The sequence below is a fragment of the Marinobacter sp. F4218 genome (genome assembly GCF_019443085.1).
In the GTDB taxonomy this organism is placed as follows: domain Bacteria; phylum Pseudomonadota; class Gammaproteobacteria; order Pseudomonadales; family Oleiphilaceae; genus Marinobacter; species Marinobacter albus.
This window is the reverse complement of sequence record NZ_JAHZIL010000003.1, coordinates 513,802-571,472: the sequence shown is the minus strand read 5'-3', so window position 1 is coordinate 571,472 and position 57,671 is coordinate 513,802. Positions and strand designations below refer to the sequence as shown.

The following is a 57,671-nucleotide window of genomic DNA, read 5'->3' as shown; positions in this document are numbered from 1 at the left end:
TTCGGCGGTGGCAACCGGCGCACACTGACGCACCCGTTCCAGGGCGTGATCGAGCATCTCGTCAAGTTCCTGGTCCGAGCCGGCGGCCTGGTGAACAATCCCGAGGGTGCGGGCTTCTTCAGCGCCAATCCGCAATCCGAGCAGCGCCAGACGCCGGGCCTGGGTCAGGCCGATGCGTTCGACCACGAACGGGGCGATCTGGGCCGGAATGACCCCCAGTGAGGTTTCCGGCATACCGAATTTCGCGGTCGGGCCGGCGATGGCCATGTCGGAAACGCAGGCCAATCCGAACCCGCCGCCCATAACGGCACCCTCGGTCACGGCGATCACGACCTTGGAGGACTCGTTGACCTGCTGGATCATCTGACCGAAGGCGCGGTTCAGGCGGTAGAAGGGGTCGGCCTCGCCTTCGGCCGCTTTCTGGCTCCGGGCACCGGCCATGTCCTTGATATCGCCACCGGCGCAGAAATGGCCGTCGGCCCCCCGGATGACAACAGCCCGGATGTGCAGGTCGGATTCGATCTGCGAGAAAATCGTTGCCAGTTCGGCGACCATCTGCAGGCTCATGGCGTTCCGGACGTCTGGCCGGTTGATGGTGATAAACAGGGTCGGCCCCTGCTTCTTCAGGAGCAGTGTTTCGCAATGAGGTAAGGATTCCATCTCAGACGACTCCATACAGTGTTAGTCGCGTTTCTTGCCGGGCAATGTCCCCATCATCTTGCAGATAATTCCCAGCATGATTTCATCGGCGCCTCCGCCGATGGAGACCAGGCGAACATCCCGGAAGGCGCGCGAAAGCGGGTTGTCCCACATGTACCCCATGCCGCCCCAGTACTGCAGGCAGCTGTCGGTAACCTCGCGACCGAGCCGGCCGGCCTTGAGCTTGGCCATGGAGGCCAGTTTGGTCACGTCTTTGCCTTCAATGTGCAATTCACAGGCCTGGTAGGTGAGGGCGCGCAGGGCTTCGACTTCGGTTTGCAGTTCGGCCAGGCGGAAGTGGATGACCTGGTTGTCGAGCAGTGGTTGTCCAAAGGTCTTGCGCTCACGGCAGTAGGCGATGGTCTGGTCGATGCAGTTTTCCAGCGCCTTGATGACGTTGGCGGCGCCCCACATGCGTTCCTCCTGGAACTGCAGCATCTGCATCATGAAGCCGGTACCTTCGGCGCCGATGCGAAAGCGCTGGGGTACGCGCACGTCGTCAAAGAAGATCTGGGCGGTTTCCGAGGAGCGCATGCCGAGTTTGTTCAGGTGCGGGCTGAAGGAGATCCCGGGAGAATCCATGGGCACGACGATCAATGATTTGTTCTTGTGGGGTTTGTCGTCGCTGGTGTTGGCCAGCAGGCAGATAAAGTCGGCTCTAGGGCTGTTGGTGATCCACATCTTGGAGCCGTTGATGACGTAGTCATCACCATCCTGACGTGCGGTGGTTTTCATGCCGGCGACGTCGGAGCCCGCGCCCACTTCACTGACGCCAATGCAGCCGACCATTTCGCCGGCAATGGCGGGCGCCAGGAAGGTGCGTTTCAGCTCGTCGGATCCGAACCGGGCAATGGCGGGTGTACACATGTCGGTCTGAACGCCGATGGCCAGCGGTACTCCGCCGCAGTGGGCCAGCCCCAGTTCTTCGGCGGCAACCAGGTTGTAGCTGTAGTCCAGGCCCATGCCGCCATACTCTTCCGGCTTCTGGATGCCCAGAACGCCGAGCGCCCCCAGCTTCTTGAAGATCTCGTGAATGGGGAATTCGCCCGCTTCCTCCCACTCGTCGCAGTGCGGGTTGATTTCTTTCTCGACGAAATCCCGAACGGTTTTTCTGAGGGCTTCGTGTTCCGCTGTAAATTTCACCTTGTTGTTCTCCTTGTCTGGAATAGGGTGGTCAGTCGCACTGCGTACTGGTGAGGATCAAAGGCGTGCAACGCCAAATGTATTGGGGCGCAGTGGCCGGGCTTCGGCCTCTCGGCATACCGAGAACACCAGCGCCAGAACCCGGCGGGTGTCCCGCGGGTCAATCAGGCCGTCGTCCCACAGTCGCGCCGTCCCGAACAGGGCGGTAGAGCCGTCTTCCAGCTTCTTGGCCGTGGCCTGTTCGAGGAAGTCGAGGGTTTTCGGATCCGGCTCGATGCCGCTGCGGCGCTGTTTGTCCTCCGCCACAATGCGCATGACCTTGCCGGCCTGGGCGGGCCCCATGACGGCGGTCCGGCTGTTGGGCCAGGCGAAAATGAATCTCGGGTCCAGGCCCCGGCCACACATGGCGTAGTTACCTGCACCATAGGAGCCGCCGATCACAATTGCGACTTTGGGTACCCGGCAGTTGGCGACGGCCTGGATCATTTTCGAGCCGTGTTTGATGATGCCGTTTTGTTCCGAGTGAGTGCCGACCATGAAGCCGGTGGTGTTGTGCAGGAACAGCAAGGGCGTACCGGCCTGGTCGCAGAGCTGGATGAACTGGGCCGCTTTGGCGCTGCCGGCCGGGGTGATCGGGCCGTTGTTGCCGATGATACCGACGGAATGGCCTTCGATGCGGATGGTGCCGCACACGGTCTGGTCATCGAATTCGTTCTTGAAGTCCATGAACTTCGAACCGTCGGCGATGCGGGCCAGAATTTCCCGGACGTCATAGGGCTTCTTGGAGTCGGAGGGGATGACACCCAGCAGCTCCTTGGCCGGATACAGCGGTTCGTCCCAGCTCAGTTCCCGTTGCCGGGGCAACTGCTCGTTCCAGGAAAGGGCTTCCATGATGTTGCGGGCCTGGCGGATGCCGTCGGCATCGTCCTCGGCCAGATACTCCGCGGTACCGGCCACCTGGGCGTGCATCTCGGCGCCGCCGAGCTCCTCGTCGGTCGCCACTTCACCGGTGGCGGCTTTCAGCAGCGGCGGGCCGGCCAGGAACATCTTGGCCTTGCCGCGCACGGCCACCACGTAGTCGGACAGGCCCGGCTGGTAGGCACCACCGGCGGTCGCGTTGCCGTGCACAACGGTGATCTGGGGAATACCGGCGGCGGACATGCGTGCCTGGTTGGCAAAGCCCCGGGCACCCTGGACGAAGATGTCCGTGGCGTAGTTGAGGTTGGCACCACCACTTTCCGAGAGCGATACCACCGGCAGTTTGTTCTCCATGGCGATCTGCTGCAGGCGCAGGGTCTTGTCCAGGCCCGCCGGGGTGATGGTGCCACCCTTGATGGCGCTGTTGCTGGCGACTACCAGGCAGCGGATGCCGCTGACCGTGCCGATGCCGGCGATAATGCCACCGCCGGACAGGCTGCCGTCCTTGTCGTCGTGCATCTTGTAGCCGGCCAGTGAACAGAGTTCCAGAAACGGCGTGCCGCGATCGAGTAGGCGGTTGATGCGATCCCGCGGCAGCAGTTTGCCCCGCTTGGTGAATTTCTCCCGGGCGGCTTCGGCCAGATCCAGGACCTTCTGCTCCACCTCGCGAAAGGTCCGGATGTGGGCGTCCATGGCGTCGGTGTTGGCACGGAATTCGTCGGATCGGGGATCGACGCTGGTTTCCAGAACTTGCATGGCGTTCTCCTCAATCCTCGCTGAGCACTTTTGGGGTCGTGGCCCGGTGGAAGCCGTTGAAGGGTTCGTTGTTCTTGGCTTTCGGCAACGGCCAGACCCGGCCACCCTGGGAGGCGCCACCGTCGATACGCAGGCAATCACCACTGATAAAGGCGGCGCCCGGGCTCAGCAGGAAACAGATCGCGGCGCTGACTTCCGATTCGGTACCCATGCGCTTGATGGGCACATTGTCGCCCAGGCTGCGGATCCACTGCTTCATATGCTCGGGGTAATTGTCCATGCCACTTGAGGCGATCCAGCCCGGTGCCACGGCATTGACCCGTACGCCGGACGCGCCCCATTCCACCGCCGCGGTCTGGGTGAAATTCACCATGCCCGCCCGTGCAGCACCGGAGTGGCCCATGCCGGGCATGCCGCCCCACATGTCCGCGACGATGTTGACGATGGCACCGCCGGTCTTGGCCAAGGCCTGTGTGTAAGCTTCCCGTGCCATCAGGAAGCCACCGGTCAGGTTGGTGCGGACCACGGTTTCCCACCCCTTCTGGTTGATTCCTGCGAGCGGGGAGGGGAACTGGCCCCCGGCGTTGTTGACGACGCCATTCAGCCCGCCATGTTCTTCCAGAATGGCCGTCACCGTGGCTTTTACCGATTCCTCTTCCCGGATATCGCAGACATGGGCAGTGGCCACGCCACCGTCTTCGGTGATTTCGGCTTTCACGTTCTCGACTTTCTCCGCCTTGCGGCCCACCAGGGCAACCCGGGCACCGAGGGCGGCCAGCTCGTGGGCGGTGCAGCGGCCAATACCCGAACCGCCGCCGGTCACGATGAAGGTCTGGTCCTTGAACAGGTCCGGATGAAAGATGGATTGGTACCTCATGAACGGTGTCCTTTTTTCAAGACTGCCCGGCTAACGGGCACGGGAAATTCGAGCAGCTGCTGGGCGAACGCCTTGCCCTGGGGGTCGATGCGCAGACTGGCGACTCCGCCGCCGCCCAGGCTGTGCTCCAGCAGGAAGTTGAAGGCATTGAGGCCCGGCATGGCCCAGCGCGTGACCTTGCCGGCTTCCGGGTTCAGGGTGTGATTCATCCACTCTGCGACGGCTTCTTCGGTCAGGGCCGCCGCGATGAAGGGTTCAAACTCCGGGTGACGGGCGATGACCCCGATGTTGCTGTGATCGCCCTTGTCACCACTCCGGGCCCAGGCCAGTTCGATCAATGGGACGGTGGTGTCGGCTTCCGGCGGTGTCGGGCTCTCCGGCGCGGAGGCCAGGGGTCGGGTTTCAAAGCCACCTTCGGTGGCGACGGCTACCGGCTGTTGCTTGCCTTCTAGGTCCACACTGACTGCTACCTCGGTTTTCGGAACCAGGCAGGAGTAGAGGCGGATCTTCGGCCAGACGGTGGGCCGACCGCCAACGATACCGGTGATCCCCGGTGCCATGCCGGTGGCGGCCTGGGCAATTTCCCGGGAGAACAACACCAGGGCTTCCTTCTTGGGGTGGGCGGTGCTGATCTTCACCACGACTTCCCGGCACTCGTCGGCGCGAGCGTGGGCGCCGTAGGTGGCCTCGGTGCCCAGCAGTTCAATGCTCGTTTCCGAGTAATCCGGCAGGTCGCGTTCGCCAAACATCCGCGAGGTCTTGGCCAGAATCGCTTCGGCCACCTTCTGGGCCTTGGCCCGGGCATTGATCCCCGCCAACAGGAACGTGACGGTGCATTTGAAACCATCGGGCCAGGTTCCGGACACCTTGTAGCTGTCCGTCGGGAGCAGCCCACGGGCGCCGCGCACAGTGACCTGATCTGGCCCGGATTCCTCCAGAGTAACCCCGGTAAAATCGCAGGCGACGTCGGGCAACAGGTACGCGCGCGGATCGCCGATTTCATACACCAGCTGTTCGGCCACGGTACCCCGGGTGACCCGGCCGCCGGTGCCGTCTGGCTTGGTAATCAGGAACTCGCCAGTGGGCTGGACCTCGGCAATCGGAAAGCCCATGTCGGCGTAGCCGTCAGCTACCTCTTCCCAGTCGGTGAAATTGCCACCGGTTGCCTGGGCACCGCATTCCAGCAGATGCCCGGCAAGGCTGCCCTGGGCGAGTTTGTCGTAGTCGTTCCAGGTCCAGCCAAACTCGTACACCAGAGGCGCGAGGACCAGTGCGCTGTCGGCCACCCGGCCGGTAATGACGATGTCCGCTCCCTGTTCCAGGGCGGCCACCAGGCCGGGGGCGCCAAGGTACGCGTTCAGGCTGACCATCATCGGCGGCATGGCTTGGCCGGTCGTCATCTCGGTGATACCGGCCTCACTGAGTGCTTTCTTTTTCGGCATCAGGTCGTCGCCCAGAACCAGCGCAATGTTCATTTCAACGCCGGCCTTTTCGCACAGGGCCTGAAGGGCATCGCGGCAGGCGACCGGGTTCACGCCCCCGGCATTGGCCAGCACCCGAATACCTTTTTCCCGGATCTCGCCCAGCAACGGTCCCATCACGGTCTGTACGAAATCCCGGGCGTAGCCCTGCGAGGGGTCCTTCATTTTCTGTCCGGCCATGATCGACATGGTGATCTCAGCCAGGTAGTCCGCGACCAGGTAATCAATGTTGCCCTTGCGAACCAGTTGCGCAGCGGCGGTTTCGGTGTCGCCCCAGAACGCGGCGGAACAGCCGATGCGGATTGGCTTCGTGCGCTTTTCAGAATCTGCCATCTTTACATGCCTTGTTTACCTTTGCCGGCCATGCTGGCGGGAATGGACGGCGGGGTTGACCAACGATGAAATTGACAATACCAAGCAAGCGCTTGGTTTGTAAACAGGGAAATGTCAGGTAGAATTGTTGGCCCGTTCCGACTGCTGGAAATCCGCTGTGAGCCAATCCGAAATTCTCCAGGCCCTGATCGCCGAAAACCTCGTTTCTGACCCGAATGGCGCCCGCGGGCGTTTGCTGAAGGAAGCGGCCCGTCTCTTCCGGGACAAGGGCTACGAGCGCACCACGGTGAGGGACCTTGCGGCCGCGGTCGGGATTCAGTCCGGCAGTCTGTTTCACCATTTCCGCACCAAGGAGGAGATCCTCAAGGCGGTCATGGTGGAAACCATTCGCCTGAACACCGCATTGATGCAGGCGGCTGTCGATGCGGCCGGGTCGAGCCAGGAAAAGTTGCGGGCACTGGTTCGTGCAGAGCTGGAGTCGGTGAATGGCCAGACCGGCGAGGCCATGGCGGTGCTGGTATTCGAATGGCGCAGCCTCTCCGAAGAATCCCGGGCGGAAGTGCTGGAACTGAGGGATATCTACGAGAAGCTCTGGCTCGATGCCCTGTCATCCCTGAAGCAGGAAGGCCGGTTGGAGGCCGATCCGTTCGTCGTGCGCCGCATGCTGACCGGAGCCCTGAGTTGGACGGTCACCTGGTACAAGCCAACCCGGGGCGGATTGACCTTGGATGGTCTCACGGATGAGGTGATGGCGATGATGGCTCTGGGTACCGCCGGAGCCTAGGCCAGCTGTAGAGGGGCCTCGGAAATGGAGGTTTGATTGGCTTGACGTGCAGGAGTGGTACGAGGGTTCCAGAAGTTCGCCTTATCAAAAGTTATTGTTTTTAATGAAAATAATCCCGGGTGTGTCACTTCCTTTGCGGGCCATTGGCCTGATCGGCATGTGCCGGTTGGCAATCCAGCCATTTTTGTCGAACAGTTTTCCACGCATTCTTGCCCCGTCGATAATGAGAAGCGGCGAGTCAGATCGGGTTTCGGGTCACGGTACGCGTCCGTGACTCCGTGGTAAAAAACCGGTTCTGTCATCCCGAACTTATAAAAATAATGTAAACAGGGCGAATTATGATCTCCTCTCTGGTAACCCTCGTTGGTCGCATTCTGGCCGCACGTCTGAAATTGCTCATGTTCATGGCCCTGGCCGTCCTGGCCGGCTGTTCTGCCAATCCGATCTACACCACCACCGGTGTCGTGCTGTCCAGCTACTCCGAAGGCGAGGCCACGCCTTATGTCATGCAGATGTCGGATCCCCAGATGGCCTGTTCGCTTGGTGAGGGCATTGACCCCCTGCTGTACTCGTTCTCCCGCGTGACCGACGCGCCGGACAGTACCGGTTCGCTGCTGATGCTGTTGGCGGGTAACTGCATGGAATATCGCGCCTGGGAAGCCGAACTTGCCTACCTGAGAGCCGATTTCGAGGGCAACGTGCCGGCGGCCAAGGACGCCCGGGAAGAAGCCAAGCGTCTCAATGCCAAGACGGCGGAGCGTCGGTTGAGAGCCTTCAACCGGGCGATGGCCGCCTACGAGTTTGATCCGGCCGCTGAGCCGCTGGAGTGTCCTTTTCTCTTTACCGAGCAGGACGAACTGACCTTCCTGCTGGGTCTGCTGACCGGTATGCAGGCGATCGTGAACGATGCCAATTCCGGTGCCATGGCAGGCATTCCCCGGAACATTGCGCCCCAGGCGGAGCGAGCCGCCACCTGTCTGGACAACGAAAAGTGGGGTGGTTTGCCGAACTCGATCCGCGCCCTGGTCTGGTTGCTCCTGCCCGATACCCGTCCGGCGCTGTCACCCGATCCCTGGCGAGTTCTGGACAACAGTTCCGAGCTGGGCGTGAAGGCAGGCATGCGAGCCTCCATGGCACTCGAAGCGGTAGCGGCAGAGACCTTTGGCCGTCCGGAAGTGCTGGCCGATACGATTGCTGAGTTTGTCGCCGCCGAGGACACCATCGATGTCTGGGAAGACTACCGGCTGGTGGATCATGTCGCGGCGGGCGTGATCCGGTTTTCCTCCGACAAGCATTGGACTGCCAATTACGGCTATCGGACACCGCAGAGTTTCTTCGGGAAGATGAGCCCGGAGCGGAACACCGAGAACGTTGAAACCATGAACCTGGACGATCTGCTCTAGGGCCATCCGGCAGAATCCTACTGAACACCAAGAACCACAAAAATGACCCGGAGGTCGTTATGATCCGCAAATCCCTTACTGCACTGACCCTGGCCGCTGTCGCCCCGCTGGCTTCGGCCCAGACCGTTTCCATGTGTGTGTTCGATGTCATTGGTGCCAATGGCGACTTCTACAACATGGTCAAAGACTATGCGCTGGAAATGAAAGCCCACGGCGTCGACTTCAATCTCAAGCCCTACACCGATGAGGGGGTGGCGGTCGGGGATTTCAATGCCGGTCAATGCGACGCTGTCGCGGCGACCGATATCCGGACCCGACCGTTCAACCGGTTTACCGGCAGCATCAGCGCTGTGGGTGCGCTTCCTACATACGATGATCTCAAAACCCTGCTGGCCACCCTGGCACAGCCCAAGGCCGCTCCGCTGATGAAAGAGAACGGTTATGAAGTGCTGGGGATTGTTCCCGCTGGCGCTGGCTATCTTTTTGTCAACGATCGCAGCATTGATACCGCAGGCGAGCTGGCCGGCAAACGCATGGCAACCCTGGATTACCAGAAGGACGCCATCCACATGGTGAACTTCGTGAAGGCCACCGTGGTGCCCTCCGATATCACCAATTTCGCCGGCAAATTCAATAATGGTTCGGTTGATACCGCCTACGCGCCTGCTTTTGCCTATGAGGCACTGGAACTTTACAAGGGCATTGGTGAGAAGGGCGGCATCGTGGACTACCCGCTGGCCCAGCTCACCATTCAGATCATTGCCAAAGACGACGTGCTGGACGACGAAGCCGCTCAGCAGGCCCGTGAAGTAGCCTGGGGCATGTTTCCGCAGGCCATGAATCTTATCTCCGGTCAGGAAGAGGCGATTCCCGAAGAAAAATGGGTCCGCATTCCGGAAAAAGACATTCAGGGTTATCAGGAAATGTTCCGCCAGAACCGCCTGGAAATGCGCGACGGCAAGAACGGCGCGCCTGACGTGTACCACCCCAAGATGCTTGGTCTGCTGAGCAAGATCCGTTGTGCCAGCAACCCCTCCGCGTCCGAGTGCACGGCTGCGAACCGCGAATAAAAGGGTGGAACACTCATGAACTGGCGAGCCTTGACCGCGCCCGCAGCCCGGACACTCTATCCCGTGCATCGATTGCACGGGGTTATCCTGCTGCTGCTTCTGCTTTTCACCTTGTTGCTGGGAATGGGGAACTCGCTGCACTCACGCCTGTTGTGGGTGGGTGAGCAGACCTGGCCTGACTATTACCTGCTGAATCCGGATGCCACGGAGCCCTCATGCCAGCTTGAAATGGACGTGGATGCCGAGGTGAAAAAGCGGGTCGAGGCCTATCAGCCGGACCCGGACGATCTGTTCAGCTCGCCGCCGAATCCCGAAGCGATTCGCCAATCCCTGGAGCGTAACCTAGAGCTTTGTCAGCAGGAGTACGCACTGTATGAACAGAACCTGGAACACGCCACACCAGCTTTGGGACTGTTCAAAACAATCGAGCAGGGTCTCGCGGATTTTCTCCTCGATAACATCGAACTGACGAAGTACCTGTTCATTGCGATGTTTGCCATGGCGGCTGCCATTGCAGCGCTGGACGCGGACCATATTGCCTTGCGCCTGCCCCGGAACCGGGCCGAGTGGCGGTTCAGTCAGGCAACGCAATTTGTGGTGAACGGTATGATGGTGGGGTCGCTGAATGCCTACCTCGGCAAGCTCGCAAGTTCCCCCGGATCCGAGGGCACCGTCGATCTGCAATATGCCTGGGCCACCGTGTTCGGTCTCTTCATGGTGATCAATGCCGTTCGGTTCGTGAATGTGCCGGAGCGCATGAAGAATGGTCGGCTGGCGCTGTCTTCCGGTCTGGTGATGCCCCTGTATTGCGCGATGGGGCTCATTGCCATGAGCTACTTCTTCTTCGTGGACGGTTACGCGTCGGGCCTGGCGATCTACTTCGGCATGATGTCCAACCTGTCCTCGATGTTCATCAACATCGGCTTGTATGTGCTGGTAGGTATGGTGCTGAAGCAGACCCGGCTGCCCGAACTGCTCCTCAATGTGATCAAACCCTTCAACCTGCCGGCACCGATGCTGGCCTCGGTGATCATCTTCGCCACCGCGTTCCCAACGGCCTTTACCGGTGCATCAGGCATCTTCATTCTCGCCGTGGGTGGCGTAGTCTACGACGAGTTGCGTCGTGCCGGCGCCGGTCGGCAACTATCGCTTGCCACCACCGCTATGTCGGGCAGCCTCGGTGTCGTGCTCAATCCCTGCCTGCTGATTGTGGTCGTGGCCGCTCTGAACAAGGAAGTCACCACTACCGAGATGTACAGCTGGGGCTTCTGGGTGTTCATCATGTCCGCCTCCCTGTTCTCGCTGATTGTGTGCAAGACCCAGGGCAACTGGAAGCCACGGCCAGCCCCCGGCGCTTTTCGGACATCCCTGGTCCAGATGAAACCACTGGTCCCCTACGTTCTTGTCGGTGCGGCCGTAATTCTGGCGATCTGGGCGATTCTTGGGCTGAAGTTTAACGAATACAGCGCTCCAATGATTTTGCCGCTGGTCATGTTGGCGCTGGTTTTTCTGGATGCCGGCAGCGACCGCCGCGAACTGGGCGAGACCCGGCTCCGGGCCTTCTGGAAGCGCAGCTCTTACGCTGCCAGTGATTCGGCCGTTCACATTGGCGCACTGCTGGCCCTCATCGGTTTCTCCATCTGCCTGGGTGGCATCCTGGAGCGGTCTGATATTGTCCATGCGCTGTTCCCGGAGAATCTCACCAGTCCCTGGATCGCCATGCTGGTCATTGTAGTGATGCTGACCTTCATCGGCATGGTGATGGATCCGTTCGGTGCGGTTATTCTGGTATCGGCAACCATCGCACAACCCGCGATTCAGCTGGGAATCGATCCGCTGCATTTCTGGATCGTGTGTCTCGTGGCGTTTGAACTGGGTTACCTGAGCCCGCCGGTGGCGCTCAACCATCTGCTGACTCGCCAGGTGGTGGGGGAGACCGAGGTGCTCGCGGCGGAGCGGACGGGCACATTCTGGCATCGATACGAACGGCTGCTGTTGCCCCTTGCGGTCATGGGGCCCACGTTGCTTCTGGTGGCCTTCGTGCCCATGCTGTTCTACGCTTTATAACCACGGCTGAGAAAACTGAAACCGCCTCCGGAGTATGCCCGCAGGCGGTTTTTTGCCATCTGGTGCGACGGTTTCGACGTATCGGTTAACACTCAGTAAAAAACGCCAGCTCTGCGATGTTGTATGCTGGAAAACTATCGGAGAGTAATCCCTATGCTATTCAAGGCATGCACCAGAACGCTAATCAGAGGCACGGCGACTGCCGGTCTGTTGCTGGCTCTGGCAGGGTGCGGTGGTGGCTCTGGCGGCAGTTCCGACCCGGTAGCCGTGGCGCTCTCCGGTACCATCGACATCGAAACCGGAACCCGGGTCGACGCGGATAATGCGGATGCTTTGGCGTTGAGCAACACCCGTCTCGGATCGCCTCAGAGCCTGCCGGCAGAATACATCCTGGCCGGCTATGTCAGCGCTTCGGCCGGTGCCTATCCGGCCCTGCCGGATTTTCCGGCCACCGGTTATCCCGCCGATCCCGATGACACATTTTCCATGCGGCTCCGGAATGGCCAGACCGTCGAGCTACAGGCGTTCGCCACCCGGGCCGGAGCCTCGGCCCTGAGGCTGACTGTTGATGGTGTTCAATCCAATGTAACCACCAGTACAAACAGTCGTATCAGTGTGACCAATTCCGGGGCAGACGGTAGCTATACCGTCCGGGTAGAGTCTGAGGGGCCAACCCCCATGCTCTATGTCCTGTCCACGGCGGTGAATCCCACCGGAAACGCCGTCTCCCTGCGTTGGCCGGAGCACGAGTTTGTCGAAGGAGAAGCCCTCGTCGCGCTGAATAATCCAGTGGACCAGGCCACGGCCCAGTCCATGCTTTCCCAGAACGACATGGTGCCTGCCCAGGAACTGGCCCCGGGGCTCTGGCGGGTCAAGGCGCCGGTCTCGAAAGCCCTTGGAAGCGGCGAGCAAGCCGGTGCCGCGACCCTGGACTGGATACGGGCCCTGCAGAAGCGGCCGGATATCGCCTCCGCGACACCGAATTACCGGATGCAGGCGATGACGCCGGTCGATGAGCCGCTCTACAGTGCCCAACAGTGGCATTATGGTTTGTTGAACGCCCCCACGGCCTGGCAGCTGGCCCCCGATGGGGGTGAGGGAGTCACCGTCGCGGTAATGGACACGGGGCTGTATCGAGGTTCAGGTGGCTGGCACAGTGATATTGATGCCAACGTCAGTACAAACCTTGCGGGGTCTGACTTCGTTTCAGAGCAGTTTGATAACGACGGCCAGCCGGGTCGGGACAGCAATCCGGCGGATCCGGGCAACAGCGTCGGTGGAAGCGTTTACCATGGCACCCATGTGGCGGGAACCGTTGCTGCTTTGATAAATGAAGAAGGAGGGGGCGGCGTTGCATTCAACTCCACCCTGTTGCCGGTCCGGGTTCTGGGAGAGGGCGGTGCCGGTTCCTCCGCCGACCTTTTGGCGGCGCTGCAATGGGTCGGCGGACCTGAGGGCGGCCAGCCAAGAGCGAACATTGCGAACCTGAGTCTCGGCGGACTGCCGTATATCCAGTCTTTGCAGGATGCCATCAATACTGGGACCGAACGGGGTGTCATATTCGTGGCGGCTGGGGGCAACGCCGGAACAAGCGCCGAATCCTATCCCGCCGCCTTTGACAATGTGTTCGCGGTCAGCGCAGTCGACGGCGCCGGTGACCTTGCGTCCTACTCGAATTTCGGCAACTGGATTGATGTCGCCGCGCCCGGCGGTGATGCCAGCCGCGATGGCAATGCCGATGGCCGTGGTGATGTGGTGGTCAGTACCAGCGCCAGTGTAATTAACGGTTCGTTGCAGGAAACCTACATCGGGCTGCAGGGCACCTCGATGGCGGCGCCTCACGTGTCGGCAGTGATGGCGCTGATGAAAAATCAGAATCCCGCTCTGGATTACGGTGCCATCAATGCTTTCCTGATGGCCGGTGAGTTAACCGTGGCAAGCTGCGCCAGTCCGCCCTGTCCGAAGACCAGTGAACTGGGGTGGGGGTTGCTGGACGCCGGTAAGGCAACGTCGGCTGCCCTTTCAGCCCCGATAACAGATCTATTGACGGCGTCCCCTGCCATTGTATCGCTTTCGTCCGAAGGCAGTCTTTCGGCTACCGTGGTACTTGAAGTCTATGGTGACAATGCGCAGGCTGTGACCATTGACACTATTTCGGAACCGCCGCCGTGGCTCAATATTGAGCCTCTGGCACAGAGCGAAGGCACCCGGTTCGAGTTGCCCATGTCATTAAATCTCGACGCTTTGGAACCGGGTATTTCCGAGCGCGCTTCAATAGAGATTACCTACAGGGGCGGTCAGACTCGCACGCTCGAAATCCCCGTGGTCGGCCAGGAGGTCACCGACCAGCAGGCCCGGGACGCCGGCCGGCACTTTGTGCTCCTGGTGGACCCGGAACCGGAAGGCGGGTTCTACACCACTGTCGCCCAGACCAACGTGGTGGCCGAGAATGGCCGCTACCGGTTTGCCTTCGTGCCGGATGACGGTCAGGAACCGAAACAGTTGAATGAGGTGCCGCCGGGGAACTATATCCTGGTGGCGGGCACCGATCTGGATAACGACGCCCTGATCTGTCATGCCGGTGAAGCCTGCGCGGAATACCCGGTGGCTGGTCTGAGGGAAGAAATTACGGTTTCGGCGGGCGAGGCCATTGAGGGCATCCGCATGACCACCAGCTATTCCCGGCCGTCGATTTCGGCGGCCTCGCCTGATCAGCTCCCTCGCCCCGGGTTCCGGGGCTACCAGCTGTTATCACCCAACCCGGACGCCGACGACGTAAAGGCCCTTGCCCAACCATGACACTGATTCCTCGAGTAATTACCGGTGTGGCTGTTCTTGCCGGCGTGTTTGGTGCCGGTTGCGCGGTTAGTCAGACAGAAACGTCCTCCGGCGCACCCCTGGCCCGGCAGATCGTCCAGTCCTCCAACTGCGGGCTGACAGCGCCCGGTCACCTGCACCTGAAAAGCGGTGCCGAGGTGGGCCGTCTGGAGGCCCTGCCGGGGCGAAGCCTGCCGCTGGCGCCGCTCCGGGAGATCCGGTTCGACAATGAGCATGTGATCCTGGCAGCGCTCGGGCAGAAACCAACGGGTGGTTACAGCGTCACCCTGGCCGGGTCGGTGATCGAAGATGACGTTCTCGAGCTTCAACTGAGAATCCAGGAACCGGAGCCGGGAACGATGGTTACTCAGGCCCTGACCACACCGTGCGCGGCCATCGCCGTGACAGCCTCAGGTTGGAATGACATCCGGATCACGCCGGTCGAAAACAACCGTTGATCTTTCCCGCCGAATCCCTAAGCTATGACCCAGCTTTTTAGTTCCTACTGCGGAGTTACTTCCTGCCTATGAGTCAGCAACAATATAACGCCGATGCCATTGAAGTACTGAGCGGCCTGGACCCGGTGCGCAAGCGCCCGGGGATGTATACCGATACCAGTCGCCCCAACCATCTGGCGCAGGAAGTCATCGATAACAGCGTCGATGAGGCGCTTGCCGGACACGCCCGTCGCATCGACGTTGTCCTCTACAGTGACGGTTCCCTCAGTGTTGAGGATGACGGCCGGGGTATGCCCGTCGACCTGCATAAGGAAGAGGGACTCCCGGGGGTCGAGCTAATCCTGACCCGGCTGCATGCCGGCGGCAAGTTCTCCCAGGGTAACTACAACTTCTCCGGTGGCTTGCACGGGGTGGGGGTTTCCGTCGTCAACGCATTGTCCACGCACCTTGAGGTGACCATCAAGCGGGACGGTCAGCTGCACCGGATGACGTTTGCCAACGGTGACAAGGCCTCCGAACTGGAAGTGGTGGACACGGTGGGTAAGCGCAACACCGGCACGCGCCTGAAGTTCACCCCGGATGTCAGCTACTTCGACAGCCCGAATTTCTCCGTCAGTCGTCTGCGTCATAACCTGCGTGCCAAGGCGGTACTTTGTCCGGGGCTCACCGTTACGTTCCTGCAGGAAAAGACCGGCGAGAAGGACGAATGGTGCTATGAGGACGGTCTCCGGGATTATCTGCGTTCGGCCCTGGCGGATATTGAGGCGGTCCCCCTGGAGCCGTTTACCGGCAGCTTCTCCGGTAACAAGGAAGCCGCCGATTGGGCCATCCAGTGGTTGCCGGAAGGTGGTGAAACCGTGATGGAAAGTTACGTGAACCTGATCCCGACTGCCCAGGGCGGTACCCACGTTAACGGTTTGCGGACCGGTCTGCTGGAGGCGATGCGGGAATTCTGTGAGTTCCGGAACCTGCTGCCCCGGGGCGTAAAGCTCTCACCCGAGGATATCTGGGAGCGGGCAGCGTATGTGCTCTCATTCAAGATGCAGGAGCCCCAGTTCTCCGGTCAGACCAAGGAACGCCTGTCCTCCCGCGAGGCGGCCGCGTTCATTTCCGGTGTGGTCAAGGACGCCTTCAGTCTGTGGCTGAACCAGCACACCGACGTTGCCGAGGCGTTGGCGGAGCTGTTCATCAGCAATGCCCAGCGCCGTTTGCGGGCCAGCAAGAAGGTAGCCCGGAAGAAGGTCACCTCGGGACCGGCGTTGCCGGGCAAGCTGGCGGATTGTTCCGGCGGTGATACTGCCCGCTCGGAACTCTTCCTGGTGGAGGGCGACTCAGCCGGTGGTTCTGCGAAACAGGCCCGCGATCGGGAATTCCAGGCGGTGATGCCGCTGCGGGGCAAGATCCTGAATACCTGGGAAGTCGATCCGTCAGAAGTGCTGGCATCCCAGGAAGTCCATGACATTGCCGTGGCCATCGGGGTGGATCCGGGCTCCGACAAACTTGACGGTCTGCGGTACAACAAAGTCTGCATCCTTGCCGACGCCGATTCCGATGGTCTCCACATTGCGACCCTGCTGTGCGCGCTGTTCGTGAAGCATTTCCGACCGGTGGTTGCCGCCGGGCACGTATTCGTTGCCATGCCACCGCTGTACCGCGTGGATCTGGGTAAGGAAACCTTCTACGCCCTGGACGAGCATGAGAAACAGGGGATTATCGATCGAATCGCCGCCGAGAAGCGCAAGGGCAAGATTTCCGTCACCCGGTTCAAGGGGCTGGGTGAGATGAACCCGCTGCAGCTCCGGGAGACCACCATGGCCCCCGATACCCGTCGCCTGGTTATGCTCACGATCGAAGATGGTGACGAGACCGACAGCCGGATGGACATGCTGTTGGGTAAAAAGCGGGCATCCGACCGCCGCTCCTGGCTTGAAACCTACGGCAACATTGCCGACGTGGTCGTTTAATATTCCTAAGGATGCTATAAAAAGCATCCTTTATTCTTTCTAAGTATTCCCCAAAGCCGTTATCCTGCCAGTTTTCTTTCCGGGAAGAACCGTAAATGGACTGGCAAGGCTGGTTTGCGCTGGGCCTGGCGGGCACCTCGCTGATACTCATGAGTGTTGGACGAATCGCACCCTACTTGGTGATGATGGGGGTGCTGGTCGTGCTCAGTGCCAGTGGCATTATCTCTGCTGATCAGGCGCTTGCCGGATTCAGCAACAGCGGTCTGATCACCGTGGTGGCCATGTTCGTGGTTGCTGCCGGTATTCACCACTCCGGTGGCGTCGATCTGCTGGTCCACCATTTGCTCCGCAACCCGAAAACCGTTCGCAGTGCCCAGGCCCGGATCGCTCTTCCGGTTTCTCTGCTCAGCGGATTTCTGAATAACACGCCGGTGGTTGCCACCATGATTCCGGCGGTGCATGCCTGGTCCAGAAAGATTGGCATCTCTCCCTCCAAGTTGATGATTCCCCTAAGTTATTCAGCCATTCTCGGGGGCACTCTGACGCTCATCGGTACCAGTACAAACCTTGTGGTGAACGGCCAGTACCAGCAGCTCACCGGAGGGCAGGGGTTCTCGATCTTTTCCATTACGGCCGTCGGGCTCCCTGTTGCCGTAATCGGTGTTGCTGTGATTCTGCTGGTGATGCCCAGAGCATTGCCGGACCGGAAGGACCAGCAGAAGTTCGGCTCCATGCGGGAGTTCACTCTGGAAGTCGCCGTATCCTTTGACGGGCCGCTGGTGGGTAAAACAGTGGGAGAGGCCGGCTTGCGGGAGCTGGAGCGACTCTATCTGGTCGAAATCGAGCGTGATGGGAGCGTGGTTACCGCCGTGCCTTCGGAAGAACGGCTTCGGGGTGGCGACCGTCTCGTGTTTGCCGGTGACACTCAGGCCATCTCCGACCTTTTGCGGATCAACGGTATTGTGCCGTCCGTGCATGAAGACGAACCCAGCCTGAGCCAGGACCGGGCTGAGCGAAGGCTCGTTGAAGCCGCACTGTCCCCGCAATCGGATGTGCTTGGAATGACCATCCGTGATGCCCGTTTCAGGGACCGGTATGGTGCCGTTGTCCTGGCCGTGGCTCGCGGAGGCGAGCGGGTTTCCGGCAACCTCGGCAACATCCGCCTGAAACCGGGGGATGTGTTGCTGCTGGAGGCGCGTCCAGCGTTTGTAAGCCGTCAGCGTTACAACAAGGATTTCCTGCTGATCAACGATCTGGAAACAGAAACCCCGCGCCATGACCGGGCATGGCTATCCTGGGGCATTCTGCTGGTGCTGGTCGGGCTGGCTGCCTGTAGCGTTCTGAGCATGCTGAATGCGGCTCTCCTGGGAGCGGCCATGATGATCATTACCGGGTGCTGCTCCGTCGGCCAGGCTCAGAAATCCGTTGATGTCCCGGTAATTCTGACCATCGCTGCATCCTTTGCGTTGGGCGCGGCCCTGCTGGAGACCGGTGCCGCAAGGTTTGTCGCCGAAGGCATCCTGGGTCTGAGCCAGGGAAATGTTCTTCTGGCGATCCTGCTCGTATACATCACGGTGTCGGTACTGACCGAAGTGATCACCAATAATGCCGCTGCCGTGCTGGTGATTCCGGTTGTCCTGTCCATGACCTCCAGTATGGGGGTTGATGCTGAGCCATTTGTGATTGCGGTCATGATGGCGGCTTCGGCCAGCTTCGCGACCCCGCTGGGCTACCAGACAAATATGATGGTGTTCGGTCCGGGCGGGTACCGTTTTGGTGATTTCGTTCGGGTTGGGCTGCCTATGAACGTGTTCATCGGCGCGATTACGGTGGTTGTTATTGCCCTGGTTTACGGAATCAGTATTGGCTGATGGAGGGTTCTGGCGGATTGGCCAGAATGTCGCAGCATAACACCCGCAGCTCACCCTCCTGGTAGTAGCCCAGCGACAGGGTCACGCACATGTAGGCGCCGGTAACGCAGAGGTAGGGTGCGGTGATGTGAAGGCTTTCCGGCTGAGCCAGTGCCTGACGCAGGTACTGTTGTCGGAACCAGTCGGCGCTGCTGGTGCTTTCCAGGGGCTTAAAGCGAGGGTCCCGGCTGCGGACGCCGAGCTCGGACACCAGGGTATCTTCAATCTGTACGCCCCGGTCGTTCACCAGGTAGCAACGCGAAACCGCCGGATGGTTCAGCAGTTTCACGCAGGCGTGATCCATGCTCGATCCGCTCCCCAGCCTGTCGATGGCATCCTTGAAAAAGCCGCTAAAAAATCCCACCAGTTGCCGCGTCGGATCCAGGGTCACCTGGTTGCGGGTTTTGTATTCGTCCAGTAGCTCATCAAAGTTCGCGGGGGTGCGCGTCAAGGCTTCCAGATCGATACTCGGGCGCCGGAAGAAGAACCCCTGAACAAAGTCGACGCCGGCATCAATGGCGATCATGGCCTGATCCCGGGTTTCCACCCCTTCCAGCAACACCAGGCAGCCTGACTGGTGCAACAGGGAAACAATGCCATTGAGAATCTGCCGGGCTTTGTTGTCTTCCGTGGCTCGGGTGAGCAGGGTGCGGTCCAGCTTCACGATGTCCGGCGACAGGTTCCAGATGCGCTCGAAGTTCGAGTGTCCGGCACCGAAATCATCAATGGCAGTCAAGCACCCGAGTTTCTTGTAATAGGCGACTGTTTCTTTGAGTTTTTCTGCGTCGTCGGTGGGTTGCTCCACAATCTCCATCACAATCCGGTGCGGCGGCAGACCTGTCTGCCTGAGCAGCTGTCCAAAAAACGAGTCGGCCTGGCTGCCGCTGGTGACGGCCTGGGGAGATACGTTCAGGAAAAGCCAGTTGAGCTGGTCCTCTAGGCCACTGTAGTTGCGAATGTGCAGGTAGCGGCACAGTCGGTCCAGGAGCAGGTTCTCTGCATTGGAGGATGGCAGCTGGAACAGGTGAAGCGGCAGGACGGCTGAATTGTCATTGTCGAAGGCCCGGATCAGCGCTTCGTAACCAACAATGCGCTTGTGGGAAATGCTGTAGATCGGTTGCAGGGCTGTCCTGAGGGTAAGTCCCTGAAAGCTGGCGGTCCAGGTGTCGCCTTCCTGGCTGAGCATGGGGGACAGCAAATCCAGTTCCGGGGCTGTCAGCTTTTCGGAGAGGCTTCGCGACATAGACTGTTCTGATTGGTTGCACGAAAACATCAGGTGCCTCAGAAGGGACGGCCTGAACTGTCGATAATCAGTACATATGCGGCGAGCAGGAAGGCAGCACTACTGACGTAAGTGCCGAGATTGCCAAAAAAAAGAATTTATTACCACTCTTTCATACAGAAAGTGGAAGCCAATCGTATCTTTGTCCGACTAATTGCCGGGTTTGTCAGCCGAGCGGCCCAGAGGCCGCCAGGGGATCAGTTGTTGCTTGGAACAACAACACTTTCGTCGAATTCGAGTTCCATGTCTGTATCCTCTCGGTCAATGAGAGCCCTCGATGGGGCTGCGAAATATGTGTTAAGTCTATCTATGCTGTAGTTTTGAGCAATCCGTAAAATCCGTATACGACCAAAGGCATAGATGTATTCTGTTAGTCAGAAATTCTGATGTTGGTCTGCAAAACATTTCGATTTTTTTCATCAAACCCGGCTCGTAGAATCCGGGCAAAGTGAAAAGTAATCAGACAGGTAAGGCTCCGAACCGACAATGCAGCTCAGAAATTCCTCCGAACGATATGGGGTTGTCGCCATTTCCATGCATTGGCTCGTGGCCGCAGTGGTCATCGGCCTGTTTGCGCTGGGTTACTGGATGGTGGATCTGTCGTATTACCACGACTGGTACAATCAAGGCCCCGATATTCATCGCAGCGTCGGCATTCTGTTATTCGGACTCATGATCGCCCGTATGCTCTGGCGCCTGCTTGATTACGATCCGGGACCTCTGTCGAACCACACGCGCTTGGAAGTCGCCAGCGCACAGGCCGCTCACGCCCTGTTGTACCTCCTGTTATTTGTGGCCATGATCAGTGGCTACCTGATCTCAACGGCCGACGGCTCGGCTATCAGCGTATTCGGGTGGTTTGACGTGCCGTCGCTGACTGGCCAGGTCAAGGGTCTCGAGGACACAGCGGGTGCGGTTCACTACTGGTCGACCTGGGCAATTGTTTTGCTGGCAGCGCTGCACGCCGGCGCCGCCTTCAAGCACCACCTGATTGATCGCGACCGTACTCTCCGGCGTATGTTTGGCAAGTGAGCTGGATGGTGCTCAAACGTTAAAAGTGGCCCTCAGGGTCTGAACCGAGAAAGGGAGAAACCGATGAAGAAAGTTTTGCTCGCATCTGCCATGTCCATGGTGTTGGTTGGCGGTGTCCATGCCGACGAGCACAGCGGCACCTATGCCTTCGATAAAAAAGGTTCACACCAGTTCGTGACCTTCAAGATTTCACACCTGGGCTACAGCTGGCTGTATGGTCGTTTTAACGATTTTGATGGTCAGTTCGTCTACGACGCGGAGAATCCTGAGAACAGTTCCGTGTCCGTCACCATCGACACCTCCAGCGTTGATTCCAACCACGCCGAGCGCGACAAGCACCTGCGTAGCGAGGACTTCCTGTACGTCGACGAATACCCGGAAGCGAGTTTCAAGAGCAAGCGTGTGGTTGTCGATGACGAGGGCGAAGCGGATATCATTGGTGATCTGACCCTTCGCGGCGTGACTCGGGAAGTCACCCTCGAGGCTGAAATGATTGGCCACGGAGACGACCCCTGGGGTGGGTATCGTATGGGATTCGAAGCCGAGACCGAGCTTCGGCTGAAGGATTTCGGCATTCCCATGGATCTGGGCAAGGCATCTGAAACCGTCGACATTATCATTTCCGTCGAAGGTGTCCGCCAGTAATACGCACCGATTCTGGCCGAGGAGGTTCCGGGTGAGGTCGCCCGGAGCCCCTTCCTCACAGTGACTCGGCGGCGAAAGTGTTACAGGCTTCAATGTCGCCGCTTTCGAACCCCCTGCGGAACCAGCGTACCCGTTGTTCGGACGTGCCGTGGGTGAAACTGTCAGGCACGACCTGTCCGCCCGACCGGCGCTGGAGTCGATCATCCCCGATTGCTGAAGCGGCGATTAAGGCTTCGTCCAGATCTCCCGGCTCGAGAATCTGGCGATCGCGATGGGCTATGTGCCCCCACACTCCTGAAAAACAGTCGGCCTGCAGCTCCTGCCGGACAGAAAGTCCGTTGATCTCTTCCTGACTCCGACCCTGTCCCGCCTGACGTACTTCCTGGCTGATGCCCATCAGCGTTTGCACGTGATGTCCCACCTCATGGGCGATGACATACGCCTGGGCAAAATCACCCGGTGCCCCGAATCGCCTGGCCAGGTCCTCGAAGAACGACAGGTCAAGATAAACCTTCTGGTCTCCCGGACAGTAGAAAGGACCGACTGCGGCGCTGGCGAAGCCGCACGCAGACTGTACCTGGTCCGAAAACAGTACCAGGGTCGGTTCACGATAATTGCCGCCAAGCCCGTTGAAAATGGTTCGCCAGGTATCCTCGGTATCGGCGAGGACGACGGACGTGAAATCAGCAAGCTGCTGCTCAGCCTCGGAGAATTCCCGCGGCGCCTGGGCGGTGGTAGTGCCGCCCGTGAGCATGGGTAGCAGGTCGATACCAAGGAACTTTCCACCCAGTACGACCGCAACGCCGGCGATCAGGATTACCCGGCCGATCTTGCTTCGAAAAAGCAGGGTGAGGAGTCTGAGTAGCAGGATCCCGCCGGCGCCGGCTGACGAATAACGCTGCGTTTGCCCGCGTCGATCTTCGATGTTGTCGCTTCGTCTGCCGCTTCGCCAGCGCATTCCAGTATCCTCCGGTCACGCCCTCGGACGGTCAGCGCCTGTAGCCGGCACCGTCGTTGAAATTAACCTGAAGAATAGCAGCGGAAGAGGGGATGTCTTTGTTACTGTCGGGACTTTGTGCGTCAAACAAGACAACCTGACGGTGTCAGGTTGCCCGATGGGAAGGGTCGGTTGCTTTGCTGGCCGACTGGCCAGATTTGCAAAGATGACGCTGTCGCCAGAACTGACCGGCAAAAATGACCAGCCAAATGAGCACGCCAGCCCAAAGGTAGGGCTCGGGGACCTGGAATGTGCCACTGATTGCAAACTCCACCAGGAGCATCAGTGCGACTGCCAGTACCGCATTCACCATGGCGGTAACCATGGCTTGCCCGCAGGCTTTGAGGTCGGGTTTCATAGTGTTCCGCTTGTTTGGAAAGTTAAACGGTCTTCTATCCAGTGACGGTGAGCATACGGCTAGCATTACAGAGTCTCCATTCGGGAATTCCGCTATTGGAAATTGGTGTATCCGTGCCGGCGTCCATATAATGTGGCCTCGCGCTGACGTCCGTGATTAATTCGGACGCAAGCGGTAGCATCATCGGCGTCATTCACATCAGGTAATACAGGCAGAAGAGGCATCCATGCCAGAGTTTCAGACTACGGATGAAGGCTTTGAGCGGGTTTCACTCAGGGACTACACGGAAAAGGCCTATCTCGACTATTCCATGTACGTCATCCTTGATCGGGCCCTCCCCAACGTAGGAGACGGGCTGAAGCCGGTTCAGAGGCGCATTGTGTACGCCATGTCCGAACTGGGTTTGAAGTCCACGTCCAAGTACAAGAAATCCGCACGTACCGTTGGTGATGTCCTGGGTAAGTTCCACCCCCACGGTGACAGCGCCTGCTATGAAGCCATGGTGTTGATGGCCCAGCCGTTTTCTTACCGGTATCCCCTTGTGGACGGTCAGGGCAACTGGGGATCTCCGGACGATCCCAAGTCGTTTGCAGCGATGCGTTACACCGAGTCCCGGCTCGCACCGTTCGCGGAAGTTCTGCTCGGTGAGTTGGGCCAGGGAACCGTAGACTGGGTGCCCAATTTCGACGGCACCATGGATGAGCCCTCGGTTCTGCCCGCCCGACTGCCCCATGTCCTGCTCAATGGCACCACCGGTATTGCGGTCGGCATGGCTACGGACATCCCACCCCACAATGTGCGTGAGGTCACAGCCGCCTGTATCCGGCTGCTGGACAGCCCGGATGCATCGGTGGATGAGCTGTGTGAGCACATCAAGGGCCCGGATTTCCCGACCCAGGCCGAGATCATCACACCGCGCAAGGACATCCGCCAGATGTACGAAACCGGGCGCGGTTCCCTGCGGATGCGAGCCCGCTGGATTCGCGAGAACGGCGAAATCATCATTACTGATCTGCCGCACCAGGTGTCAGGTGCCCGGGTGCTGGAGCAGATTGCCCAGCAGATGCAGGCAAAGAAACTGCCCATGGTCGCAGATCTCCGTGACGAGTCCGACCACGAGAATCCCACGCGCCTTGTGATTGTTCCGCGTTCCAACCGGGTGGATCTGGAAGGCCTGATGGCGCACATGTTTGCCAGTACGGACCTTGAGAAAACCTATCGGGTGAATATCAATGTGATTGGCAATGATGGCCGGCCCGGAGTCAAGGGTCTGCACGAAATGCTGACCGAGTGGCTGGCCTTCCGCCGGACCACGGTAACCCGACGCTTGCAGCATCGGCTGGATAAGGTTCTGGCGCGCCTGCATCTCCTCGAGGGTTTGCTGATCGCCTACCTCAATATTGACGAGGTAATCGAGATCATCCGGACCGAAGACAAGCCCAAGGCGGTCCTGATGTCGCGCTTCGGGCTCTCGCCGGATCAGGCCGAAGCCATTCTTGAGCTCAAATTGCGGCACCTGGCCAAGCTCGAGGAAATGAAGATCCGGGGCGAGCAGGATGAGTTGGCCGCTGAGCGCGATGAGCTGCAGTCAATCCTGGGGTCCGAAGACCGTCTCCGGGAACTGATCAAGGCTGAGTTGCAGGCGGACGCTGAAACCTTCGGGGACGACCGCCGTTCCCCTATCGTTGAGCGCGAGGAGGCTCGCGCTTTCAGCGAGGTTGACCTGGTTTCCAATGACCCGGTCACGGTGGTGCTGTCGGAAAAAGGTTGGGTTCGCGCCGCAAAAGGCCACGATATCGAGCCGGAAGGCCTGAGTTACAAGGCGGGTGACCGCTATGCCCTGGCGGCGCATGGGCGTAACAACCAGCAGGCGATATTCCTCGATTCAACCGGTCGGGCGTACTCGCTGATGGCGCACAGCCTACCCTCGGCCAGGGGGCAGGGCGAGCCGCTGACCGGCCGGATCAATCCGCCGTCCGGCGCGAGCTTCTCCGGCCTGCTGATGGGCGACCCGGGCCGAAAAACACTGCTGGTCACCGACGGCGGCTATGGCTTCGTCACCTCTCTGAACGACATGATCAGCAAGAACCGGAACGGCAAGGCGGTGGTCAGTGTGCCCAAAGGGGCCAGGCTCATGCCTCCGGTCACCGTTCCGCAAACGGATAAAACCCTTTACCTCGGTGCGATCTCGAACGAGGGCCGGATGCTGGTGTTCCCGCTCAGTGAATTGCCGGAACTGGCCAAGGGTAAGGGCAACAAGATCATCAGCATCCCGTCGGCCCGGGTTCAGAATCGGGAGGAGTTCGTGGTTGCGGTGGCGGTATTCGCCGAGGATGATCAGCTGGAAATCCGGGCCGGCAAGCGCAAGATGGGGCTGCAGTTCAGCGATCTGGAGCACTATCTGGGGGAGCGCGGCCGGCGCGGCCACAAGCTGCCCCGTGGGCTCCAGCGGGTAGACGCCATTGACGTGATTGCCTCAGCAGCGAGAACGGAAGAAGAGGAGAGCGCCGAGAGTGAGTGAACTGGTACTGATTAACGTTTCCGGCCGGGACAAGCCCGGGCTCACCTCGGAGATTACCGGGATCATGGGCCAGTACGCGGTTCGTATCCTCGATATCGGCCAGGCGGTGATTCACGATCATCTGACCTGGGGCATCCTGATTGAGATCCCGGACGAATCTAAGTCGTCACCGGTGATCCGCGATCTGCTGTTCCGGCTCCACGCGCTGGATCTGCAGGTGCGGTTTGCACCGATCTCGGTGGAGGAATATCAGTCCTGGGCCGAAGGGCGCAACCGCGCCTGTTACATCGTCACATTGCTGTCCCGCGACATCAAGGCAGAGCAGATTGCGAGGGTGTCGGCGATCACCGCCAGGCATGGACTCAACATCGACAACATTTCCCGTCTGTCGGCCCGGCCGTCGTTGAACCCGTCGGAAAACCGGATTGCCTGCGTGGAGTTCTCGGTGCGTGGCACGCCATCCGATCCTGAAACGCTCCGGGCGGATTTCCTGCACATCGCCGGCGAGATGAACGTGGACATTGCCTTCCAGGAAGACTCCATATTCCGCCGTAACCGGCGGCTGGTGGTCTTCGATATGGATTCCACCCTGATCGACGCCGAGGTCATCGATGAGTTGGCGCTTGAAGCCGGTGTCGGTGAGCAGGTGGCCGGGATTACCGAGCGGGCCATGCAGGGGGAGCTCGACTTCAGCCAAAGCTTTGCCGAGCGCCTGGCTCTGTTGAAGGGGCTGGACGAGGCCGTGCTTGAAGGCATTGCCGCCCGACTCCGGATGACCGAGGGTGCCGAGCATCTGATCAAGAGCCTGAAGGCGCTGGGCTACCGTACTGCGATCCTGTCCGGTGGCTTCACCTATTTTGCCCGCCATCTCCAGAACAAGCTGGGCATCGATTATGTCTATGCGAACGAGCTGGAGATCGAGGACGGCAAGGTTACCGGCCGTGTCGCCGGACAGATTGTCGACGGCAACCGGAAGGCTGAATTGTTGCTGGAGATTGCCGAGAAGGAGCACATTTCCCGTGAGCAGGTCATCGCCGTGGGTGACGGGGCCAACGACCTTCCAATGCTGAGCCAGGCCGGGCTGGGCGTGGCATTTCGTGCCAAGCCACTGGTCAAGGAGTCCGCGCGCCACTCCATTTCGACGTTGGGGCTGGATGCGATCCTGTATCTGATCGGTTTCCGGGAGAGTGAGACCAATCAAGGGCTTGAGCGGGCGGGTTTCTAAAACGCCTGGAGCACCGCCCCAAAAAAAAGACCGGCGTCCGTGAGGCGCCGGTCTTTTTTTTGGGGCCTAATAGCCCGGAATCACTGATCGCCGAAGTCGTAGTTCATTTCCGGAACCGGTGCCTGCAGGTAGTAACCCTGGATATAGTTCACACCCGCCTGCCAGAGGGTGGCCAGAACACCGGCGTTTTCTACCAGTGGGATGATGGTCAGCTTTCCGCTGCTCTGCAGGGTCTTAACCATCTCCTTGACCTGTTCCTTGGCTTCGTCGTTTTTCTGGATCTCTTCCGTAAAGGATCCGTCAATCTTCACATAGTCCGGATCAATGTGTTTCAGGGTATTGAACGGGTTGAGCGCACACCCGAACTGGGAAATGGACAGTTTGCAGTGAAGTTCATGGATGGCCTTGGTGAATTCCTTGGCCTGCTTCAGGTAGTTGTTGGCATCACCTTCCCGGATCTGGAAGATCAGCGAGTCGCCGGGCAGGCGCGCGGCCTTAAGCGCAACACTGAGCCAGGGCGTAAAGGTCTTGTCCTGAAGGGTTTCTGCCGTCAGGTTTAGGAACAGGCGCGTATCGTGACCCTTCGAGCGGTGGCTGGCCAACTGCTTGATGGTTTGCAGAATCACCCAGCGGTCGATCTTGATGGCGGTGTCTGAGGGGCCCATCGGGGGCAGGAAGTCGTAGGGCGAAACTTCCTCATTGTCCTTGGCGATCATGCGGACGAACGCTTCGTAGTGCTCTTCACCTTCTCCGCGCAGGTTGATGATCGGCTGGAACAACAGTTTGAAGCGGTTGTCCTCCAGCGCTTTCAGAATGGCCTCGACCGAGTTGCTTTCATCCAGGGACTCGTAGTCCGCCGGGTTGTAGATCAGAACCCCGTTGCCCTGCTCATGACCGTCCTGTTTGCGAACGTCAGACGACGCTGTGTGCGCCCGTGCCATGAGTTCTTCGGCCTTGGGCGAGTTCTCGGTAATGGCCGCGACACCAATGCTGACGGAAAACTGGACAGTGCGGCCATTGATATCGAAAAGGTGATCTTCCACCGCCTTGCGAATGCGTTCACTGTGCTCGGCCATTTTCTTGTCATCGCAGGGCTGACTCATGAGGCAGAAAGCGTCATCGCTGAGGCGGGCCAGGATGATGTCCTCACCAACCTGTTCTTTCAGCAGGTTCGCAAGGTCTCCAAGCAACAGGTCTGCGCCGGCAATGCCAACCTGAGCTTTCAGGCTCATGAAGTTGTCGAGAGCGATGTAGGCGAGGGCGCCGGTTTCGTTGTTCTTGCCGGCCTTGGCGATGTTTTCTGCCAGGGCATCCATCAGGTGCTGGCGGTTGAACAAACCAGTCAGAAGGTCCTGGCTACTGATCCGGCGCAGCTTCTCTTCAAGTTCGGCGTCGCTATGTTCTGGCTGCATTACAATCTGTGTGCAGGCCTCGCCGTCGTAAGTGGCTGCGGATACCGACATGGTGACGTTCAATTCGTGGTCGTCACTGCGACGGGCCGTGCAGTTCAGGGTCATGCCGTCTTCGCCCTTTTCGACGAATGACTTCATGAACTCCTTGTACTTGTCCTGGCTGTCTGGGGTCAGGGTGTCCAGGACCGGGATGCAGATCAGCTCATCAATGTCATCGTAGCCCAGGAACTCCATGTAGGACTGGTTGGCATAGATGTGCATGCCATCGTTGATGTAGGCAATGGCGTCCTTGGAGCTTTCGAGCAGGAGCTGGCAGCGCTGCTCGGCTTCTCGGAGGTGGGATTCCAGGACCCGGCGGCGCCGGCGCTCATCGAGTGCTGACAGTTCGCGATTGACAGTCAGCACCAGCTGGTCGGTATGCGCGAAGGGGACGGTGTCCTGAGCACCTGCCTTCATCATCGCCACGGTGCGCTCGCGACTCGGTTCTTCGGTCAGCAGGATGAAGGGAACGTCCTTGTCCATCCGGCGGATCATGGCCAGGGCATCGTCAGCGCTGAATTCCTGCTCCAGATCCCGTGCCAGCAAAAGGTCCCAGTTACCGGCTTTCAGGGTTTCTTCCAGGTCTTCCTCGGATGTGATGCGGTGGGCCCGGGTGGCCTTGCCGGAGTTTCTCAGGAGGCTGACCAGGGATTCGGCATCGTTCTGGTCGGGATCAAGGATCAACAGGTGTACGGTCGCGTTCTTTTTCTGCATTCGTAAGGCGTCTCGTGAAACACGTTTGGCTGAGCCGGACCGGAAATTTTGCGTCAGTAAGCATTTACATTCTGCTTATGAGCGGCGGAGTGTCTGAGTCCGTGGGCCGGTCGGTCATTTATGCTGAATGATGCAGTGGATAGCGTCCAATAACAACCCTCAGGCCGCCAGGGTTTCGGCTGACTGCCCCTTACAGGGAGGGCCAGAGTGAGTCGAACTCATCTTCGCTGGCCCCGGCGGAGGTTGCCACGGTACTCGGCTGGAGCGCGGTGGCGTTCTGAAGTTTCAGTTCGAACTGGCTAATGCTGCCGGTCGATGACACTTTCTTCGACAGCTGTCCCTGGTCTTCACGGCCGTCATGCAGGAGCGAAATTCTGCTGCCGGACTGGAATGGAAGCCGGGGGGTGATCAGGGTTGCTGACTGGTTCACCACGCTGATCTCGGGCAGGAGCAGGCCCCGCAGGTACTCGCTGCTGTGCCCCATCTTCTGGATCAGTCGCACGCCGCAAGGTGCCGCGCTTGGGGCCAGCAGTTCAATCCCGACCTGGGTGCCCTGGTTCTTGATCTGGCGAATCCAGCGAACAATCGCCAGGCTCCAGGGATGGGAGCTTTGCTCGCGCACGCCGAGGATCTCGCCGGCCTGCAGGGACGCCGGCACGTTGCTTTCCCAGGCCACACAGTAGCCACCCGGACTGGTGTTGATAAGCAGGGCGTGGTGGGATCTTGGTCGATTCTTGTCGGCAAACTGTTTCGATGCGGTGCCGTGGTTGCCCCGGAAGTTGATGGGTGTATCCGACGAGAGAAATGCATCTTCACTGGGGCCCGCATCGTGGGCGCCGGCCCAGGCGTCCTGATTTCTGCGGGCATTGCGGACGAACAGGTTCTCTTCGTCCTGATGGCCAGTGTCGTTACCGTTGACGAATTCAGTAAAGGTCTTCTCTCCGGCAACAAAATAGTGCGCTGCGGTGAGGCCAACGCACACCTCCAGGGTTCCCTGGCTGGCAATGCGGTTGAAGTTGCGTTTGGCGAGAATGCCCAGCGCCTGGCTCAGGTGGGTCAGCAGGGTGTCACTGACCTTTGCCGGCACCTGCAGGTTGCTATCGCCTTTACCGAGGGCGCCGCCGCCCTTGCCTTGGTTGCGCCGGGCGTGCAGGGTGTCCAGAACCATGGCGGACAGGTCCCGGGTATCAAAATCAAAGCTGTCTTCTCCGGGTTGATGATCGAGCAAACTGCGGTAAATGGGAGGGTTGTCCCGCTCCATGTTGATTACGAAGAGGCTGTCCTGCCCGATATCGGGGCCGCAGCGGGTGTGGTCACTCCAGATTTCGCACAGCTCGTACACCTGCAGCAGCTCCGATTGGCGAAGCTGGTTGGGGCGGGCGCATCCCAGCAAGAGAATACGCTTGTAAGCATCAGCCACTGTGCTGGAGCGGCGATGCAGGAGTGTGTCATCGTCAATCTCAATCGATGCCAGCTTGTTACGGTAGCCAAAACGGAACAGCCGGTGGCACTCCAGCCAGCTCTGGGCAGGGCTGGGGCAATACAGCTGATGGGAGCGAACAATGGTTGCTGCCAGCTCGGATATCGCCCGGTGTACCGCCATCGCAACCTGTTTACGGTTGCGGTCTATGCTGCCGCTATCGAGGAATTCCAGCACGCAGAGTTTGTAGCCGGAGGCCAGGTGCAGCTGTAGCGCCTGGGACAGGTTGGCGATCTTGCGTTGCTTCTCCGGCAGGGCCACGGCCATGCCCAGATAGTGACGTGACAGCTCGTTGCAGACAAAGTGGATTTTTTCGCGGATCAGTTCCAGAAACTGGATGCGTTGCTGCGGTGCGATAAACAGATGGTTGAGCTCAATGACTGCATGATAGAGCTGGCGGGATACCTCGCCGATGTTGGCCATGGGCAACTGACTTATCCACCCCCGAAACGCTTTGGGCGTGGTATCGCAGAACGACAGGCTGGCTGTCTTCTGTTCAGGGACTCGAAGATCTGGTTTCAGGATCATGCCTTCCATGAGTTCACGCCACTTTTCAGGGTCACGGTTGGTATCCCGGGTTAGCCCAGTACAGCAAGGCAGGTGGTTCTTGGTACTGCCGGCTTGTTAAGGAAAACACCGCAAATACGTATAATTGTTTGAACATTACCGGACTCTAAAATAGCAAGCCAGTTACAAAAAGCGAACAAATCACGAGTTCACAATCTTTGACATGTGAAGTTAGGCCAAAAATTTGAGAAGCGCGTCACGGGAACAGGTTAATAGGGGACTTGCCCTCCCGGCCGGGCACCTCCCGCACCAGTTTCGGCACCAGGAATCCTGGCAGCCGGGCCAGCAGCACCTGAACGAGGTTCCGCGCCTCTTCGTCGGCGACATCGTAATGATGCGCGCCCTCAACCGGGTCAAAGGCGTGGAGGTAGTAAGGCAGCACGCCAGCGTCAAACAGGGTTTCGCTGAGCGCTTCCAGCACATCGGGGTCATTGTTTACGCCCCGCAGGATTACACTCTGGTTTAAAAGGGTAACCCCCGCCGCCCGCAACTTGCCCAAGGCCCTTCGGGTTGCGTCGTCAATTTCCGCAGGATGGTTGATATGCAGAACCATGATGACCTGGACCGGGGTCGCAGCCAGCCAGTTCAGCAGTGCGTCGCACACACGCTGAGGGATCACTACCGGCAACCGGGTGTGCAGGCGCAGGCGGCGGATGTGGGGAATGGCGCTGAGGTCAGACGCCCACTGAGCCAGCAGGCGGTCGTTGACAGCGAGCGGGTCGCCGCCGCTGAGAATGACTTCATTGATTTCCGGACTTGCCGACAGGGTGTCGATCACGTGTTGCCGGTCTTCCGGACTCAGGCGCTGGTCCTCATAAGGAAAGTGACGACGGAAACAGTAGCGGCAGTTGATCGCGCATTGCCCGGTAACCATCAACAGGGCGCGACTTCGGTACTTGCGGATCAGGCCCGTAGTCTGGATGGCTCCGCCCTCTTCCAGCGGATCGCGCATGAATCCTGGAACGGTCAGGCTTTCCTGATCCAGCGGAAGTACCTGTTTCAGCAGGGGGTCTTCCGGATCGGATTTGTTGATGCGGTTCAGGAAGGGCTCGGGAACCCGCACGGGGAAAAGCTCGTGCCCGGCCCGAGCGCCCGCCAGCCAGCGCTCGGGTGCCAACTCCAGTCTTTCCAGCAACACCTCCGGTGAGGTAATCGACTCCGAGAGCAATTGCTGCCAGCTTCTGTCGTCATCGGCAAGGTGGGCTTCTATACGGGTGGGGGTTCGCTGTATCATAGCGACCTTTGATTTTTAAACTGCATTTTGTCAGGTGAACATTTCATGGCTTCATATTCTACCAACGAATTCCGCAGCGGTCTTAAGGTTTTGCTGGATGGCGACCCCTGTATCATGCTCGATAACGAGTTCGTCAAACCGGGGAAGGGGCAGGCGTTTAACCGTGTAAAACTGCGGAATCTCATGACGAATCGGGTTTGGGAGCGCACCTTCAAGTCCGGCGAGAGCCTCGAAGCCGCTGACGTCATCGATCAGGACATGGAGTACCTGTACACCGATGGCGAATTCTGGCATTTCATGCTCACTGACGGCTCTTTCGAACAGTATCCGGCCGATGCCAAGGCCGTCGGCGATACCGTCAAGTGGCTCAAGGAGCAGGATGTCTACACGGTCACCCTCTACAATGGCGCGCCATTGATCGTGACTCCGCCCAACTTCGTTGAGCTGGAAGTGGTGGATACCGATCCCGGCATGAAGGGCGATACTGCCCAGGGCGGTTCCAAACCAGCGACGCTCTCCACGGGTGCCGTGGTCAACGTCCCGCTGTTCATCACGATCGGTGAAGTGCTTAAGGTCGACACCCGCTCGGGCGAGTATGTCAGCCGCGTAAAAAGCAGCTGACCCCGGGTATGACCGAGAATCCTGTCTGGCAGCCATCTGCCTCCCAGGCAGTCCTGAAAAGCCGTGCACAACAGTTAGCGTTTGTGCGCGGCTTTTTTGCTGAGCGGCGGGTCCTGGAGGTTGAGACGCCGGTATTGGCCCAGCATGGCGTGACTGACGTTAACCTGGACGGTGTGTTTGCCGACGTTTCGGCCATGGGACGTCGCGGCGGCTGGCTGCAGACTTCTCCCGAATACCATATGAAACGACTCCTGGCGGCGGGGTCGGGGTCGATCTATCAGATATCAAAAGTTTTCCGGAACGGGGAGTGTGGGCGTCGCCACAATCCGGAGTTTTCGCTGCTCGAATGGTATCGGGTCGGATTCGATGATAACGCGCTGATGGCCGAGGTATCGGATCTGGTCTGTGGCTGGCTCGGTTGCCCGCCTCCCCGCCTGCGGTCCTATCGTGAGGCCATGAAGGTTTGGGCCCAACTTGACCCGTTCGAGATCACCGATCGCGACCTGGCGCGTCGATGCGAACAATGGCTGGCTCCCGGGCAGATTGCGGGCCTCGGCCGCGATGGCTGCCTGGATCTGGTGATGAGTTTTGCCGTGGAGCCCCATCTGGGCCAGGACGTTCCGGAATTCATTACCGGTTATCCCGCGTCCCAGGCTGCGCTGGCCCGGGTGTCGGAGGTGGACGGGCATGACATGGCCCACCGCTTCGAGCTCTATATCAACGGTCTGGAATTGTGTAATGGTTACTGGGAGCTGGCTGATGCTGGCGAACAGCGCCAACGGTTCGAGGCGGATAACCAGCTTCGCAGGCGGGCGGGCAAGCCTGAGATGCCCGTGGACGACGCGTTCCTGGCGGCGATGGCCGCAGGCCTGCCGGATTGCGCCGGCGTTGCGCTTGGGCTTGACCGGCTATTGATGCTCAAGGTGGGGACGAAGGATATTTCTGACGTCCTCGCCTTTCCCTTCGCGCGGGCGTAGATCTCAGGCCAGTGTGCCGAAGGCCTCGCCCATTCGCACAGTCTTTCCCGCGTCGAGCTCGTCGTTCCAGGTCACGGCACCTTTCGGCATAACCATGACCACCGTTGAGCCCAGCCGGAATCGACCCATTTCCTCGCCTTTGGCAAACGACCGGGCCTGCTCTCCTTCATAGCCTGTACTGGTGATCAGGCCACTCCCGGGCGCGACAACACCAGACCAGACGGTTTCGACACTGCCGACAATCATCGCGCCCACGAGCACCATCGCCATAGGCCCTGCGTCGGTGTCAAAGATGCAGGCAACCCGTTCGTTGCGGGCAAACAGGTTCGGGACATTTTCAGCGGTCACCGGATTCACCGAGAACAGCTTGCCCGGAATGTAAACCATCTCCCGAAGGGTGCCGGCCACAGGCATATGAATGCGGTGATAGTCCTTCGGAGACAGGTAAATCGTGGAGAATTCGCCCTCTTCGAACGGCTCTGCCCGCTGCTGATCCCCGCCGAGCAGTTCGGTCAGACTGAAAGACTGTCCCTTGGCCTGGAACACCCGATCACCACTGACCTGACCGAGTTGGCTGATGGCGCCATCAACCGGGCTCACCAGGGTTTTCTCGCCTTCGGCCAGGGGGCGAAGTCCGGGTTTCAGGGCACGGGTAAAAAATGCATTGAAGCTGGAATACGCTGTGGGGTCTGGCTCCGCGGCTTCGCTCATGTTTACGCCGTAGCGGCCGATAAACCATTTGATCACGCGATTCTTGAGTGCCGGTGTGCGGTCATTGTCCGCCAGCCGGCCGGCAAGGCGCGAAACGGCCAGTTGTGGCGTAACGTACTGGCTCAGAACAAACAGCTTGTTAAACATTGAAAAAGGACCCTTAGCGCTCAAAGGCGCGAAGTTTAGCAAAGACTGGTCCTTGTATAGAAATTGTTTCACGGCTTAGCGGTCGTTGCAGAGCCTTGCTATGATCGGGGCTCATAATAATGCGGGCGCTCGTGGCGTTCGCTGATAACCAAAAACCAAGGCGTGCATTCTCCCCATGTTACTGATTATTGGAGCGGTGGTTGTAGTTGCGAGCGTGCTAGGCGGGTATACGCTGCACGGTGGCAACCTGTTGGTTCTCTGGCAGCCCACAGAGATCCTGATTATTTTCGGCGCCGCAATCGGCTCGTTCGTGATCGCCAACCCGTTGCACACGGTCAAGGAAGTGTTCCGAGGTATGCTGCGCCAGCTGACCGGATCACCGTTCAATAAATCCTTTTACATGGATCTTCTCAGCCTGCTGTACGAGGTTTTCGACAAGTCCCGCAAGCAGGGTGTGATGGCCATTGAAGAGGACATCGACAATCCCGAGTCCAGCCAGATCTTCAGTCGGTACCCTGCGATCATGAAATCAAAGGAGCTGCTCGCATTTATTACCGATTACCTGCGCATCATCAGCTCCGGCAACATGGCGACCCATGAGCTTGAAGGCATGATGGAGAACGAGATTGACAGTCGCCAGCACGAGCTGGAGGAACCCTCGCACGCGGTCAACAAGGTTGCCGACGCGCTGCCGGGCCTGGGCATTGTCGCTGCGGTGCTCGGGATCGTGATTACCATGAACTTCCTGTCCGAGGGGCCGGAGCGGATCGGTCTCAGTGTCGCCGCAGCACTGGTCGGTACCTTTCTGGGTATTTTCATGGGCTATGGTTTTGTCGGCCCGATGTCCGTTGCCATGGAACATTCTGCGAAATACGAATTGAAAGCTTACGAGTGCACCAAGTCGGCCATTGTCGCCACTGTGTCCGGTCAGGCGCCACAGATGGCTATCGAATTTGGTCGCAAGGCGTTGCCCACCGACAAGCGCCCCGGCTTCCAGGAACTGAACGATCACGTTCGCTCCAAGTAATATCCGTCCAACACTGATCCGGAGCTGATGCGTGGAAGAACAACCGATCATCATCAAACGCAAGAAGGTGGTTGCTGGCGGTCACCACGGTGGCTCGTGGAAAGTGGCCTTCGCCGATTTTGCGACCGCCATGATGGCGTTTTTCCTGGTGCTCTGGTTAACGGCGACGGCCACGCCCGAGCAGAAGCGAGCAGTGGAAGGCTATTTCCGCGACCCCGTCGGTTTTACCGAGGGAGGCTCGCCCAATCCCGTAGACCTCGAGGGCAGCGCGTCGGTGGTCACCGAAGCGAGTCCCGATATTGAATCCAGCCAGATCCAGATAGAAGACGAAGTGGTGGACGAACTCTCCGAAACCCTTGAGCAACGCCGTATGGAAGAGTTGTTTCAGGAACTCAAGGAGCGGATTGAGCAGAATGAAACGCTGCAGGAGTTCAAGGACCAACTGCTGATCGACATCACGGACGAGGGCTTGCGCATCCAGATCGTCGACCGCTCGGGACGCCCGATGTTCGACAGTGGTCGCGCAGAGCTCAAGTACTACTCCCAGGACATCCTGTTCGAGCTGGCCAAAACCCTCGGCTCGGTGGATAACAAGCTCAGCCTGACGGGCCATACCGATGCGACCCCCTTCAGCGGGCGGCCGGGCTACACCAACTGGGAATTGTCCGCCGACCGTGCCAATACCGCCCGAAGGGCATTGGTGGCTGGCGGTGTCCGGCAGGGACAGATTGCCCGGGTTGTCGGACTCAGTGACTCGGTGCTGTTCGATAAGGAAGATCCGCAAGCCCCGATCAACCGGCGAATTTCCATCATCGTGCTGAACAAAAAGACGGTTAAGGGGATTCAGGACAGTGCCGGCCACAATGATGAGCCGCTTATTGATCTGACCCAGCCTTCGGAAGCTGAGAAGCAGAAGGCGATGGAGAAGCTGAAGAGCGGTGATTGGGAGGAAGACAAACCCGACCCGGCTCCCGGCGAGCTGACCTGGTAACCCCGAGAGTGTCGGTCAGTCCAGTTTGAGGCCGCGTGCCTGCTGCTCGCTCATGTCCTGAAGAATACGGTGGAAGCTTTTCAGGCGTTCGGGGCTGATCCGGCCTTCTGCAGCGGCAGCATCAATGGCGCATCCAGGGTCGCCCATGTGCCGGCAGTTGCGGAACTTGCAGTGGCCGATCTCATCCCGTATTTCCCGAAACCCGTATTCGATCTCCTGGGGCGTCATGTGCCAGAGGCCGAATTCCCGAATGCCTGGTGAATCGATCAGATCGCCGCCGATGGGCAGGTGGAAGAGTTTGGCGGTGGTTGTGGTGTGCACGCCTTTGCCCGTGCTTTCCGAAACGGCGCCGACCCGAATGGCCTCATCCGGAATCAGCGTCTGGATGATCGATGATTTGCCGACGCCCGACTGACCGACAAAAACGCTGGTCTGGTCTTTCACCAGTGCTTCAACCTCGGGCGAGGGCCGGTTGCCGGATTCGGTCGCGGAGGTGCGGACAACCTCGTAGCCCAGCGATTCGTAGCGACCCAGTAGGGCATCGATCTGATCCCGGTTCCGGTCAGTAATCAGGTCGGTTTTGTTCAGCAGGATGACGGCAGGAATATCGGTGATTTCCGACGCCACCAGGTACCGGTCGATCAGGTTGTCGTGGGGTTCGGGCTCCGAGGCGATGACCAGAATGATGTGATCAATGTTGGCCGCCACCGGTTTGAGGGCGCCGAAATTATCCGGACGTTGCAGCAGGTTCTGGCGGTCACAGCGGGCGACGATGACGCCCGTCTCATTCTTGCCGGGCCGCCAGACCACCGTGTCCCCGGTTACCAGGCTGTCGATATTGGCACGGACAAAGCAGCGGACTACCTCGCCGGCCTTTTCCCCTTCAAGGGGTTCCACGTCCAGTTGCTGCCCGTAGTGAGCAATGATGAGCCCCTCCTGCTCGGGGCCCAATTCTCCGGCGTCGGCCTGTTCCTGAACGGCTTTTTCCTTCCGGGCTACGCGGGCTGCTCGCTCTTCCTGGATTTTTTTGATTCGGAATTGCTGCTGTTTGTTCAGTCGCCGTTTTGCCATTAAGGACCAGCTGCCAGTATTCGGTGGAGTGAGGTGTCACATCATACGTGAATCGGCCACAATACGCAGAGTATTACCCATTTCCACCATCAAGATACCCGAGGTTAGGAGCTGAGAATGGCAGAAGGTGATCGTTTAGTTTGGATAGACCTGGAGATGACCGGCCTCGACCCGGAGAAGGAACGGATTATTGAGATGGCCACCATCATCACCGATTCGGAGCTCAATGTCGTGGCTGAGGGGCCGGTCATTGCCGTGCATCAGCCTGATAGCCTGTTGGACTCGATGGATGAGTGGTGCACCAACACCCATGGTGCCAGTGGCCTGACCAAGCGCGTGAAAGAAAGCAGCATTGATGAAGCCGAGGCGGAAAAGCAGACTCTGGAATTTCTCCAGCAGTATCTGGAGTCGGGCAAGTCGCCGCTGTGTGGAAACAGCATTGGTCAGGACCGTCGATTCCTCGTCAAGTACATGCCGAAGCTGGAGAGTTTCTTTCATTACCGCAACCTGGACGTTTCCACCGTCAAGGAGCTGGCGCGGCGCTGGCGCCCGGACGTGCTGGCAGGCGTGAAGAAGCAGGGGAGTCATCTGGCACTCGATGATATCCGGGACTCCATCAACGAGCTGCGTCACTACCGCGATACCTTCTTCAAGCTATAGACCGTGCTGCCTCAGGGCCCATTGTACGTGCTCGCGGACCATACCGTTGGGGTGGTCCGCCCGCTGTTTCAGGGCTTCGATGACGGGGATGGTTGAGGGCGCATTGCCCAGGCCCACGGCCAGGTTTCGCAGCCATCCGTCATAACCCGTCCGGCGAATCGCCGACCCCTCTGTCCGTTTCAGGAACTGTTCTTCGGTCCAGAGAAACAGCTCCGCCAGGGAAGTGTTGTCCAGGCCGTGACGTGGCTGGAAGTCGTCTTCGCCGGTGGGTTTGCTGAATTTCTGCCAGGGGCAGACCAGTTGGCAGTCGTCGCAGCCAAACACCCGATTGCCCATGAGTGATCTCAGTTCCTCGGGAATACTGCCCTTGAGTTCAATGGTGAGGTAGCTGATGCAGCGTCGGGCGTCGAGTTCGTGCGCTCCGACGAATGCATCAGTCGGGCACAGGTCGAGGCAGGCAGAGCAGCTGCCGCAGTGGTCCGTTTCGAAGGGTTCATCCACCGGCAGCGGGGCACTGGTAAAAATCTCGCCCAGAAAGAAGAACGAGCCGGCCCTGGGATGGATCAGCATGTTGTTCTTGCCGATCCATCCCAGCCCCGCGCGCTGAGCGAGCGCACGCTCAAGCACCGGCGCGCTGTCCACAAACGCTCGATAGTCATAACCGCTGACAGCTTCGTCAATCCAGTTCGCCAGAGTGGCCAGCCGTTTGCGGATCAGCTTATGGTAGTCCCGTCCCAGCGCGTATCGGGTCACGTACGCGTTTTCCCGGTTAGTAAGCGCTTCTTTCGGGTTGTCCGGAGCAGGCAGGTAATCCATTCGCACGGAGATGACCCTGGCCGTGCCGGGCACCAGAGATGTGGGTGTGTAGCGCTTGTCGCCGTGATAGCCCATGTAATCCATTTCGCCCTGATAGCCTTTTTCCAGCCAGCGCTGCAGATGCCCGGCATGGGGGCCGGTTTCGGGGAGGGTTATGCCGAGATCTGCAAAGCCGAGTTCATAGGCTCGGTCGCGAATGCGATCAACCAGGTCTGCGAATTCCTTTTCGGTATTTGAGGGGTCAGGTGCTGCGCTCATGGGGCCTGCTGTTCTGAGGCAACTTATTGAAAATCAGTATGCCAAACTTTAATTTGATTAAGTTATGACCTTTTTCCCTGTTTTGCTATGCTTTACAGGTATATGGCCATTTTTCTTAAACCGGTTTCTGTAACGGGAGCGAGGGCTCATGCCGCCGTCCGATGTGAGCAGTCTACCAGACGCATTGTTTTCCGCCGATGCCGTGCGGGAGATCGATCGCTATGTGATTGATCAGCAGGGGGTAGACGGTTTCGATCTGATGCAGCGGGCGGCCTATTCGGCGTTCCGTCAGCTGGTCCGGCACTGGCCTGACCAGGGGCCTGTGCTCGTGTTGTGCGGCGCGGGAAATAACGGCGGCGATGGTTACCTGGTGGCGGCCAATGCGGCACGCCACGGAATCGAGGTGCGGTGTATTGCGGTTGCCCCGACCGGAAAGCTGTCCGGTGATGCCCGCAAGGCCTGGCGGAAAGCGTGCAAAGATGGGGTGCCGGTGCTGGAGTTGGGCGACCTGGGTGATTTAGAGCTGGATGAGCTGTTCAGCCAGGCCGGAGTGCTGGTGGATGCGATGCTCGGCACTGGTGTATCCGGGGCACCACGGGAGCCCTTCGCCGGGCTGATCGCCCGCTGCAACAGCGTCGCGGCGCCGGTACTGGCGATTGACCTGCCATCGGGACTCAATGCCACCACGGGGGCGACGGAAGGGGATGCGGTCAAGGCTGATCTGACGGTGACATTCATTGGCCTGAAGGCCGGTTTGTTTACCGGGCAGGGTGCGGCCGCGTGCGGTTCTGTGGTGTTTGAATCGCTCGATACCGGAGATGGTGTCACCCTGAGTGGGCAGCCGCCGCTGGCGCATCGGCTTGACTGGGGAACAACACGATCCTGGCTGCCGGTACGGGCAGTTAACGCGCACAAGGGCCAATTCGGGCACGTGCTGGTGGTGGCGGGTGATCGCGGTTTCGGTGGGGCCGGCTTGATGGCGGCTGAAGCCGCTGCCCGCTCCGGGGCGGGGCTGGTTTCCCTGGCCACGCGCCCGGAACATGTAACGGCGGCATTGGCCCGCTGTCCCTCGGTCATGGTCCACGGTCTGATTCACGGATCCGAGCTGCCGTCACTGCTGGAATCGGCAACGGTCATCGTCTGTGGTCCGGGAATGGGCCAGGGGGCCTGGGGGCAGCAGATGCTGGAGCAGGTCGTCGACAGCGGCAAGCCAAGGGTTCTCGATGCGGATGCGCTCAACCTGCTGTCCTCACGTGTCCCGATACTTGCGGACAATCACATACTGACGCCGCACCCGGGAGAAGCGGCCCGGCTGCTGGACTGCCTGGTGCCCGAGGTGGAAGCGGACCGGATTGCTGCTGCCCGAAGGCTGCAGGAAACCTATGGTGGTACGATTCTTCTGAAAGGGGCCGGAACGGTGATTTCCTCAGAGGGAGAGGTCGTCGATATTGTCAGCGGCAGCAACCCCGGCATGGCGACCGGGGGTATGGGAGATGTGTTGTCGGGCATGATTGGCGCGTTGTATGGCCAGCTCGGTGATGCCCGGCGGGCAGCGGGACTCGCCGCCAGTGTTCACCTGGCCGCCGCAAACGTCGCAACTCAGAGCAAAGGGTTCATGGGTCTGATACCCAGCGACGTTATCGACGCCTTACCGACCGTGTTCAGCCAGGCGGAAGTTGGAATTATGGGGAGCCGGGAGGGCTCATGACTATTTTCGGAAATGAGCGGCGCCTGTTCCTGGAAAACGAATCGGAAACCGAACACCTCGGACGCGAGTTGGCCCGGGTTGTTGTTGCGTCGGGCCAGGGGCTTACCGTGTTTCTGGAAGGTGATCTTGGTATGGGCAAAACCACGCTCAGCCGGGGAGTCATGCGAGGGCTGGGGCACGAGGGTGCCGTCAAAAGCCCGACCTACACACTGGTTGAGCCTTACGAACACTTGCGGCCGATGGCGTATCACTTCGATCTCTACCGAGTGGGTGATCCGGAGGAGCTGGAATACATGGGCATCCGGGATTATTTCACGGGCCAGAGCCTCTGCCTGATTGAGTGGCCCGAGCGAGGTAAGGGATTGTTGCCAGAGGCCGACCTTGAAATACACCTTGAGCGCGAGGGCGAAGGTCGCTCGGCGGTGCTCAGGGCGGGTTCTGAGCAGGGGGCAGCCCTGCTGAACCAGTTGGAATTGATCGGGCCCGACCATTGACGGCACCGGGCTATGTCTCTTTTAGAGCAGGACAGCGGCATGAGTAAGCTTGTATCAATCCTAGACAGAATGGCGGGTCTGACGATGGTTCTGATGTTGTCGGCCTCGCTTGCTACCCAGGCGGGTACCCGCGTGGAGGGCGTGCGTGTCTGGCCGGCTCCGGATCATACCCGTCTGGTGCTCGACACCGCCGGCAAGGTTGCCCACAACGTATTCTCACTGCAGAACCCTGCCCGACTGGTCATTGATTTGAAGAATACGGACCTGAAGGCGGATTTTGACAAGCTGGACCTGTCCGGAAGCCCGATTCGCCGGATCCGGAGTGCGCCCCGTAACGGCACGGATCTCCGTGTGGTCCTGGATCTGAACAGCGACATCAAACCGCGCAGTTTCCAGCTTGAGCCGAATGATCAGTATGGCCATCGCCTCGTGGTTGATCTGATTGATGAGGGTGGTCGCAGGTTGGAGAAAGCTGCCAAACCCACAGTGACCCAGAACGCCAATGGCAAGCGGGATGTGATTGTGGTGATTGACGCCGGCCACGGCGGTGAGGATCCCGGCGCAACAGGCCCCCGGGGCACCCGCGAGAAAGACGTCGTTCTCAAAATGGCGAAGACGCTTGCCAGCCTCATCAACCAGCAACCCGGTTACACGGCGAAGCTGACCCGCACCGGGGACTATTACATCGGCCTCCGCAACCGGACCCTGCTGGCGCGCAAGTACAACGCGGACTTGTTTGTGTCGGTGCACGCCGATGCCTTCCGTACCCCCCAGCCGAAAGGCGCGTCGGTTTTTGCGCTGTCGCAGCGGGGCGCTACCAGTGAGACTGCGCGCTGGCTGGCCCAGAGTGAAAATCGTTCAGACCTGACCGGTGGGGTGTCACTGGATGGTCGGGACGACATGCTGGCAGGGGTGCTGCTCGACCTGTCCATGACCGCAAGCATCAACGCCAGCCTGGGGGTGGGCAGCTCCGTGCTGGGTAAACTGGGCAGCGTCGCCAAGCTGCACAAGTCGGGCGTCGAGCAGGCCTCGTTCGTGGTCCTGAAATCCCCGGATATCCCGTCCATCCTGGTCGAGGCCGGGTTTATCTCCAACCCCCAGGAAGAGAAGAATCTGTCGACAGAGTGGTATCGGAACCGGCTCGCCAACGCAATCATGAAAGGCGTAGACGATTACTTCCAGAAAACACCGCCACCGGGCACCTTACTGGCCTGGCAGAAACAGCAGCAGCGGGGTGGTAGTAGTGTCAGTCATTATCGGATACAGCGCGGAGACACGCTCTCCGGGGTCGCCAGGAGGAACCAGACCACCGTCAGTGAGCTGATGCAGTTTAACGGCCTGAGGGATGACCGTGTTATGGTAGGGCAAACCATTCGTATTCCCGCATCCTGATCAAGAGGTTTTCCCGAAACATGCCCCACATTCAATTGCTCTCGCCACGGCTCGCGAACCAGATCGCCGCCGGCGAGGTGGTGGAGCGTCCTGCGTCTGTCGTTAAGGAACTGGTTGAAAATGCCCTGGACGCAGGTGCCGGCCGGGTCGATGTGGAAGTCGAACAGGGCGGCGCAAAGCTTATCCGGGTCAGGGACGACGGCAGCGGTATCGAAGAGCAGGACCTGCCACTGGCGCTCAGTCGCCATGCCACCAGCAAGATTGCCAGTCTCGACGATCTGGAAGCGGTGGCCTCGCTGGGTTTCCGTGGCGAGGCGCTGGCCAGTATCAGCTCTGTTTCCCGCCTGACGCTGACGTCGCGGACGGCGGCCCAGGAGGCGGCTTCGCGCGTGGAAGTGGAGGGCCGTGACATGGATGCCCGCATTTCACCGGCAGCGCATCCGGTTGGTACAACCGTCGAAGTGCGTGACCTGTTCTTCAATACTCCCGCCCGCCGCAAGTTCCTGCGCACGGAAAAAACTGAATTCAATCATGTGGACGAGTGTGTCCGGCGCCAGGCGCTGAGCCGCTTCGACGCCGGATTCACCTTGCGTCACAATCAGAGAGTCGTACAGAGTCTGCGTCCGGCAGAGTCCCCTGTGGATAAGGAGCGCCGAATTGGCGCCCTGTGTGGTCAGCAGTTCATCGACAATGCTGTGTTGATTGATGCCGAGGCAACCGGCTTGCGGTTGTGGGGTTGGGTGGCGTTGCCGACCTTTTCCCGGAGTCAGGCGGACCTGCAGTATTTCTTTGTGAATGGCCGGGTCATCCGCGATCGCCTGGTGGCTCATGCGGTGCGTCAGGCCTATCGGGACGTGCTCTACAACAATCGTCACCCGGCTTTTGTCCTGTACCTCGAGGTCGACCCGGCCACCGTCGACGTGAACGTGCACCCCACGAAGCATGAAGTCCGGTTCCGGGATGGTCGGCTGGTCCACGATTTCATATTCCGCACGCTGCACAAGGCGCTGGCCGATGTGCGCCCGGACGACCACCTGCGTGGTGCGGTTGCTCAATCATTCGGGCGCGAAAATGCGGCTATGCAGCAACCCTCCGTGGCCGGTCCGGGAACGGCTGCCGGAGCGTGGTCCGGGCAGCCTGCAGGTCTGGACTCCGGCCAACCGCCGACGCATACGAATGCCTTCGGGGGCCAGTACTCGGGGCAGTCCCAGCCGCAGCAGGAGTGGCATGCCAGTGACCAGATGGCGTTCTATAACTCGTTGAATGCCGGTGGTGGCGTCGATAATGGCTCGCGGCAGGCGTCAGCTGGTATGGCAGAGGCAATACCTACGCCTCCGACAGACGGCGACGAGGAGCCGCCGTTGGGGTACGCCATTGCCCAGCTCCACGGCATCTATATTCTCGCCCAGGGGCGGGCCGGCTTGATCGTGGTGGACATGCATGCGGCACACGAGCGCATCACCTACGAGCGGATGAAGCGGGCATTGGCGGAGCAGGATCTCAAGAGTCAGCCTCTGTTGGTGCCTCTGTCGGTGGCCGTAAGCCAGAAGGAAGCGGCGCTGGCGGAGTCCCACGGCGAGGATTTGCAGCAGCTCGGGTTGCAGGTTGAGCGGATCGGGCCCGAGACGCTGGCGGTCAGGCAGGTGCCGGCTCTGCTACGCGGCGCGGATGCCGAACAGCTGATCCGGGACGTTCTGGCCGATCTCATTGAACATGGTCAAAGCGACCGGGTCGAGGCGGTCACTCACGAGCTTCTGGGAACCATGGCATGCCATGGCTCGGTGCGGGCCAACCGCCAGCTGACCATTCCGGAAATGAACTCCCTTTTGCGGGACATGGAAGCCACCGAGCGCAGCGGTCAATGCAACCATGGCCGTCCAACCTGGACGCTGGTGACGCTGTCGGAGCTGGACAAACTGTTCCTGAGAGGGCGCTGATTGATCATGACAGCGCAGAGGAACGAGGCAGAGCAGCGGCCGCCCGCCATTTTTTTGATGGGGCCGACGGCGTCGGGAAAGACGGACCTGGCGATCGAGCTGTGCGAGCGCCTGCCCTGCGACATCATCAGTGTCGATTCCGCCATGATATACCGGGGCATGGACATTGGTACTGCCAAACCATCCGCCGAAGAGCTGGCGCGGGCACCGCACCGGCTGATCGATATTTGTGACCCGGCTGAATCCTACTCTGCGGCGGATTTCCGGCGGGATGCCCTGACAGAAATGGAAAGGATCACCAAAGCGGGACGCATTCCATTGCTGGTGGGCGGCACCATGATGTACTTCAAGGCCTTGCTGCATGGGATGTCCGGATTGCCGGGTGCGAACCCGGAACTGCGTCGGGTCCTGGAACAGGAGGCAAGCCGGAAAGGCTGGTCGGCACTGCATCAGGAGCTTGAGGCAAAGGACGCCGTTGCCGCGCGGCTGATCCATCCCAACAACCGCCAGCGTTTATTGCGGGCATTGGAGGTCATTCGCCTGACGGGCAAGCCCATTTCGTCATTCTGGCAGGCCGAGGGCGCCAGTCTGCCCCAAAATCAAGGGGATGGTGTCGAGGATTACACCTATTTCACCCAATGGCAGGCAGACGAAGTCACTTCGCTTCCGTATACTGTGACGCAGCTCGCCATGGCGCCTGAGGAGCGGCGAGTGCTTCACGAGAGAATCCATCTGCGTTTTATGAACATGTTGGATGCAGGGTTTCTTGATGAAGTGCGGGCGCTGATGGTCAGAGGCGATTTGCACCCTGATCTCCCTTCCATGCGTTGTGTCGGTTATCGTCAGGCCTGGGGTTACCTGGCCGGTGATTATGACTATGACACATTTGTAAGCAAGGGCGTTTCTGCCACGCGTCAGTTGGCGAAGCGGCAGTTAACCTGGCTGCGCAAGTGGTCCAGTGTGCACTGGCTGGATAGCGGGGACGAAGATATCTCTCAGGCAGCCTTGAAAAAAATCGGACTTCGCACCACATTTAACTCTGAAAAATGACGATCTGCATTTACTAAAAACAGGAGAACACACATGTCAAAAGGGCACTCGTTACAAGACCCTTACCTCAATGCTTTGCGCAAGGAACGCATTCCGGTTTCCATCTTTCTGGTCAATGGTATCAAGCTTCAGGGCCAGATCGAGTCTTTCGACCAATTCGTGATTTTGCTGAAAAATACTGTCAGCCAGATGGTCTACAAGCACGCTATTTCCACCGTGGTACCTGCCCGCAATGTTCGCATTCCGCCGCAGGCCCCGGGAGGAGAGGGTGAGTCTGAAGACTGATTTACCCGGCTCGCCGGTACTGTCACCCGCGTCCCTGAAGAGCGTCACCGCTCGGAAGGGCGCGGGTGTTTGTTTTTATGGTTTAACAGTTTGACTGTTTCGGAGCTGAAAACACTTGTTTGAACGTCCAGATGTCGGTGAACGGGCTATCCTGGTCCACATCGATTTCACCTCCCAGCAAGAGACCGAAGATCCCGAAGAATTTCGGGAGCTGGTAACATCAGCAGGCGTTGAGCCTGTGGCTGAAGTCAATGGCTCTCGTAAGCAGCCCAGTCCCCGGCTGTTCGTGGGTGAGGGCAAGCTGGAAGAAATTCGTGACGCCATCAGCGCGAACGAGGCAGATGTGGTCTTGTTCAACCACGCCCTGAGCCCGAGCCAGGAGCGCAATATCGAGCGGGACCTGAAATGTCGTGTGCTGGATCGGACCGGCGTGATTCTCGATATTTTTGCCCAGCGCGCACGAACCCACGAAGGTAAGCTGCAGGTCGAGCTCGCCCAGCTTGAGCATATGTCGACGCGTCTGGTTCGGGGCTGGACCCACCTGGAGCGTCAGAAAGGGGGTATCGGTCTGCGGGGGCCCGGTGAGACCCAGCTCGAGACAGACCGTCGACTGTTGCGCGAGCGCATCAAGTCCATCCACAAGCGCCTGGAAAAGGTTCGTCGCCAGCGCAATCAGGGGCGGCGGGCGAGAAAGCGTGCTGACATCCCGACAGTTTCGTTGGTTGGTTATACCAACGCCGGCAAGTCGACCTTGTTCAACCGAATTACCACTTCCAGCGTATATGCAGCAGATCAGTTGTTTGCGACGCTCGATCCGACGCTGCGCCGGTTGGAACTTCCGGATATCGGCCCGGTCGTAGTGGCCGACACCGTCGGGTTCATTCGTCATCTCCCCCACAAGTTGGTGGAGGCGTTCCGGGCAACGCTGGAAGAAACAACGCAAGCGTCTCTGCTATTGCACATCATCGACTGCCATGACAGCCGCCGGGATGAGAATATCGAGCAGGTTGAAGAGGTGTTGGCGGGGATAGGTGCGGATGAGATTCCCGCGCTTCAGGTATTTAACAAGATTGATTTACTTGATAATTTCACCCCTCGCGTCGAGCGCAATGAAGATGGAATTCCGGTGCGAGCCTGGGTGTCTGCGGTCACGGGTGAAGGCCTGGACGGGCTGTTTGATGCCATAGTGGAACGCCTTGCCGAGGACGTTGTTCACTATTACGTGCTGCTCGGACCGGCTGATGGCAAACTGCGGGCCTTGCTCCACGAAGCGAATTCGGTGTTGAGCGAACAGCACCGGGAAAGTGGTGACGCCGTCGTTGAGGTACGATTGCAGTACCGGGACTGGCGTCAGTTACTGAGCCGTGCCGGAATGAACGAAAATTCGGTCCGTCTCGACGATGGCCCAGCCTGATATTTGGCAGGCTATTGCCGGGACGCTGATAAATCCCTAGTATTTGCAGCCATTCTATAAGTCAGGAACGGAGAGCACTATGGCCTGGAACGAACCGGGTGGAAATCGCAACGACAATGACCCCTGGGGTACCGGCGGTCGTCGCGGCGATGATCAGGGGCCGCCAGACCTCGACGAGGCGCTCAAGAAAGGTCTCGATAAACTGAACAAAATGCTGGGCGGAAAAGGCGGTAAGTCCGGCGGCAGTGGCAGCGGCACCGGTGGTGGCGCGGGGGGCTTTGGGGCCATTCTCGCGTTGGCCGCTATTCTGGTGGCCGGCTATGTGGTCTTCCAGTCTTTCTACACCGTTGACGAGCAGGAACGCGCGGTTGTTCTGCGTTTTGGCGAGTACAACCGGACTGAAAACCCCGGCTTGCGTTTCAAGGTGCCTCTGATCGATGACGTAACCAAGGTGCGGGTGACCAGTGTTCGTACTGCTGAATCCAGCGGTCAGATGCTGACCCAGGATGAAAACCTCGTGACCGTCGATCTGCAGGTTCAGTACCGGGTCGGCGATGCACAGGCCTACGTACTGAACGTTCGCGACTCGAATCAGGCACTGGCTTTTGCCACCGACAGCGCCCTGCGTCACGAAGTGGGCAGTTCGTCTTTGGATGACGTTTTGACCGAAGGCCGGGCTGAGCTGTCCGTCCGGGTCGAACAGCGTCTGCAGCGGTTCCTGGTCGAGTATGGTACCGGTCTGGAGATCGTGCGTGTGAACGTTGAGAGTACTCAGCCACCACCGGCCGTTCAGGATGCTTTCCGCGAAGTTCAGCGCGCACGGGAAGATGAGCAGCGCGTCAAGGAAGAAGCCGAAACCTACCGGAATAAGGTGGTTCCCGAAGCTCGAGGCCAGGCCCAGCGCATGATTGAGGAAGCTAACGCCTACAAACAGGAAGTCATCGAGCGGGCCCGAGGCGAAACCGCGCGCTTCCTCGAGTTGTTGGCGGTTTATCAGAATTCACCGACGGTTACCCGTGACCGCATGTACCTGCAGACCCTGGAAACGGTGCTGTCCAGCAGCAGCAAGATCCTTGTGGATACCGAAAGCAGTGGCAACATGATGTATCTGCCGTTGGATCGCCTGACCCAAGGGAGGCTCCCGCGCAGCGGTGGTCAGTCTTCGGACGGCAGCGGCGACCAGATGGATATTCAGTCCCTGACCGATCAGGTCATCAAGGAGCTGCGTTCCAGGCAGGACACTAATGTACGGAGGAGCAGATAATCATGGGACCTAAAGGTGTAGTGGGTCTTGCAGGCGCCCTCATTGTTGTCCTGCTCGTGCTGTCCAGCGTGTACATCATCCCGGAAACGCACCGGGGCGTTATGTTGCGCTTTGGTGAGTTGGTGGAAACCGACATTCAGGCCGGGATCCATTTCAAAGTGCCGGTCATTGATCAGGTCCGGGAATTCGATATCCGGGTGCTGACCATGGATCTTCCGTCCCGCCAGTACCTGACGGTCGAGAAGAAGCCGCTGGATGTGGATTCCTACATTGCCTGGAAAATCCGTGACGTTGACCAGTTCTATCGTGCCACCGGCGGCGACGAATACCGGGCACAGTCTCTGCTGCTGTCCCGGGTCGACAATGGCCTGCGTGACGAGTTTGGTATTCGTACCATGCACGAAGTGGTATCCGGGCAGCGCGATGAGCTGATGCACTCACTGCGTGACCGGGTGAACGAGACCTCCCTCAAAGAATTTGGCATTGAGGTGCTGGATGTTCGGGTGAAAGCGATCGAGTTTCCCGGTCAGGTCAGTGAGAACGTATACCGCCGTATGGCGACCGAGCGAGAGAAGCTGGCCCAGGAATTCCGCTCTCGGGGCCGTGAGTTGGCAGAAGGCATCCGTGCGGATGCCGATCGTCAGCGCACCGTAATCCTGGCTGAAGCGTTCGCAGAGTCTGAGGAGACCCGCGGTGAAGGCGATGGCCAGGCGGCTACGATCTATGCAGATGCCTATGGCTCAAATGCCGAGTTCTACAGCTTTTATCGCAGTCTGCAGGCGTATCGGAATACCTTCTCCAGCAAGGACGATATCATGGTCATTGACTCCGACAGTGACTTCATGAAATTCCTGAAGGATCCTCAGGGCGGTCGCTGAAGCTCCGCCTCCCGGATCGAAAAACCGGAATACCTCGGTATTCCGGTTTTTTTGTGCCGACCAACCGTGTAAAATTCCGACGGTTTTGTTTCCGGTTTTTGCCGCGGAATTCGCCATAAATCCTGTGTAAACCCCACGGCGCTCTCGCCGAAGCGGGCCTGACGGACAACGTAATCTCATGACAGTATCTGATCGCTGGTTACTGCCGGACGGGGTAGAGGACATTCTGCCGCCCCTGGCCGGACGGATCGAATCCCTGCGCCGGGATGTAATGGATACCTGCCAACGCTGGGGCTACCAGCTTGTAATCCCACCGCTGATTGAATATCTCGAGTCACTTTTCACCGGTACCGGGCACGATCTGGAGCTGCAGACCTTCAAGCTCACGGATCAGCTGACTGGCCGCATGATGGGGGTCCGGGCCGACATGACACCCCAGGCCGCCCGTATCGATGCGCATACGATGGGGCAGGAAGGCATTACCCGCCTTTGTTACGCCGGTCATGTCCTGCATACACGGCCCCGGCACATGCTGACTGGCAGGACGCCGATTCAGGCAGGGTGTGAGCTGTTCGGCAGCGAATCCGAAGCCGCCGATATGGAAGTGATCAGCCTGATGCTGGAGACTTTGCGAGTGTCCGGTCTGCCCCGTATTCATCTCGATCTGGCGCATGTTTCGATTTACCAGAGCCTTATCGGTGACGCCGACTTCAATCGCGACACTGAAGCGGCCATCTTCGATGCCATGGCCCGCAAATCGGTGCCGGAGCTGGACGAGCTGCTGGGGCATTGTCCGTCCGGATCTGCGGGCGCGCGGTTGCGCGAGCTGGCGCGAGTCAGTGGCGGTACGGAAGCGCTGATCGAAGCACGGCGGATTCTGGCGGGCGCCTCGCCAGAACTTGACGCGGCCCTGGAAAAACTCGGTCGCGTCTGTGACATGCTGGCGCGGGATTATCCGGAAGTAAGCGTGGGCTTCGATTTCTGTGAGCTGCGTGGGTATAACTACCACACCGGTCTGGTATTTGCCGCTTATGTACCCGGCCACGGGGATTCGGTGGCCAAGGGTGGTCGCTATGACGCCATCGGCAGTGATTTCGGCCGCGCTCGCCCGGCGACCGGGTTCAGTCTGGACATCCGCGCCCTGGTTTCTTTGGGAGAGCGGGTTCAGAAGCGGGTCGGCGCAATCTGGGCTCCGGCCGATGAAGATCCGGCGCTTGAAAGCGCTATTTCCGGTTTGAGATTGACCGAGACAGTTATTCGCGCGCTCCCGGACGATGCCGGAGCCGATCCGGCCGCCAAAGGCTGCGACCGGAAACTGGTTAAACGGGGCGGCCAGTGGGTCGTTGAGAAACTGGGCTGAGGCCTGTCGGGCGTCGGTGAACTCATTTACAGGTAAACTTGCGAACCGTCTGTCCTCTGGGACAGCCGCATTGAGAGAGAATCATGGGTAAAAACGTTGTTGTGCTGGGCACCCAGTGGGGTGATGAAGGCAAGGGTAAAATTGTTGACCTGCTGACTGATAAGGTCGCAGCCGTGGTCCGTTTTCAGGGCGGTCACAATGCCGGCCACACACTGGTGATTGATGGCAAGAAAACCGCGCTGCACCTGATTCCGTCCGGCATCCTGCGCCAGCACGTCTATTGCCTGATCGGTAATGGCGTTGTGCTGTCCCCGGAAGCGCTGCTGAAGGAAGTGCGTGAACTTGAAGCCAACGGGGTTGCCGTCCGCGACCGTCTGCGGATCAGCCTGGCCTGTCCAATCATCCTGCGCACGCACGTCCGTATCGATCAGGCCCGTGAGCGTGCCCGTGGCAATGACAAGATCGGAACCACTGGGCGCGGTATTGGTCCTGCATACGAGGACAAGGTTTCCCGCCGCGGGGTGCGTCTGGGCGACCTCTGCAATCCTGGCGATTTTGAGGCCAAGCTGCGGGAAATAATGTCCTACCACAACTTTGTCTTGACCGAGTACTTCAAGGAAGAGGCGGAAGATATCGACGCGGCTCTGGAAGAGCTCAAGCAGATGGCCGAGGAAATCCTGCCGATGGCGGCGGACGTGACCGACATGCTGCACGATTTCCGGAAGCGTGGCGAACACATCCTGTTCGAGGGGGCCCAAGGTTCCCTGCTGGATATTGATCTGGGCACCTATCCGTACGTCACTTCCTCAAATACCACGGCGGGCGGTACCGCTACGGGTTCCGGTTTCGGTCCCCTGTTTCTGGACTACGTCCTGGGTATCACCAAGGCCTACACGACCCGTGTCGGCTCCGGTCCTTTCCCGACCGAGCTGTTTGATGACATGGGCCAACACCTGGCGGTGAAGGGCAATGAAATCGGTACCACCACCGGTCGCTCGCGCCGTTGTGGCTGGTTTGATGCCGTGGCCCTGCGCCACGCAATCCAGATCAACAGTGTTTCCGGCATCTGTCTGACCAAGCTTGATGTTCTGGACGGACTGGAGACTGTGAAGGTGTGTGTGGGTTACAAGACACCGAATGGCGAGATCTTCCGCCCGCCCATCGGGTGCGACAGCTACAAGGACATCGAGCCGGTTTACGCCGAGCTTCCGGGTTGGAGCGATAGCACCGTGGGGCTGACCAGTGTCGAGCAGTTGCCTGAGAATGCCAAGGCCTACATCCGGTTCCTTGAGGAGCAGATTGAGGCACCGATCGATATCATCTCGACGGGGCCGGATCGGATCGAGACGATCACCCTGCGCCACCCGTTCGGTGAGTAATTGATAGAGCAGAATAGCCGCCCTGTGGGAAACTTCAGGGCGGTTTTTTTGTGCCTAGGGTTTCTCGGCGATGATGGTTGCCCGTTTGGGGCCCGGGTAGCCTTCGATTGTCCTGGACGGATCGGCCGGGTCCAGGAAGTCCTGAAGTGAATTGAAGCGCATCCACTCGGTACTGCGTTGCTCATCGGTGGTGGTTTCAGTGACGTCCACGATCCGGGCGTTGCGGAAGCCCGTGCGGTCCAGCCACCGCAGCAGGGTATCGCAGCTGGGTAGGAACCAGACGTTACGCATCTTCCCATACCGGTCCTCCGGCATCAGCGTGAAGCCTTCCGGGCCGTCCACGACCAGCGTTTCCAGCACCAGTTCACCGCCGCGCCGGAGTGTGCCCTTGAGTTCGAGCAGATGATCCAGGGGGGAGCGGCGATGGTAAAGCACGCCCATCGAGAAGGTGGTATCGAAGGCCTGCAGGTTGTCTGGCAAGTCCTCCATCCGCACCGGCAACAGGTCCACCGGCACATCACCTTGATAGCGTTTCACGCTGAGGAACTGAAACAGAAAGAGCAGACCCGGATCAATGCCGATAACGCGTTCTGCGCCCTCGCCGAGCATGCGCCAGCAGTGGTAGCCGGAGCCGCAACCGACGTCCAGAATGCGTCGGCCAGACAACTCAGACAGGTACGGCCGTACCCGGTCCCACTTCCAGTCAGATCGCCACTCGGTGTCAATGTAGGTTCCGAAGAAGTCGAAGGGCCCCTTACGCCAGGGCATCAGCCCACGGAGGGCGTTCTCCAGCCGTGTCTTCTGAAGGGCGGTCAGGCCATCCGGGGTACTCAGGGTGATGGCCGGGCGCTCAAGGTCTGTTTCAACCCCGCTAAGCTCAGGCAGTTCGTTCAGTGCCGCCAGCCAGCGGTCCAGGTCACCGTGCGGGGCGTCGTCAAAACGATGGGTAAGTTGACTGCGAAGGCGGTCGGCCCAGCGGGCCTGCCCGCTCTGCGCAAGCTCGGCGAGCAGTGGTTCAAAGTGTTTTTTCCAGTCGAAAGTTGCCATGATTCTCTGAATGTATTCAGCGGGCCTTGATTGCCAGCATGGAGACAAAATTGAAGCACTGGTACCAGACCAGAACCTGATCAAATCCCCCGGCCAGCAACCGTTCCTTGTGGTCGGCCAGGGTTTCGGGAATCAGTACCTGTTCGATGGCGGAGCGCTTTTGGCTGATTTCCAGGTCCGAGTAGCCGTTGGCCCGCTTGAACTCATGGTGCAGCCGGGTCTGGATATCCTGTTCCTCGTCGGACTCAAAACGGATTTTCTCAGATAGGATCAGCACCCCGCCCGGACGCGTGGCCTCGGCGATACGGGTGAGCAGGTCGGTTCGACGATCGGGCGGAACAAACTGGAGAGTGAAGTTCAGCGTGGTTACCGAGGCATCGCTGAGTTCGGTCTCAAGGATGTCCTCGCAGCGCAGGGTCACTGGCAGTGAGCTGTCATCCAGCGCGATGTAATGTTCGCAGCGCTCGATCATGGCGCTGGAGTTGTCGACTCCCACGAGTGCGCAGTCCGGGTGTGAAATGCCATGCCGCATCGCCAGAGTGGACGCGCCCAGGGAGCAGCCCAGGTCGTAGCAATGGGAGTCTGCCTGCGCGTATTGCTCGGTGATCACTTCGATCATGGGAATGATGGTGGTATACCCGGGGACCGAGCGGCGGATCATGTCCGGAAACACCCGCGCCACTGAAGCATCGAAGCGGAAATCCTCGGGTCGACGCTCGGTGGCGAAGAGCCGGTCTGTGATCTGCTCTGGCGGCTGCCCTGACTTAGCCATTGCTATCGACCTCCTCCGTATCGGGCACGGCGGGAGCGGTCGGCGCCGGTCGGCTGCAACGGACCCCGCGGTTTTTGTAGTCTACCAGGATGCCGCGAAACGAGGGGTCCGCGTCCGCCGCGATAGCCAGGAATCCGTTTTCACAGGCAGCGTGCAATTCGGAGGCTTTCGGTGACATCCGGAAGGGCTCTTCCGGGGTCACGTGAATGGCCTGGAAGTCACCGACAGGTACGTGGTCCTTGTTGTCCGAATGGTCAATCTTGCCGCTGGTTTCAAGCACCATGACTGTGGCGATCGCCGTGACAATGGCGGTGACAATCAGACTGCGTACGGTGAAACGGGCCTCATTCTGGCTCATGTCTACCTCATTTGGATGTGGTCGATGGGTTGATCAGTATTGCCCGGGAAGGGAGATCGAGGGTGCCTGCAGGGCGGCCAGCTGTTCTCTCAGAGACAGAATCTGATCGGACCAGAATCGTGGCTGGCCAAACCACGGAAAGAACCGGGGGAAGGCCGGGTCGTCCCAGCGTTTGGCCAGCCACGCACAGTGGGCAATCTGGCGGTAACAGCGCAGGGGTTCGATCAGGTGGCGTTCCCGGCGATTGAAGTCCCGGAACATCTCATAGCCCTCAAGCAGTTCGCCCAGTTGGGCTCCGCGCTCGGAATCCTCGCCATTGAGCAGTAGCCACATGTCCTGGACCGCAGGTCCCGTGCGGCAGTCGTCGAGGTCCACGAACAACATCTGTTCGTCCCGGCAGAGTATGTTGCCGGCATGACAGTCGCCGTGGAGTCTCAGGGTGGCGACCGGGCCGGCCTCGTCAATCCGGGCGCCGCAGGCCTGGATCAGGTCCGGAATCAGGCTGTCCCATGCAGGGCGAAGATCATCCGGAACCCAGTCGCCTTCGACCAGCAGCCGGTTTTTCCTTTCGATGCCGTCCAGAAGCGAGATGCCCGGCCTGTGCCTGAACGGCTTGCTTGCACCGATGTTATGCATCTGTCCGAGCCACTGGCCCAGCCGGTACAGGGTATCTGTTACGCTGACATCCGGCGCCTGACCGCCGCGCTGGGCAAACACCGCGAACAGGAAGTCGCCGTGTCGTCCGAGCGTATCGCCCGAGGGCATGGCCAATGGCGCAACCACGGGGATGTCGGCATTAACGAGTTCCAGCGTGAATTCATGCTCCTCACGGATCTCAGCTTCACTCCAGCGGCCGGGGCGGTAGAATTTGGCGATCACCGGTGCGCCTTCGTCCAGCCCGATCTGGTACACCCGGTTTTCATAACTGTTGAGGGAAAATAGCCGTCCACTGACCGCGAAGCCGGCCTCTTCCATGGCGTCCAGAATGATGTCGGGAGTCAGTGAGTCGTACGGATGGGGCGATGTGGCCAGTGGAGAGTCATGGGTCATATTGAAAGTGGTCAAAGCCCTGTGTCGTAGTTGGATTTCATTGCCTGGAGATGGTACCAGTTTTCGTCAAGTTCCCAGCGAATCCGGTCGATTCCAGACGCCCCCAGCACGATATCACCGGACCTTGCCTGGATATGGGCGAGTTCCCGTTCAGCCTTTTGCCACGAGCGATGACCGTCGCTCAGGTTGCGCATGTTTGGAAAAACCGTGCCCAGAGCTTCCTGTGTCGACGTTGTATGGGAGCGCAGCGAACTCATGATGGCTGTGCTGCCTTCCACACGCAGAACCCTGTGCTGATAGGGATAGCTGGCGACCTTTTCATCGGCTTTCAGGCGGTCGTTCAGACTGATAATTTCGAATCCGCGCCAGCCAAGCCAGCCAACAAACAGGGCGGCAACCACCATTACCAACGCAAACTGCTTCCTGTCAGACATCATCACCGGGCTCCATCCGCTGCGTCCAGAGCGTCAGTATAACCTGTATGGTGGTCCGCGTAATCAACGCGGAGGCCTCACGGCCGGGGATTTTCCGGAACAATTGCCCGATCGGTTATGCTTCGTTAAATCCAAAGCTGAATTCTGGAGAAACGTCGGGTGTCGCAGGAGTCCCTGGAAATACAAACGGTCGTCATCGGGGCCGGAGTGGTTGGTCTGGCCGTTGCCCGGTCGCTGGCACTGGCAGGGCATGAGGTCCTGGTTCTTGAAGCAGGTGACCGGTTTGGTGGCGGCATTTCGTCCCGCAACAGCGAGGTGATCCATGCCGGTATCTATTACCCGGAAGGCAGCTTAAAGGCCCGCCTGTGCGTGGAAGGACGCCAGCAGCTCTACCGGTACTGCGAGGAACACAAAATTGGGTATCGAAAGTGCGGGAAGTGGATCGTGGCGACATCGGATCGCCAGGCGGAAAGCCTGGATCTGATCCGGCATCGGGCCTCGCTTAATGGGGTAGCCCTGAACCTGGTGTCGGGAGCCGCGCTGGTTAGGAAGCTGCCAGACCTCACCGCATCTGCGGGACTCTGGTCTCCGGAAACCGGCATCGTCGACAGCCACGCTTTGATGCTGTCCCTGCTGGGGGCGTTTGAAGATGCCGGCGGCCGGCTGGTGTTGAGAGCCCCGGTGACGGCAGTGGAAACGTCAGGGCCTCGTCACCGCCTGCGCATTGGTGGCGACCTGCCTTTGGTTCTGGAAGCCCGCAATGTCGTCAACGCTGCCGGCCTGGGCGCTGCCGATCTGGCACGGGCATGGCTCGGGTTGCCGGCTTCCCAGAAGCCACGTCAGTGGCTGGCCCGGGGCGTTTACTTCAGTTACAGCGGTCGCCACCCCTTCGATAACCTGATTTACCCTGTTCCCGAACCCGGAGGTCTGGGGGTGCACCTCACGCTGGATCTTGCCGGACAGGCACGATTCGGCCCCGATGTGGAATGGATTGAAAACGAGGATTATTCGGTCGATCCCGCTCGAGCCCGTCATTTCATAAGTAGCATCCGGAGCTGGTGGCCGGGCCTTGACGAGAGCCGGCTTCAGCCAGCGTACGCGGGCATTCGGCCAAAGCTGGCGGGGCCCGATGGCGGGGTTTGCGATTTCCGCATCGAGGGTCCGGAGGATCACGGGATCGATGGTGTCGTGAACCTGTTTGGCATTGAGTCTCCCGGGCTGACCTCCTGTCTCGCCATTGCCGATCGGGTGAAAGCGAAGCTGGTCTAGGCGGGCGTTCGCGCCAGGGCCCAGACCTGTATGTCCCTGGCTCCGTGTTCCCGCAGCAGTGATGCCAGTGTGCGTACAGTCGCACCGGTGGTTACAACGTCGTCTACGATGGCAA

The 57,671-nt window shown here is 59.5% G+C and carries 49 protein-coding genes (2 of these 49 only partly in view); 29 read left to right on the top strand and 20 right to left on the bottom strand.

The features are described from left to right. The 5 genes in view from K0B93_RS06495 to K0B93_RS06475 are tightly spaced (at most 57 nt apart) and all read right to left on the bottom strand, a layout consistent with a single transcriptional unit that may run on beyond the window. Window positions 1–660, bottom strand: partial view of an enoyl-CoA hydratase/isomerase family protein gene (locus K0B93_RS06495; RefSeq protein WP_219866430.1) — the 5' portion only. It extends 162 nt beyond the left edge of the window; only the first 660 of its 822 coding nucleotides appear in the window; it begins with the start codon at window positions 658–660; its stop codon lies beyond the left edge, outside the window. Between the two features lie 21 nt (window positions 661–681). Next, complete coding sequence (gene atuD / locus K0B93_RS06490) at window positions 682–1,842, bottom strand: citronellyl-CoA dehydrogenase (protein WP_219866429.1); 1,161 nt, start codon at window positions 1,840–1,842, stop codon at window positions 682–684. 57 nt (window positions 1,843–1,899) lie between these two features. Further along, window positions 1,900–3,516: an acyl-CoA carboxylase subunit beta gene (locus K0B93_RS06485; protein WP_219866428.1), complete on the bottom strand. Its 1,617-nt coding sequence runs from the start codon at window positions 3,514–3,516 to the stop codon at window positions 1,900–1,902. Window positions 3,517–3,526: 10 nt separating this feature from the next. Further along, window positions 3,527–4,393 carry an SDR family oxidoreductase gene (locus tag K0B93_RS06480; protein WP_219866427.1) on the bottom strand — a complete coding sequence of 289 codons (867 nt, stop codon included), beginning with the start codon at window positions 4,391–4,393 and terminating at the stop codon, window positions 3,527–3,529. Continuing rightward, window positions 4,390–6,207 carry an acyclic terpene utilization AtuA family protein gene (locus tag K0B93_RS06475; RefSeq protein WP_219866426.1) on the bottom strand — a complete coding sequence of 606 codons (1,818 nt, stop codon included), beginning with the start codon at window positions 6,205–6,207 and terminating at the stop codon, window positions 4,390–4,392. The genes K0B93_RS06480 and K0B93_RS06475 overlap by 4 nt, the downstream gene beginning before the upstream one ends. A gap of 157 nt (window positions 6,208–6,364) precedes the next feature. Here K0B93_RS06475 and K0B93_RS06470 point away from each other — a divergent pair, with 157 nt between their 5' ends. The 8 genes from K0B93_RS06470 to K0B93_RS06435 all read left to right on the top strand — a co-directional run bounded on the left by K0B93_RS06470 (window position 6,365) and on the right by K0B93_RS06435 (window position 18,641). Continuing rightward, window positions 6,365–6,991 carry a TetR/AcrR family transcriptional regulator gene (locus tag K0B93_RS06470; RefSeq protein ID WP_219866425.1) on the top strand — a complete coding sequence of 209 codons (627 nt, stop codon included), beginning with the start codon at window positions 6,365–6,367 and terminating at the stop codon, window positions 6,989–6,991. A 338-nt stretch (window positions 6,992–7,329) separates the two neighbouring features. Then, the gene (locus K0B93_RS06465) at window positions 7,330–8,394 is read left to right on the top strand and encodes a hypothetical protein (RefSeq protein WP_219866424.1); all 1,065 of its coding nucleotides are present in this window, start codon (window positions 7,330–7,332) and stop codon (window positions 8,392–8,394) included. A 59-nt stretch (window positions 8,395–8,453) separates the two neighbouring features. Beyond that, window positions 8,454–9,464: a putative solute-binding protein gene (locus tag K0B93_RS06460; RefSeq protein WP_219866423.1), complete on the top strand. Its 1,011-nt coding sequence runs from the start codon at window positions 8,454–8,456 to the stop codon at window positions 9,462–9,464. Window positions 9,465–9,479: 15 nt separating this feature from the next. Next, window positions 9,480–11,531, top strand: a complete 2,052-nt coding sequence (locus K0B93_RS06455; RefSeq protein ID WP_219866422.1) for a TRAP transporter large permease subunit — start codon at window positions 9,480–9,482, stop codon at window positions 11,529–11,531. A 153-nt stretch (window positions 11,532–11,684) separates the two neighbouring features. Then, window positions 11,685–14,330: a S8 family serine peptidase gene (locus K0B93_RS06450; RefSeq protein WP_219866421.1), complete on the top strand. Its 2,646-nt coding sequence runs from the start codon at window positions 11,685–11,687 to the stop codon at window positions 14,328–14,330. Then, window positions 14,327–14,806, top strand: a complete 480-nt coding sequence (locus K0B93_RS06445; RefSeq protein WP_219866420.1) for a protease complex subunit PrcB family protein — start codon at window positions 14,327–14,329, stop codon at window positions 14,804–14,806. Before K0B93_RS06450 ends, K0B93_RS06445 begins: the two co-directional genes overlap by 4 nt. A 68-nt stretch (window positions 14,807–14,874) precedes the next feature. Next, entirely contained in the window at window positions 14,875–16,770 is a 1,896-nt protein-coding gene (parE, locus tag K0B93_RS06440) for a DNA topoisomerase IV subunit B (RefSeq protein ID WP_219866419.1), read from the top strand. A 95-nt stretch (window positions 16,771–16,865) separates the two neighbouring features. Continuing rightward, window positions 16,866–18,641: an SLC13 family permease gene (locus K0B93_RS06435; protein ID WP_219866418.1), complete on the top strand. Its 1,776-nt coding sequence runs from the start codon at window positions 16,866–16,868 to the stop codon at window positions 18,639–18,641. Here K0B93_RS06435 and K0B93_RS06430 read toward each other — a convergent pair. Continuing rightward, entirely contained in the window at window positions 18,628–19,923 is a 1,296-nt protein-coding gene (locus tag K0B93_RS06430; protein ID WP_228743321.1) for an EAL domain-containing protein, read from the bottom strand. The genes K0B93_RS06435 and K0B93_RS06430 overlap by 14 nt on opposite strands. A 525-nt stretch (window positions 19,924–20,448) precedes the next feature. On the opposite strand from K0B93_RS06430, the gene K0B93_RS06425 reads away from it, so the two are divergent. Both K0B93_RS06425 and K0B93_RS06420 read left to right on the top strand, forming a co-directional pair. Next, the gene (locus K0B93_RS06425) at window positions 20,449–20,994 is read left to right on the top strand and encodes a cytochrome b (RefSeq protein WP_219866417.1); all 546 of its coding nucleotides are present in this window, start codon (window positions 20,449–20,451) and stop codon (window positions 20,992–20,994) included. Between the two features lie 63 nt (window positions 20,995–21,057). Next, the gene (locus K0B93_RS06420) at window positions 21,058–21,639 is read left to right on the top strand and encodes a YceI family protein (RefSeq protein ID WP_219866416.1); all 582 of its coding nucleotides are present in this window, start codon (window positions 21,058–21,060) and stop codon (window positions 21,637–21,639) included. A gap of 55 nt (window positions 21,640–21,694) precedes the next feature. Here K0B93_RS06420 and K0B93_RS06415 read toward each other — a convergent pair whose 3' ends face one another. Continuing rightward, the gene (locus tag K0B93_RS06415; protein WP_219866415.1) at window positions 21,695–22,597 is read right to left on the bottom strand and encodes a neutral zinc metallopeptidase; all 903 of its coding nucleotides are present in this window, start codon (window positions 22,595–22,597) and stop codon (window positions 21,695–21,697) included. Window positions 22,598–22,742: 145 nt separating this feature from the next. Beyond that, window positions 22,743–22,994, bottom strand: a complete 252-nt coding sequence (locus K0B93_RS06410; RefSeq protein WP_219866414.1) for a hypothetical protein — start codon at window positions 22,992–22,994, stop codon at window positions 22,743–22,745. Window positions 22,995–23,220: 226 nt separating this feature from the next. Here K0B93_RS06410 and parC point away from each other — a divergent pair, with 226 nt between their 5' ends. Then, window positions 23,221–25,515: a DNA topoisomerase IV subunit A gene (parC, locus tag K0B93_RS06405; RefSeq protein ID WP_219866413.1), complete on the top strand. Its 2,295-nt coding sequence runs from the start codon at window positions 23,221–23,223 to the stop codon at window positions 25,513–25,515. Beyond that, the gene (gene serB / locus K0B93_RS06400) at window positions 25,508–26,740 is read left to right on the top strand and encodes a phosphoserine phosphatase SerB (protein ID WP_219866412.1); all 1,233 of its coding nucleotides are present in this window, start codon (window positions 25,508–25,510) and stop codon (window positions 26,738–26,740) included. The genes parC and serB overlap by 8 nt, the downstream gene beginning before the upstream one ends. A gap of 80 nt (window positions 26,741–26,820) precedes the next feature. On the opposite strand, the gene K0B93_RS06395 is transcribed toward serB, so the two are convergent. The 3 genes from K0B93_RS06395 to epmB all read right to left on the bottom strand — a co-directional run bounded on the left by K0B93_RS06395 (window position 26,821) and on the right by epmB (window position 32,186). Continuing rightward, a complete protein-coding gene (locus K0B93_RS06395) occupies window positions 26,821–28,905 on the bottom strand; it encodes an EAL domain-containing protein (protein ID WP_219866411.1) in 2,085 nt (694 codons plus the stop codon). A gap of 190 nt (window positions 28,906–29,095) precedes the next feature. Then, window positions 29,096–30,922 carry a GTPase gene (locus K0B93_RS06390; RefSeq protein WP_219866410.1) on the bottom strand — a complete coding sequence of 609 codons (1,827 nt, stop codon included), beginning with the start codon at window positions 30,920–30,922 and terminating at the stop codon, window positions 29,096–29,098. A 226-nt stretch (window positions 30,923–31,148) separates the two neighbouring features. Next, a complete protein-coding gene (gene epmB, locus K0B93_RS06385) occupies window positions 31,149–32,186 on the bottom strand; it encodes an EF-P beta-lysylation protein EpmB (RefSeq protein WP_219866409.1) in 1,038 nt (345 codons plus the stop codon). Window positions 32,187–32,231: 45 nt separating this feature from the next. Between epmB and efp the strand changes: the two genes are divergently transcribed. Both efp and epmA read left to right on the top strand, forming a co-directional pair. Continuing rightward, the gene (efp, locus tag K0B93_RS06380) at window positions 32,232–32,807 is read left to right on the top strand and encodes an elongation factor P (RefSeq protein WP_219866408.1); all 576 of its coding nucleotides are present in this window, start codon (window positions 32,232–32,234) and stop codon (window positions 32,805–32,807) included. An 8-nt stretch (window positions 32,808–32,815) separates the two neighbouring features. Beyond that, complete coding sequence (gene epmA, locus K0B93_RS06375; protein ID WP_219866407.1) at window positions 32,816–33,784, top strand: EF-P lysine aminoacylase EpmA; 969 nt, start codon at window positions 32,816–32,818, stop codon at window positions 33,782–33,784. A 3-nt stretch (window positions 33,785–33,787) separates the two neighbouring features. Here the strand turns inward: epmA and asd are convergent, their stop codons facing one another. Further along, the gene (gene asd, locus K0B93_RS06370) at window positions 33,788–34,642 is read right to left on the bottom strand and encodes an archaetidylserine decarboxylase (protein ID WP_219866406.1); all 855 of its coding nucleotides are present in this window, start codon (window positions 34,640–34,642) and stop codon (window positions 33,788–33,790) included. A 175-nt stretch (window positions 34,643–34,817) separates the two neighbouring features. Here asd and motA point away from each other — a divergent pair, with 175 nt between their 5' ends. Both motA and motB read left to right on the top strand, forming a co-directional pair. Further along, window positions 34,818–35,669 carry a flagellar motor stator protein MotA gene (motA, locus tag K0B93_RS06365; RefSeq protein ID WP_219866405.1) on the top strand — a complete coding sequence of 284 codons (852 nt, stop codon included), beginning with the start codon at window positions 34,818–34,820 and terminating at the stop codon, window positions 35,667–35,669. Between the two features lie 31 nt (window positions 35,670–35,700). Then, a complete protein-coding gene (gene motB, locus K0B93_RS06360) occupies window positions 35,701–36,660 on the top strand; it encodes a flagellar motor protein MotB (RefSeq protein ID WP_219866404.1) in 960 nt (319 codons plus the stop codon). A gap of 15 nt (window positions 36,661–36,675) precedes the next feature. On the opposite strand, the gene rsgA is transcribed toward motB, so the two are convergent. Beyond that, window positions 36,676–37,731 carry a small ribosomal subunit biogenesis GTPase RsgA gene (rsgA, locus tag K0B93_RS06355; protein ID WP_219866403.1) on the bottom strand — a complete coding sequence of 352 codons (1,056 nt, stop codon included), beginning with the start codon at window positions 37,729–37,731 and terminating at the stop codon, window positions 36,676–36,678. A gap of 117 nt (window positions 37,732–37,848) precedes the next feature. Here rsgA and orn point away from each other — a divergent pair, with 117 nt between their 5' ends. Next, window positions 37,849–38,391, top strand: a complete 543-nt coding sequence (orn, locus tag K0B93_RS06350; RefSeq protein WP_219866402.1) for an oligoribonuclease — start codon at window positions 37,849–37,851, stop codon at window positions 38,389–38,391. On the opposite strand, the gene queG is transcribed toward orn, so the two are convergent. Further along, window positions 38,386–39,465, bottom strand: coding sequence for a tRNA epoxyqueuosine(34) reductase QueG (gene queG / locus K0B93_RS06345; protein WP_219866401.1), 1,080 nt, complete (start codon window positions 39,463–39,465; stop codon window positions 38,386–38,388). The two genes, orn and queG, sit on opposite strands and share 6 nt — an antisense overlap. Before the next feature lie 148 nt (window positions 39,466–39,613). Here queG and K0B93_RS06340 point away from each other — a divergent pair, with 148 nt between their 5' ends. The 11 genes from K0B93_RS06340 to K0B93_RS06290 all read left to right on the top strand — a co-directional run bounded on the left by K0B93_RS06340 (window position 39,614) and on the right by K0B93_RS06290 (window position 52,626). Beyond that, a complete protein-coding gene (locus K0B93_RS06340; RefSeq protein WP_219866400.1) occupies window positions 39,614–41,173 on the top strand; it encodes an NAD(P)H-hydrate dehydratase in 1,560 nt (519 codons plus the stop codon). After that, window positions 41,170–41,667: a tRNA (adenosine(37)-N6)-threonylcarbamoyltransferase complex ATPase subunit type 1 TsaE gene (gene tsaE / locus K0B93_RS06335; protein WP_219866399.1), complete on the top strand. Its 498-nt coding sequence runs from the start codon at window positions 41,170–41,172 to the stop codon at window positions 41,665–41,667. The genes K0B93_RS06340 and tsaE overlap by 4 nt, the downstream gene beginning before the upstream one ends. A gap of 69 nt (window positions 41,668–41,736) precedes the next feature. Further along, entirely contained in the window at window positions 41,737–43,059 is a 1,323-nt protein-coding gene (locus K0B93_RS06330; protein WP_219868048.1) for an N-acetylmuramoyl-L-alanine amidase, read from the top strand. A gap of 20 nt (window positions 43,060–43,079) precedes the next feature. Continuing rightward, window positions 43,080–44,996 carry a DNA mismatch repair endonuclease MutL gene (mutL, locus tag K0B93_RS06325; protein ID WP_219866398.1) on the top strand — a complete coding sequence of 639 codons (1,917 nt, stop codon included), beginning with the start codon at window positions 43,080–43,082 and terminating at the stop codon, window positions 44,994–44,996. A gap of 6 nt (window positions 44,997–45,002) precedes the next feature. Further along, window positions 45,003–46,046, top strand: coding sequence for a tRNA (adenosine(37)-N6)-dimethylallyltransferase MiaA (miaA, locus tag K0B93_RS06320; RefSeq protein ID WP_228743320.1), 1,044 nt, complete (start codon window positions 45,003–45,005; stop codon window positions 46,044–46,046). Between the two features lie 33 nt (window positions 46,047–46,079). Further along, complete coding sequence (gene hfq / locus K0B93_RS06315) at window positions 46,080–46,331, top strand: RNA chaperone Hfq (RefSeq protein ID WP_218635049.1); 252 nt, start codon at window positions 46,080–46,082, stop codon at window positions 46,329–46,331. A gap of 115 nt (window positions 46,332–46,446) precedes the next feature. Continuing rightward, entirely contained in the window at window positions 46,447–47,745 is a 1,299-nt protein-coding gene (hflX, locus tag K0B93_RS06310; RefSeq protein ID WP_219866397.1) for a ribosome rescue GTPase HflX, read from the top strand. Between the two features lie 79 nt (window positions 47,746–47,824). Beyond that, window positions 47,825–49,009, top strand: coding sequence for an FtsH protease activity modulator HflK (gene hflK, locus K0B93_RS06305; protein ID WP_219866396.1), 1,185 nt, complete (start codon window positions 47,825–47,827; stop codon window positions 49,007–49,009). A 2-nt stretch (window positions 49,010–49,011) separates the two neighbouring features. Then, window positions 49,012–49,887 (top strand): protease modulator HflC, encoded by an 876-nt coding sequence (gene hflC / locus K0B93_RS06300; RefSeq protein WP_219866395.1) that lies wholly within the window; start codon window positions 49,012–49,014, stop codon window positions 49,885–49,887. A gap of 178 nt (window positions 49,888–50,065) precedes the next feature. Further along, window positions 50,066–51,247, top strand: a complete 1,182-nt coding sequence (locus tag K0B93_RS06295) for an ATP phosphoribosyltransferase regulatory subunit (protein ID WP_219866394.1) — start codon at window positions 50,066–50,068, stop codon at window positions 51,245–51,247. A gap of 83 nt (window positions 51,248–51,330) precedes the next feature. Then, on the top strand, window positions 51,331–52,626 hold the full coding sequence (locus K0B93_RS06290) for an adenylosuccinate synthase (protein ID WP_219866393.1): 1,296 nt from the start codon (window positions 51,331–51,333) through the stop codon (window positions 52,624–52,626). Between the two features lie 54 nt (window positions 52,627–52,680). On the opposite strand, the gene cmoB is transcribed toward K0B93_RS06290, so the two are convergent. Genes cmoB through K0B93_RS06265 form a run of 5 tightly spaced genes read right to left on the bottom strand, consistent with a single transcriptional unit; the run spans window position 52,681 to window position 56,290 of the window. Continuing rightward, window positions 52,681–53,673, bottom strand: coding sequence for a tRNA 5-methoxyuridine(34)/uridine 5-oxyacetic acid(34) synthase CmoB (gene cmoB / locus K0B93_RS06285; RefSeq protein ID WP_219866392.1), 993 nt, complete (start codon window positions 53,671–53,673; stop codon window positions 52,681–52,683). Window positions 53,674–53,689: 16 nt separating this feature from the next. Further along, window positions 53,690–54,445, bottom strand: coding sequence for a carboxy-S-adenosyl-L-methionine synthase CmoA (cmoA, locus tag K0B93_RS06280; protein ID WP_219866391.1), 756 nt, complete (start codon window positions 54,443–54,445; stop codon window positions 53,690–53,692). Further along, entirely contained in the window at window positions 54,438–54,803 is a 366-nt protein-coding gene (locus K0B93_RS06275) for a kinase (RefSeq protein WP_219866390.1), read from the bottom strand. The genes cmoA and K0B93_RS06275 overlap by 8 nt, the downstream gene beginning before the upstream one ends. Before the next feature lie 33 nt (window positions 54,804–54,836). Further along, window positions 54,837–55,853 carry a serine/threonine protein kinase gene (locus K0B93_RS06270; protein WP_219868046.1) on the bottom strand — a complete coding sequence of 339 codons (1,017 nt, stop codon included), beginning with the start codon at window positions 55,851–55,853 and terminating at the stop codon, window positions 54,837–54,839. 11 nt (window positions 55,854–55,864) lie between these two features. Next, the gene (locus K0B93_RS06265; RefSeq protein ID WP_228743319.1) at window positions 55,865–56,290 is read right to left on the bottom strand and encodes a hypothetical protein; all 426 of its coding nucleotides are present in this window, start codon (window positions 56,288–56,290) and stop codon (window positions 55,865–55,867) included. A 156-nt stretch (window positions 56,291–56,446) separates the two neighbouring features. Between K0B93_RS06265 and K0B93_RS06260 the strand changes: the two genes are divergently transcribed. Beyond that, window positions 56,447–57,556 carry an NAD(P)/FAD-dependent oxidoreductase gene (locus K0B93_RS06260; RefSeq protein ID WP_219866389.1) on the top strand — a complete coding sequence of 370 codons (1,110 nt, stop codon included), beginning with the start codon at window positions 56,447–56,449 and terminating at the stop codon, window positions 57,554–57,556. Here K0B93_RS06260 and K0B93_RS06255 read toward each other — a convergent pair. Next, window positions 57,553–57,671: the final stretch of a ComF family protein gene (locus tag K0B93_RS06255; protein WP_228743318.1), read on the bottom strand. Its footprint extends 625 nt past the window's final position; 119 of the gene's 744 nt are visible here — the last part of the coding sequence; the start codon falls outside the window, past its right edge — the gene reads right to left on this strand; the stop codon is at window positions 57,553–57,555. The two genes, K0B93_RS06260 and K0B93_RS06255, sit on opposite strands and share 4 nt — an antisense overlap.

Excerpts from the sequence above, each read along its gene's own strand:
- K0B93_RS06435 (WP_219866418.1), top strand. The coding sequence starts at position 16,866 with ATGGACTGGCAAGGCTGGTTTGCGCTGGGCCTGGCGGGCACCTCGCTG.
- K0B93_RS06420 (WP_219866416.1), top strand. The coding sequence starts at position 21,058 with ATGAAGAAAGTTTTGCTCGCATCTGCCATGTCCATGGTGTTGGTTGGC.
- K0B93_RS06425 (WP_219866417.1), top strand. The coding sequence starts at position 20,449 with ATGCAGCTCAGAAATTCCTCCGAACGATATGGGGTTGTCGCCATTTCC.
- asd (WP_219866406.1), bottom strand. The coding sequence starts at position 34,642 with ATGTTTAACAAGCTGTTTGTTCTGAGCCAGTACGTTACGCCACAACTG.
- K0B93_RS06445 (WP_219866420.1), top strand. The coding sequence starts at position 14,327 with ATGACACTGATTCCTCGAGTAATTACCGGTGTGGCTGTTCTTGCCGGC.
- K0B93_RS06295 (WP_219866394.1), top strand. The coding sequence starts at position 50,066 with ATGACAGTATCTGATCGCTGGTTACTGCCGGACGGGGTAGAGGACATT.
- K0B93_RS06465 (WP_219866424.1), top strand. The coding sequence starts at position 7,330 with ATGATCTCCTCTCTGGTAACCCTCGTTGGTCGCATTCTGGCCGCACGT.
- K0B93_RS06415 (WP_219866415.1), bottom strand. The coding sequence starts at position 22,597 with ATGCGCTGGCGAAGCGGCAGACGAAGCGACAACATCGAAGATCGACGC.
- K0B93_RS06450 (WP_219866421.1), top strand. The coding sequence starts at position 11,685 with ATGCTATTCAAGGCATGCACCAGAACGCTAATCAGAGGCACGGCGACT.
- K0B93_RS06475 (WP_219866426.1), bottom strand. The coding sequence starts at position 6,207 with ATGGCAGATTCTGAAAAGCGCACGAAGCCAATCCGCATCGGCTGTTCC.
- K0B93_RS06275 (WP_219866390.1), bottom strand. The coding sequence starts at position 54,803 with ATGAGCCAGAATGAGGCCCGTTTCACCGTACGCAGTCTGATTGTCACC.
- cmoB (WP_219866392.1), bottom strand. The coding sequence starts at position 53,673 with ATGGCAACTTTCGACTGGAAAAAACACTTTGAACCACTGCTCGCCGAG.
- tsaE (WP_219866399.1), top strand. The coding sequence starts at position 41,170 with ATGACTATTTTCGGAAATGAGCGGCGCCTGTTCCTGGAAAACGAATCG.
- K0B93_RS06270 (WP_219868046.1), bottom strand. The coding sequence starts at position 55,853 with ATGACCCATGACTCTCCACTGGCCACATCGCCCCATCCGTACGACTCA.
- hflK (WP_219866396.1), top strand. The coding sequence starts at position 47,825 with ATGGCCTGGAACGAACCGGGTGGAAATCGCAACGACAATGACCCCTGG.
- orn (WP_219866402.1), top strand. The coding sequence starts at position 37,849 with ATGGCAGAAGGTGATCGTTTAGTTTGGATAGACCTGGAGATGACCGGC.
- K0B93_RS06430 (WP_228743321.1), bottom strand. The coding sequence starts at position 19,923 with ATGTCGCGAAGCCTCTCCGAAAAGCTGACAGCCCCGGAACTGGATTTG.
- epmA (WP_219866407.1), top strand. The coding sequence starts at position 32,816 with ATGACCGAGAATCCTGTCTGGCAGCCATCTGCCTCCCAGGCAGTCCTG.
- hfq (WP_218635049.1), top strand. The coding sequence starts at position 46,080 with ATGTCAAAAGGGCACTCGTTACAAGACCCTTACCTCAATGCTTTGCGC.
- K0B93_RS06485 (WP_219866428.1), bottom strand. The coding sequence starts at position 3,516 with ATGCAAGTTCTGGAAACCAGCGTCGATCCCCGATCCGACGAATTCCGT.
- K0B93_RS06290 (WP_219866393.1), top strand. The coding sequence starts at position 51,331 with ATGGGTAAAAACGTTGTTGTGCTGGGCACCCAGTGGGGTGATGAAGGC.
- miaA (WP_228743320.1), top strand. The coding sequence starts at position 45,003 with ATGACAGCGCAGAGGAACGAGGCAGAGCAGCGGCCGCCCGCCATTTTT.
- K0B93_RS06455 (WP_219866422.1), top strand. The coding sequence starts at position 9,480 with ATGAACTGGCGAGCCTTGACCGCGCCCGCAGCCCGGACACTCTATCCC.
- K0B93_RS06395 (WP_219866411.1), bottom strand. The coding sequence starts at position 28,905 with ATGCAGAAAAAGAACGCGACCGTACACCTGTTGATCCTTGATCCCGAC.
- K0B93_RS06330 (WP_219868048.1), top strand. The coding sequence starts at position 41,737 with ATGGCGGGTCTGACGATGGTTCTGATGTTGTCGGCCTCGCTTGCTACC.
- motA (WP_219866405.1), top strand. The coding sequence starts at position 34,818 with ATGTTACTGATTATTGGAGCGGTGGTTGTAGTTGCGAGCGTGCTAGGC.
- K0B93_RS06340 (WP_219866400.1), top strand. The coding sequence starts at position 39,614 with ATGCCGCCGTCCGATGTGAGCAGTCTACCAGACGCATTGTTTTCCGCC.
- K0B93_RS06410 (WP_219866414.1), bottom strand. The coding sequence starts at position 22,994 with ATGAAACCCGACCTCAAAGCCTGCGGGCAAGCCATGGTTACCGCCATG.
- mutL (WP_219866398.1), top strand. The coding sequence starts at position 43,080 with ATGCCCCACATTCAATTGCTCTCGCCACGGCTCGCGAACCAGATCGCC.
- K0B93_RS06480 (WP_219866427.1), bottom strand. The coding sequence starts at position 4,393 with ATGAGGTACCAATCCATCTTTCATCCGGACCTGTTCAAGGACCAGACC.
- parE (WP_219866419.1), top strand. The coding sequence starts at position 14,875 with ATGAGTCAGCAACAATATAACGCCGATGCCATTGAAGTACTGAGCGGC.
- queG (WP_219866401.1), bottom strand. The coding sequence starts at position 39,465 with ATGAGCGCAGCACCTGACCCCTCAAATACCGAAAAGGAATTCGCAGAC.
- parC (WP_219866413.1), top strand. The coding sequence starts at position 23,221 with ATGCCAGAGTTTCAGACTACGGATGAAGGCTTTGAGCGGGTTTCACTC.
- K0B93_RS06390 (WP_219866410.1), bottom strand. The coding sequence starts at position 30,922 with ATGGAAGGCATGATCCTGAAACCAGATCTTCGAGTCCCTGAACAGAAG.
- K0B93_RS06265 (WP_228743319.1), bottom strand. The coding sequence starts at position 56,290 with ATGATGTCTGACAGGAAGCAGTTTGCGTTGGTAATGGTGGTTGCCGCC.
- efp (WP_219866408.1), top strand. The coding sequence starts at position 32,232 with ATGGCTTCATATTCTACCAACGAATTCCGCAGCGGTCTTAAGGTTTTG.
- hflC (WP_219866395.1), top strand. The coding sequence starts at position 49,012 with ATGGGACCTAAAGGTGTAGTGGGTCTTGCAGGCGCCCTCATTGTTGTC.
- K0B93_RS06460 (WP_219866423.1), top strand. The coding sequence starts at position 8,454 with ATGATCCGCAAATCCCTTACTGCACTGACCCTGGCCGCTGTCGCCCCG.
- rsgA (WP_219866403.1), bottom strand. The coding sequence starts at position 37,731 with ATGGCAAAACGGCGACTGAACAAACAGCAGCAATTCCGAATCAAAAAA.
- epmB (WP_219866409.1), bottom strand. The coding sequence starts at position 32,186 with ATGATACAGCGAACCCCCACCCGTATAGAAGCCCACCTTGCCGATGAC.
- cmoA (WP_219866391.1), bottom strand. The coding sequence starts at position 54,445 with ATGGCTAAGTCAGGGCAGCCGCCAGAGCAGATCACAGACCGGCTCTTC.